Below are 57,671 nucleotides of genomic sequence, written 5' to 3'. Positions count from 1 at the left end.
GCCGACAGCTCCCTCGTCTGCGGGGGAGACCTGATCGACGCGAGCGAGCCCGAGGAGCTCCGCCCCTTCGACGGCTCCACCTCGGCCCGCTGGCCCGACGGCTCGACCTCCGGCTCGACTCCGCTGGACGAGGGCGACGTCGCCTCGCCCGGGAGCGGCATCGTCAGCCTCGACGTGCCGGCCGACGCGGATCCGACCCCGGGCGGCGTGAGCGTCCAGTCGATCGCGAACGAGACGGTCTCCGGCCTCTCGGCGCGCGGCTGCGCCGAACCCTCGGCCGACAGCTGGCTCGTCGCCGGGTCGACCGATGTCGGCCGCACCTCCGTGCTCGTCCTGGCCAACCCGAGCGCGGTCGCCGCGACCGTCGACCTCACGCTGTTCGGTGAGAGCGGCCTGATCCAGGCGACCGGTGCGACGGGCATCGTGGTCCCGGCGGGTGCCACGCGAGCGCTGCCTCTCGCGGGTCTCGCTCCCGGAGTCGTCCAGCCCGTCGTGCACGTCTCCGCCCGCGGTGGCGAGGTGGCGGCGAGCATGCAGAGCAGCGCGATCTCGGGGCTCACCCCCGAGGGCGTCGAGACGACCGGTCCGTCGGCCGGCCCGGACACGCTCGCCGTGATCGCGGGCTTCACCCTCACGTCGCCGCCCGCCGAGCGGTCGAGTGACGACGGCAGCGGCGGCGCGGGCAGCCCGGTGGTGCGCATCCTGACCCCCGGCGACGTCGACAGCACCGTCTCGGTCGAGATCACCAACGAGGACCCCAGCGGCTCTGGTGCCTCGACGCAGGTCGTGGTCCCCGCGGGCCGGGTCGGCGAGGTACCGCTCACCGGTCTGGTCGACGGCTCCTACCGGGTCGTGCTCCGAGCCGACCAGCCGATCGTCGCGGCCGGCCGGAGCACCTCGACCGGCTCCGCGGGCACCGACTTCGCCTGGTTTGCCTCCGGCGCCTCCACATCGCGGGCGTTCGCCGTCGCCAACACGGGCGAGCCCGGCGCGCTGCTACACCTGCTGAACGGCAGCAACTCGGCGGCGACGATCGAGATCGCGGCACCGGGAGGCACCCGGACCCTCGAGCTGGGCCCGTTCGCCGCGGCCTCGGCTCCGCTGGGCACCGACGCCGTCGTCGTCTCGAGCACGCAGCCCGTGCAGGCGTCGGTCTCGATCGCCCTCGACGGGAGGATCGCGTCCTACCCGATCGTGCCGCCCGGACCGCTGTCGTCACCGATCACTGTCTACTCGCACTGAGGTGTGCGCTCGATCCGAGCGCCGCGCCCGATCGGCTCAGGGGTGGCGGTAGCGGTCCGGCGAGATGTCCCACGGATCGCGCCCGAGCAGCTCGGCGACGGCCCGGAACACGTAGCTCTCGATCAGCATCCGCTGGTGCCATTCGTCGCGTCGGTGCAGCTTGGCCAGGCGCTCGATCGGCACCCGGTAGAGCGTGATGCGCCGTGCGGCGTGGTCGACGCGCCATCGGGCGATCCCGGTGCCCTGGAGGCGGGCGGGGTCGACCTCGGGGGTCGCGGCGACGTCGACGCGGAGCCCGACCAGCTCGTCGGGCCACGTGCCGCGGAGATAGTCGATCGCCGAACCGATCGTGGTCTCGAAGAAGTCTGCCCGCGTCTGCAGCAGCGGCAGATGCGGCCCCGTCACCGGGCCGCGGATGCCCCGCCCGTGCCGATCACGAGAGCCCCCGTGCACGGAACCCGCCGATCGTGCGGCGGAACGATGAGCGCGGGGCATGCCTCCAGCCTATTGCTACTGTGGGCGCGATGACCGGACGGCACTGCTCGCGGACGGGCTGCCGAGCGGCGGCCGTCGTCACACTCACCTACGACTACCGCGACTCCCTCGTGGCGGTCGGTCCGCTGAGCCCCGCTCCTGACCCGCACGGCTACGACCTCTGCGCCGAGCACGACCGCCGCCTCCTGGTGCCGCGGGGCTGGCAGACCGTGCGCTTCGGGGTTCCGGCGGAGTCGGAGTCCTCCTAGGAAAGCGGATCCCCTCCCACTAGGACCGCTCGGGGAAGCCGCGTGGCGTGCTCGCGAGCACCGGGGCCAAGCGCTCGAGACGCTGGTCGGCGAGCCGCAGCGCGCCCTCCTCCCGCGCCCGTCGCAGCGCGGCGACCGCCAGGAGGAAGTCCTCGGCGGGAGCGGCGGGCAGCGGCGACACGAACGCGGCGGTCTCCTCGGCGAGAGCGCTCGCGAGCAGGGAGCGCGACGGCTCGGTCATCCCCTCGCGCTGACGGAGGAACTGCGCCAGCCTCCGCGCCAGGGGGTCCGGGAGCCGCGCGGCGTCGGCCGTGACCGCCCATGCCCGCAGCGGCTCCGGCACCTCGACCACCAGAGGCTCCACCCGCGGTACCCGCTCAAGCTGGCTGTGCGTGCCGGCGAGCACATCGCCGAGGCGACGGGAGCGTCGCGAGACGAGCCCGACGACGGCGGCGAGCCCGCCGAAGGTCATCAGGATCTCGATGACGCCGGTGAGACCGCGCACGAGCGCGTGCCGGAAGCCGATCGATCCGCCGTCGTCGCGGACGACGCGCGCTCCCACGACGAGCTTGCCGAGCGAGCGCCCCCGGGTGGCGGTCTCGACGGTCACCGGCACGATCACGATCGACACGACGAGCGCCGCCACCGCGACCGCCGCCGACGCCGCCGGGTCGAGTCCGCCGTCGCCGGACAGGGAGCCGACGAGCAGGAACAGGCCGAGCGCGAGCAGCAGCTCGGCCACGAGATCGACGATCGCGCCGACCGCGCGGAGGACGAAGGAGGCCACGGGAACCTCGAGCGCGATCGCCTCGCCGGTGACGAGGTCGGTGTCGTCGAACAGGTCGGTCCGCTGGTCGTCCACGGTGCTCCTCCCGCTGTTCGGCTCCGGCTCCGGGCCACGGCTCTGGCATCGGGCCACGGCTATCCTGTCAGGAGATGGACATCGACGCTCTCTCGGCCGCCCGCGCACCGCAATGGACGCGACTCGACGAGCTCGCGCGCAAGCGCCGGCTCACCGGTGGCGAGGCCGACGAGCTGGTCGAGCGCTACCAGGCCGCCTCGGCCGATCTCGCCGCTCTCTCGTCGACCGCTGGATCGACCGCTGTCGGCGCACGCCTCGCCGTGACGCTCTCGCGGGCCAGGGGGAGGCTGACCGGCACTCGGGAGGAGCCGCTCGCGGCGATGTCGCGCTTCGTCGTCCTCACGCTCCCGGCGGCGCTCCACCGCCTCCGCTGGCTCACGCTGGCCGTGGCTCTGGCGACCGCGCTGGTGGCGACTCTGTACGCGGTCTGGATCCTGGGCGATCCGCGCCTCCTCGCCGCCCTCGGCGACGACGCGCAGCTGCGCCGCTTCGCGCAGAACGACTTCGTCGACTACTACTCCGAGAACCCCGCAGCCTCCTTCGCGGGCCAGGTCTGGACGAACAACGCCTGGATCGCGGCGCAGTGCGTCGCCTTCGGCATCGTCGGCGTCTACGTGCCGTACATCCTGCTGCAGAACGCACAGAACCTCGGCACCTCCATCGCTGTCATGTTCCACGCGGGCGAGGGCGACACCTTCTTCCTCTACATCGCGCCTCACGGGCAGCTCGAGCTGACAGCCGTCTTCGTCGCTGCCGCCGCGGGTCTGCGGATCTTCTGGGCGTGGATCGCGCCCGGTGCCAGGACTCGGGGGCAGGCGCTGGCCGAGGACGCCCGCAGCCTGTTCACGGTGGCGGTCGGGCTCGTGTTCGTGCTGCTGGTGTCGGGCGTGATCGAGGGCTTCGTCACACCGGCGCCCTGGCCGTGGTGGGTGAAGATCGGGATCGGCGCGCTGGCTCTGACCGCGTTCCTCGTCTACATGGTCGTGGTCGGCGGGCGGGCCGCGCGGGCGGGGGAGACGGGCGACCTCGACCGCTTCGGGGCCGGCTCCCGCAGCATGGCCGCCGGCTGACGGCGCGCGGCCGCCGTCACGGCGCTGCACATCTAGAGCCGCCCCGCGGCCTTCAGCGCGAGATACCGGTCGGCCAGAGCCGGGGGGAGCTTCTCGGGGCTGCCGAGTACCACCTCTCCGCCCAGACGTCGCACGGCGGCCGAGAGGCGCTCGACGTCGGCCAGTGAGCGCTCGGCGGCGGCGGCGGAGTAGACGGCAGCGCGATCCCCGCGGTCGGCGGCCATCCGCTGCAGCTCCGGATCGACGACGCAGGCGACCACGACCGTGTGCACCCGCGTGAGCTGGGGGAGGACGGCGAGCAGGCCCTCGGCCGAGCCGATCGAGTCGAGCGCCGTCAGGACGACCACGAGCGAGCGCTGCGAGGCGAGCGTGCGCACCTGCGCGGGCAGAGCGGCCCAGTCGGTCTCGATGAGCTGCGGCTGCACGGGCGTCAGGGCGTCGACGACGCGGGTCAGCACCTCCGAGCCGGTCGCGCCGTGCACTCGGGCGCGGCGGGCCCGGTCGAAGGCGAGCACGTCGACCCGGTCTCCCGCGGAGGCGGCGAGAGCGGACAGCAGCAGGGACGCCTCGATCGCGGTGTCCAGGCGCGGCTCGTCCTCGATGCGGGCGGCGGAGGTGCGCCCCGTGTCGAGCACGACGATCACGCGCCGGTCGCGCTCGGGCCGCCATGTGCGCACCACCGGCTCGCGACGCCGAGCGGTCGCCCGCCAGTCGAGCGAGCGCACGTCGTCGCCGCGGACGTACTCGCGGAGGCTGTCGAACTCGGTGCCCTGCCCGCGGATCATCACGCTGGTGCGCCCCTCCAGCTCGCGCAGGCGGGCCAGACGGGAGGGCAGGTGCCGGCGGGAGCGGAAGGCGGGCAGCACGCGCACGACCGCAGGGGTGGAGTGGGTGGCCTGGCGGCCGGCCAAACCGAGCGGTCCCCAGGAGCGGACGGTGACGTGCAGCGCGCGGCGCTCGCCCCGCCTCCTCGGCGCCAGTACGGTCGTCACCGCGCGGCGTTCGCCGGGCGGCAGCCGCAGCGGCGAGCGGGTCGCCAGCGCTCCGGCCGACGGCTCCCAGGCGTCGCGGACGAGGCCGGTGATCCGCCTCCGCCCGGTGTTGGTGACCAGGAGGATGGTCTCTGCGCGCTCGCCGAGGCGCACCCGGTCGGGGACGCGCCGCTCCAGAGACACAGCGCGGGCCGAACCCGCGGCGATCAGGTCGACCGCCACGAGAACCGCCCAGACCAGCAGCCACAGGCCGAGCATGGCGAACGCGAGCTCGGCTCGGCCGCCGAGGAGGACGACCGGTACGAGGCCGATGAGGAGGACGAGGACGGAGCGTCCGGTGAGGTGCACGGCTCAGACCGGGACGCGGACCTGCTGCAGAATCCCGCCCAGGACGGACTCGGTGCGCACGCCCTCGAGCTCCGCCTCCGGTTCGAGCTGGAGGCGGTGACGCAGCACCGGGAGGACCATCGCCTGCACGTGGTCGGGCGTGATGGAGCCGTAGCCGTTCAGCCAGGCCCAGGCGCGCGACGCGGCGAGCAGGGCCGTCGAACCGCGCGGGCTCACGCCGAGCTTCACGCTCGGGCTCTCCCGGGTGGCCCGGGCGAGGTCGACGATGTAGCCCAGCACGTCCGCGCCGGCGCCGACCCGCCGCACCGAGGCCTGCGCCGCCCGGAGCCGGCCTGCGTCGAGGACGGGATGCACGCCCGCGGCTCCGAGATCACGCGGGTCGAATCCTGCCGCGTGGCGCGTGAGCACTTCCACCTCGACGTCGCGCGGGGGGACCTCCAGCACGAGCTTGAGCAGGAAGCGGTCGAGCTGCGCCTCGGGCAGCACGTACGTCCCCTCGTACTCGACCGGGTTCTGAGTCGCGGCGACGAGGAACGGGTCGGGCAGGGCGAGGGTCCGACCGTCGACGCTGACCTGCCGCTCCTCCATCGCCTCGAGCAGGGCGGCCTGCGTCTTCGGCGGCGTGCGGTTGATCTCGTCGGCGAGCAGGAGGTTCGTGAACACCGGACCCTCGCGGAAGGCGAAGCCGGAGGTCGATGCGTCGTAGACCAGCGAGCCGGTGATGTCGCCGGGCATCAGGTCCGGCGTGAACTGCACGCGCCGGGTGTCGAGGCCGAGCGAGACCGAGAGCGCGCGAACGAGCAGCGTCTTCGCGACTCCGGGAACGCCCTCGAGCAGCACATGGCCGCCGGCGAGCAGCGCGATCAGCAGGCCGGAGACCGCGCCGTCCTGGCCGACGACCGCACGGCCGACCTCGGCGCGGACACGGTCGAGCTCAGCGCGCAGCTCGTCGTCGGCGAGAGGAGCCGCGTCGTGGCGCGGAGCGGGTGGCGCAGTGGGATCGCTCATCGGAGAGGGCCTTCCGGTCGTCGGTCGGGGGTCGGTGCGAGGGCGGCGCGGAGCGCACTCTCGAAGCGGAGGAGGTCGTCGGACGCGGTCACGAGAGCGGCGTCGTCGTCGGGCTCGTCCTCGACGAGGAGGCGGCGCAGCTCGGCAGGGTCGCGCCCGAGCCGGTCGGCCGCAACGGCGACGACCTCGTCGACTCCGGTCGCGGGGGCCAGGCCGAGCAGTGCGGCGGTGCGGCGCAGCGTGCCAATACGGAGGGAGTCGAGCGCGCGCAGGCGCAGCGAGCCGCGCGCGTAGAGGCGAGCGCGGCCGCGCGCGGTCTCGCTGGCGTGCACGACGACCGGCAGCGGCTCGACGGCCAGGGGGCCGAGCCGCCGGCCGCGCCAGACGGCGGAGGCGACGAACACGGCGACCAGCAGGAGCAGCGCCGGCGTCACCCAGCCCGGGGCGAGGTCGGCGGGATCGACGGGGGCGTCCGCGGCGTCATCGGCAGCGGCCCGATACCAGACCAGGCGGTCCTCGCCGCCGAGCAGGCCGAGCGCGAGAGCGGCCCGGCCCTCGTCGTCGACAGTGCTGTTGCGGAGCAGGTCGGCGTCGCCGACCGCGGTGACGGTGGCGCCTCCCGGGCCGTCGGCGCTGACCAGGGCGAACGCGTCGTCGCCCGTGGGGAAGCAGCCGGTCACGCCCGCGTCGAAGGCACGGTAGCTGCTGCCTCCGGAGGGGAGCGTGCCGGCGCGCTCGGCCGCGGGCAGACCGCAGTCGGCGCGCAGCACTCCCTCGTCGCGGGGGGAGCCGGCGAAGCGGACGCCCGGCAGCAGGGACTCCAGCGCCGCGCCGCCGGGCCGGACGAGGACGACGGAGTCCGATGCGAAGGCGAGCCGGCGGTACTGCTCCTCCTCCAGCGCGGTCTCCGGATCGTCGACGAGGAGCGTCGCCCCCGGAGCGAGAGCGGAGAGAGCGGAGGCGAGGTCGTCGGCGCGCACCACCTCGACGCCCTCCTCGCGGAGCACCTGCGCCACAGCGCGCGCGCCGTCCGGTGCCGCACTGTCGACGTCGAGGTCGGGAGCCGGGACGCGGGCACCGGTGCCGACGATGAGCAGGAGGGTGCCGACGGCGACGATCCCGACGAGCACCGCCCAGATCCGGCCGCGCCGCAGCATCGCCCCGAGCGTCGGAGTCGTGACCGAGTCGACGCTCATCGGGCGGCCCCGAGCGCGTCGAGGGCGGGCGACACGGCGGCGAGCTCGCGATCGAGCGCGACGACCCGCTCGTACTCGTCGGGTCCGCACGGCAGTCCGAGGTAGCGCACGCGGTCGAAATCATCCGCTGCTCCCCGCAGCGCCGCTGCCGAGGAGGGGAAGGCCGCCGACGCGCGCAGCGCCAGACCGTGCGCCGTGGTGCCCGGAGACACCCGCAGCACGGTCCGCTCGTCGAGCGAGCGCACCAGGGCCCGGAAGCGCTCGACGAGGGCCTCGTCCCAGGCGCCCCGTGCGGCCGCCGCCTCGGCGAGGGAGCGGAGCGTCGCGGCCGAGCGTGAGTCGTCGTCGGCGAGCACCGCGCCCGTGACGCCGCTGCGACGGGCCGCGCGCGGCCGTCCCGCGATCAGCAGGGCCGCCACGACGAGCGCCACCAGCACGAGCACGCCGATCACGGCGGCCACCGGCAGCGGCGGGCCGTCGCCCTGCAGGGTCAGGGAGGTGAACCAGTCGCGGATCGCCTGCACCACCCGGTCGAACAGGCTCGGCTCGGCCGCACGGTAGCGGGCATTGGCGAGCTCCTCCAGAAGCAGGCGGCGCGCCTGCTCCGCGTCGGGATCGAGAGGGACCGCCGGCAGGATCACGAGCGCTCCGGCACCGGGAAGGGGTCGGCGGAGGCGCGACCCGCCGCCCGCTCCTCGACGTGCCGCATCAGCACCAGGTCGAAGCCCTCGCGGCGCATCCGCCGGTCGAGGTAGAGCAGCCCGGTCACGGCGGACTGCAGCACGGTCCCGACCGCGCCGATGACGAACCCGATGGCGACCGAGACGATCGAGACGATGATCGAGGTCGTGCCCTGCGCGTCCGGATCGGTCGGCGCGACCAGTGACCCCGCGATCGGGATCAGGATGCTGAACGGGGTCGCCACCACCTGACCGGCGACCTGGACGATGACCGTCATCAGGGCGAGCGCGCCGCAGGTGCGCCAGAAGCCGCCCGCGACCAGTCGCCACGAGCGGGCGACGGCGCGGCGCAGCGGCAGCCGCTCCAGCACGATCAGGCTCGGCACGAGGGCGAGTTTCGTGCCCAGCCAGATCCCGAGCGCGAGCGCGACGAGCCCCGCTCCGATCAGCACCAGGATCCCCCCGACGATCGCGCTGGAGGCGCCGTCCTGCGCGCCCAGGACGAACAGCGGCGCCGCGAGCCCCGCGACCAGCAGCACGAGCAGAAGAAGGCCGAGACCCTGGAGGAGGGTCCACGCGATCAGCGCCGCGAACCGCCCCCGGAGCCGGGCGAGCAGTCGGCGGAGCGTGGAACGCTCACCGAGGACGCCGCGGGAGACCTCGAGGACGACGACGCCCTGCACGAGCGCGCCGGTGGCGAGGGAGACGCTGAGAGGGATGAGCGCCGCGAGGATCACGATCGCGAGGGAGCCGGCGCCGACGGCGTCGCGGTCCGCCGTCTCCGCCTGGGCGATGCGCCCGACAGCGAGTACGGCGATCAGGCCGTAGACCGCGAGCGCGAGCACCGAGCCGAGCCCCTGGACGAGAAGCGCCACCCCGAGGGTCGTCCGGGGGCTGCGCCGCAGGACCTGGAACGGCGCTCCAAGCAGGGTGCCGAAGCCGAGCGGACGCAATGGCACGAGTCCGGGCCTGGGCGGGGGAGTCCAGCCCGGCCCTGGGCCCTGCCCGGCGCCGGACGCGACGGGCGGGGCGGAGGCGATCGGAGCGGCGGGTGGGACCGGCGGGCGGCGCGGCGCCTCCTTCGCAGAGGAGCCGTCGTCGGGACGGCCTGCGGGCGGCGGCCACTGAGCTGCGTCGGTCATCCCTCCCATGCTGTCACAGGCGGGCCGGAGCGATCCTCCCGGTGGCGGATCATCCTGCACCGCTCGGCCGCGGTGCGTCCGGCCGCGAGGCGGTGCAGAGCCTCCCCGCCCGTGCGGTGCCGCGTCGGTTAGCCTGAGTCGGTCACCGTGTGCGCCGCTGGGCGGATGCGACCCGAGACGAGGAAGAGCAGACCCATGAGCCCGCGCATTCTGGTGGTCGACGACGACGCCGCCCTGGCCGAGATGATCGGCATCGTGCTGCGGGCCGAGGACTACGAGGTCTTCTTCTGCGCCGACGGATCGGGCGCCCTCGAGGCCTTCCGCCGGGCCCGGCCGGATCTCGTCCTGCTCGACCTGATGCTGCCCGGCATCGACGGGATCGAGGTCTGCCGCGCGATCCGCGCCGAGTCCGGTGTGCCGGTCATCATGCTCACCGCCAAGTCCGACACCTCCGACGTCGTGCAGGGCCTCGAGTCCGGCGCCGACGACTACATGGTGAAGCCCTTCGACCCCAAGGAGCTCGTGGCGCGGATCAAAACCCGCCTGCGCCCGGCGGTCGTCGCCGCCAACGCCGTGCTCCAGGTCGGCGACCTCAGCCTCGACGTGGCCGGGCACGAGGTCCGCCGCGGTGAGGAGCGGATCGGCCTCACGCCGCTCGAGTTCGACCTGCTCCTCGCGCTCGCCTCCAAGCCCCAGCAGGTGTTCACCCGCGAGATGCTGCTCGAACAGGTCTGGGGCTACCACTACAAGGCAGACACCCGTCTCGTGAACGTCCACGTGCAGCGGCTGCGCGCGAAGGTCGAGAAGGACCCCGACGATCCGCGGATCGTGACGACCGTGCGCGGAGTCGGCTACCGCGCCGGCGCCGTGATCCCGAGCTGACCGTGGCCCGGCTCGCCGCTCCCGCGCTGCGCCTCTGGCCGCGCCGCGTCCTCGGAGTCTGGCGCCGGTCGCTCCAGTTCCGCGCAGTGGCGATCACGGTGCTGCTCAGCGGCATCGCCATCGGCTCGACCGGCGTCTACCTCTCGTACAGCATCAGCGACAACCTCTTCCAGTCGCGGCTCACCCAGGTCACCGGAGACACGTCGCGCGCGACCCGCGCGGCCCAGGGCTACCTCGATGCGGCGACGGTGTCCTCCCGGCAGGACATGGAGGAGGTGATGAGCTCGGTGCGCACGGCCGTCCGCGACGCCTCCTCCTCCGCTCTGATCGCGGTCGTCCGCGCGCCGGACCAGGAGGCCTCACCGCTCGCCCCGCAGGACATCTACAACCGCGAGCTGCAGGACGGGGTGATCAGCGACGACCTGCGCGAGCGGGTCCAGGCCGGCTCCGACGGCCAGTACTGGCAGTCGGTGACTCTCGACGCCTCCGGGCAGGAGCAGCCGGGGATCCTGGTCGGCTCGACCCTCCAGCTGCCGAGCTCGGCCGGGCGCTACGAGCTCTACATCGGCTACTCGCTCGCCGATGCCGAGCGCACCCTGCAGTTCGTTCAGCAGGTGCTCAACGTTGCGGGGATCCTGCTCATCCTCCTGATCGGGGCGGTCAGCTGGGTCGTGGTGCGGATCGTGGTGGCACCCGTCCGGGTCGCTGCGCAGACGAGCCAGCGCCTCTCGGCCGGCGATCTCGATGTGCGGATCCCGGAGCGCGGGCAGGACGTGATCGCCACCCTCGCCCGCTCCTTCAACGGCATGGCCGACAGCCTCCAGGACCGCATCAGTGAGCTCGCGACCCTCAGCCGCGTGCAGCAGCGCTTCGTCTCGGACGTTTCGCACGAGCTCCGGACGCCGTTGACGACCATGAAGCTCGCGGGCGATGTGCTCTACGACCAGCGCGAGGGCTTCCCGCCCGTCGCCGAGCGCACCGTCGAGCTGCTGCACGGGCAGATCGGCCGGTTCGAGAGCCTCCTGGCCGACCTGCTCGAGATCTCGCGCCACGACGCCGGTTCGGCCGAGCTCGAGCTCGAGCCGGTCAATCTCGTGCGGCTCGCCGGCGACGAGATCGAGGCGATGCGCGGGATCGCCGAGGCGAACGGCTCGCGGCTCACGCTCTCGGCCCCGGGCGGCTACTTCGACGCCGATCTCGATCCGCGCCGCATCCGCCGGATCGTGCGCAACCTGCTCGGCAACGCGATCGAGCACGGCGACGGCCGCGAGATCGTCGTGACCGTCGACAGCACCGCCACCGCCGTCGCCCTCGCGGTGCGCGACTACGGGCACGGAATGACGGCCGAGGAGGTGGTGCGCGTGTTCGACCGCTTCTGGCGCGCCGACCCGTCGCGCCGCCGCACCCTCGGTGGCACGGGCCTCGGCCTCTCGATCGCCCAGGAGGACACCGCCCTGCATCACGGCTGGCTCCAGGTCTGGTCGCTGCCCGGCCGCGGGGCCTGCTTCCGGCTCACCGTTCCTCGGCACCGGGGCGAGCGGATCGACTCCTCGCCGCTCCCGCTGCCCCCGGTCGACGCGGGCGAGCAGGCGTACAGCGGGCCGATCGTCCTCCCGCCGCAGGCCGCTGCGCAGACGGAGGCGCCCGCCGGAACGGCCGGGGTGCTGCCGTGAGGCGGGGCGCGCTCCGGGCTGCCGCGGTCGCTGCGCTGCTCGCCCTCGGTCTGGCCGGCTGTGCGGGTATCCCGCGCGCCGGCGACGTGGGGGTGGGTCGCCCCGACACAGCGCCGCAGGACCTCCAGTACGACTTCCTCCCGTCAGGTCCCGCCGCCGGTGCGTCGCAGCGCGACATCCTCACCGGATTCATCGACGCGGCGTCGAGCCCGCAGAACAACTACAAGATCGCCCGCGAGTTCCTCTCGACCGGAGCCGACTGGACGCCGGGAGAGCACGTGACGGTCGACGAGGGCCAGCGCTCCGCCTCTGGGCAGTCGGCCTCGACCCTCTCGCTCACGATCACTCCGGTCGCCGAGGTCGACGGCACCGGCGTCTACACCGATGTCGCGACCACGGCCGCCCTCACTCTCGACTACGGCTTCGTGCAGGAGAACGGCGAGTGGCGCATCAGCGCGCCGCCGAGCGGGGTGGTCATCGACCGCACCACGTTCGAGCAGGTCTTCTCGACGCACGCGCTCTACTTCTTCGATCCGAGCTATCGCTACCTCGTGCCCGACCTGCGCTGGTTCGCTTCGCGGGCGGACAGCTCGACCAGCACGACGATCGTGACGGAGCTGCTGCGCGGGCCGACTCCCTGGCTGCGGGACTCCGCCGCAGTCGTCTCGGCCTTCCCGACCGGCACGGCGCTCGCCGCCGAGACGGTGCCGGTGGAGTCGCAACGCGCCGTCGTCGACCTGAACTCGGCCGCGCTGGAGGCCGATCAGCGCCAGTGGCGGCTGATGTCCCTCCAGCTGAACCGCAGCCTCGCCAACGTCTCGAACGTCACCGGAGTCGCGCTCTCGGTCGAGCAGAATCCGATCGACATCCCCACCCAGGTCTCCGGCCTGCCGACGGCTCCTCGCGTCGACACCCGGCCGCTGGTGCTCACCGACGACGGCTTCGGGTTCCTCGCCTCCTCCGGCCTCGCCGAGATCGGCGTCTCCGAGCGCGTCCAGGCCCTCGATCCCCGGGCGGCCGTCCTCGGCGAGCAGCGCGGCGCCGACTCCGACGCGCCTGCCGCCGTGCTCTCGAACGCCGGGGTGACCCTGGTGGACCCGGGCGGAGGCGGTGTGCTGCTCGATGCTCGGACCGGCCTGGTCGCGCCCACCATCGACCCTCTCGGCTACGTCTGGTCGGTGCCCTCGACATCGCCCGGGCAGCTGGTCGCGTACTCGGCCGACGGCTCCCGCTCGATGCAGGTCGCGACCGCGTGGAGCGAGATCGACTCCCTCGCCTCCCTCGCCGTCTCGCGCGACGGCACGAGGATGCTCGCGCTGGCGCAGGACGGGCAGCAGGCCACCGTCCTCGTGGCGGGCATCACCCGCGCGCAGGACGGTGACCCCATCGCCATCGGTGAGCCGGTGGTGCTCCGTTCCGTGCTCGGCACCGCCGTCGCCGCGGCGTGGACCGACGAGCTCGACGTGGTCTCCGTGGTCCGGGGATCGACGGGGGAGGACGCCGTCACCCTGAACCTGATCGGCGGGGGAGCCACTGCGCTCGGCACGACGACCGGCACCGTGCAGATCGCCGCAGGCAACGCGTCGACGCAGATCCGCATCCTGGCCGAGGGCGGTGAGCTCCGGCAGCAGCGCGGCTCGGCGTGGCAGACCGTCGCGACCGATGTCGACCTGCTCGCGACGCAGACCGGCATGGGGTCCTGAACGCTCCTCCCCAGGCCGATCCCGGTGTCCGATCGTCGCGTCCGGCCGCCTGCGCCGCCCGCGCAGTCCACAGGAGCGGCACCGTGGAGGGATGCTGCGCGACCACCTCCTCGACGCCCTCGCCGTCCTTCTCCCGCTCGACTGCCCCGCCTGCGGCAGCCCCTGCTCGCGGGCGCCGTGCTCCGGCTGCACGGCCGAGCTCACCGGCGCGGCGGTCCTCCAGCGGCGCTCGCTCGGCCCGCCGGACGACCCGCTCGATGTCGCAACGGGCGCTCCCTACGCGGGCGTGGTGCGCAGGCTCGTCGTCGCGGTCAAGGAGGAGGGCCGGACCGCCGCGGTCCCCGCTCTGGGCGCTGTGCTCCGGCCGGCCCTCGGCGCGGCGCTCGCAGGCCGGCGGGTGGCGCTGATCGCCCCGCCGAGCTCCTCCGCGAGCCGGGTGCGCCGTGGCGTCGATCCCGTCGCGCTGCTGGTGAGCGCGGCAGGCGGGAGCCTCGGGCCGTCGCTCGCCCGCACTCGGGTGGTACGAGACCAGGTGGGGCTCGGCCGGGTCGAGCGCAGCAGCAACCTCGATGGGGCCTTCCGCGCACGCCGACCCCTCTCGACCTCGTCGCCGATCGTGCTGGTCGACGATGTCGTCACGTCGGGCGCCACCCTGCTCGAGCTGCGCCGCGCCGTGCGCGCAGCCGGTGGCACGGTGCTCGGCGCGGCGGCGCTCGCCGGGACACCGCTGCGATCGGAGGCCGTACCAGCAGCACCCCCAGGAACTCCCGGTGCCGATCCGGGGGCCGGGGTCTACGGTGGGGGCACGGCGTGAACGGTCCGCCCCGGAGAAAGGCGGCACGCCGTACTCGACTGGGAGGTTGTCATGGACATCGACATCACAGGACGCAACATCGACATCACCGACCGCTTCCGCGCGTATGCGACGGAGAAGTCGGACAAGGTCGCGCACCTCGCCGATCGTGCTCTCGCGCTCGAGATCAAGGCGAGCCGGCACGCCGAGGGCAAGGGCTCGAGCGGCGGCGACCGGGTGGAGCTCACGCTGATCGGCAAGGGGCCCGTCGTGCGGGCAGAGGCGAGCGGAGCCGACAAGTACGCGGCCTTCGACATCGCCATCGGGCGCCTCCTCGAACGGGTGAGACGCGCCAAGGACCGCAAGAAGGTCCATCGGGGCCAGCATCGGCCGACCTCGCTCCGGGATGCGGCCGCCGACGACTTCAGCGTCGTCGCGATCCAGCCCGCCGACGCCGCGGTGCTGGAGCAGCTCAGCACCGGGGTCGTGCCCGTCCAGGAGGCACCCGAGCCGGCGGAGGACGAGGTGGAGGAGCCGTACTGCCCCGTCGTCATCCGCAAGAAGGTCTTCCCCTCCGTGTCGATGACGGTCGACGACGCCGTCGACTACATGGAGCTCGTGGGTCACGACTTCTACCTCTTCATCGACTCCGAGACCGACCGCCCGAGCGTCGTCTACCGTCGCAAGGGCTGGGACTACGGGGTGATCGGTCTCGGCGACGAGGCCGACGCGCTCTCCGAGCAGGCCGCCGGCTGAGGTCGGCGCCCCGCACAGAGGGCCCCGGAGCGAGCCGCTCCGGGGCCCTCCTCGTCCCGGACCCGGTGAGCCGCCCGGGAGTCCGCCCAGGGCGGACGCGACGCCCGGGCAGCGCACGGCCCGCCCCGGCTAGGCTGGTCGGGGTCCGCGCTCCGGCGTGCGACTCCTGTCTTCTACTTATTTGGAGTACCCGTGGCCTCTGTCCTCGAAAAGGTCCTTCGCGTCGGGGAGGGGCGGGTCATCCGCCGCCTCGAGAACTACGCGAAGGCCGTCAACGCCCTCGAAGAGGACTTCACGCACCTCAGCGACGAGGAGTTGAAGAACGAGACCGTCGAGCTGCGCGAGCGCTACTCGAACGGCGAGACCCTCGACGACCTCCTCCCGGAGGCGTTCGCCGCCGTCCGTGAGGCCTCGCGCCGCACGCTCGGCCTCCGCCACTTCGACGTGCAGCTCATGGGCGGCGCCGCCCTGCACCTGGGCAACATCGCCGAGATGAAGACCGGAGAGGGCAAGACCCTCGTCGCGACCCTCCCGGCCTACCTCAACGCCATCGCCAGCCGCGGCGTGCACATCGTGACGGTCAACGACTTCCTCGCGTCCTACCAGTCCGAGCTCATGGGCCGCGTCTTCCGCGCCCTCGGCATGACGACCGGCGTGATCCTCTCGGGTCAGACCCCGGAGCAGCGCCGCGAGCAGTACGCGGCCGACATCACCTACGGCACGAACAACGAGTTCGGCTTCGACTACCTCCGCGACAACATGGCCTGGCAGGCGCAGGACATGGTCCAGCGCGGTCACTTCTACGCGATCGTCGACGAGGTCGACTCCATCCTCATCGACGAGGCCCGCACCCCGCTGATCATCTCCGGCCCGGCGTCGGGTGAGGCCAACCGCTGGTTCGCCGAGTTCGCCAACCTCGCCAAGCGCCTCGTCGAGGACGAGGACTTCGAGGTCGACGAGAAGAAGCGCACCGTCGGCGTGCTCGAGCCCGGAATCGAGAAGGTCGAGGACTACCTCGGCATCGACAACCTCTACGAGTCGGCGAACACTCCGCTCATCTCGTTCCTCAACAACGCGATCAAGGCGCGCGCGCTGTTCAAGAAGGACAAGGACTACGTCGTGCTCAACGGCGAGGTCCTGATCGTCGACGAGCACACCGGCCGCATCCTCGCCGGTCGCCGCTACAACGAGGGCATCCACCAGGCCATCGAGGCGAAGGAGGGTGTGCAGGTCAAGGCGGAGAACCAGACCCTCGCCACCGTCACGCTGCAGAACTACTTCCGCCTCTACTCCAAGCTCTCCGGCATGACCGGCACGGCCGAGACCGAGGCAGCCGAGTTCATGTCGACCTACAAGCTCGGCGTGGTCCCGATCCCGACGAACCGCAAGATGCAGCGCATCGACAACGCCGACCTCGTCTACAAGAACGAGGAGGTCAAATTCGCCCAGGTCGTGGAGGACATCGCGGAGCGCCACGCGGCCGGGCAGCCCGTCCTCGTCGGCACGACCAGCGTCGAGAAGAGCGAGTACCTCTCGCGCCTGCTCGCCAAGAAGGGCGTGCGCCACGAGGTCCTGAACGCGAAGAACCACGCGCGGGAGGCGGCGATCGTCGCGCAGGCCGGCCGCCTGGGCGCCGTCACCGTGGCGACGAACATGGCTGGTCGCGGCACCGACATCATGCTCGGCGGCAACGCCGAGTTCCTCGCGGTCGCAGAGCTGTCCGGCAAGGGCCTCAGCCCCTCGGAGACTCCTGAGGAGTACGAGGCCGCCTGGGACGACGTGTTCGCTGCCGTGAAGGCGAAGGTCGCCGAGGAGGCGGAGAAGGTCCAGGCCGCCGGCGGTCTCTACGTGCTCGGCACGGAGCGGCACGAGTCACGTCGCATCGACAACCAGCTCCGCGGCCGTTCCGGCCGCCAGGGCGACCCCGGCGAGAGCCGGTTCTACCTGTCGTTGACCGACGATCTGATGCGCCTGTTCAACTCGGGGGCGGCCGAGGCTTTGATGGGGCGCGGCAACGTCCCCGACGACATCGCGATCGAGTCGAAGGTCGTCTCGCGCGCCATCCGCAGCGCTCAGTCGCAGGTCGAGGCGCGCAACGCTGAGATCCGCAAGAACGTCCTCAAGTACGACGATGTCCTCAACCGCCAGCGCGAGGCCATCTACTCCGACCGCCGCCACATCCTCGAGGGCGACGATCTCCACGAGCGCACCCAGAAGTTCCTCGTCGACGTGATCGACGAGATCCTCGAGGTGCACACCGGTGAGGGCAACGGCGACGACTGGGACTTCGACGCCCTCTGGACCGAGCTGAAGACGCTTTACCCGATCAGCCTCACGATCGACGAGGTCGTGCAGGAGGCGGGCAGCCGCGGCCGCATCAACCGGGAGTTCATGCGCCGCGAGATCCTCTCGGATGCGACGCTCGCCTATCAGCGCCGCGAGGAGCAGCTCGGCTCCGTGGCCATGCGGGAGCTCGAGCGCCGCGTCGTGCTCTCGGTGATCGACCGCCGCTGGCGCGACCACCTCTACGAGATGGACTACCTCAAGGACGGCATCGGCCTGCGCGCGATGGCGCAGCGCGACCCGCTGGTCGAGTACCAGCGGGAGGGCTTCGCGCTGTTCCAGCAGATGATGGGCCAGATCCGCGAGGAGACCGTCGGCTTCCTGTTCAACCTCGAGGTCGAGGTCACCCAGAAGCAGGGCGAGGTCGCCGGAGTCGCCGCCAAGGGTCTCTCGCAGCCCGTCGCTCCCGCCGAGAAGCTCAGCTATTCGGCGCCGAGCGATTCGGGAGGGGTCGAGGTGCGCAACCAGCGTGGCCAGGTGCAGCAGGCTGCCACGGCCAAGGCCCGCGCCGAGGAGACCCGCAAGGCCCAGCCCGAGGGCGAGCCCGAGAGCGCGGCGACCACGGGGGCGTTCGGCCAGAAGTCCGGCGGCTCCGAGGCTGTTCCCGCTAACCGGGAGGAGCGTCGCGCGCAGGCAAAGCGCCGCTGAGCCCCGTCCCGGACGACGTCGGCCCCGGTCCCGCAGCACGCGGGAGTCGGGGCCGACCTCGTCTCAGGCGGTGCCGCCCCCGATCGACACCCCTCCCGGGCCGTTGCCGAGCGTCTGCAGGGGCGGCTTCGTCGATGGAGTCGCCGAGGTCGACCGGCAGCCGGTCCCTCGCTGATGACGAGCCCACCGGGCCGACGACCCCGGCGTGACTCCAGCGCCGCCCCGTGCCCCTTCGTCGGCATCGGCTCGCGGTCGACGACGAGGCAGTGGGCGGCGACTCGCTTGCCGCCTCCGCAGACGGCGTCGCACGCGAGGGGAACAACGACCGAGCCCCGACCGCGACCGGTTGCGCGGCCCTGATCGAGCGGATGTCGACGGGCGCCCAGGCGCATCGTCGAGGCCGAGCCCCGTCGTCGACCACCGACCCGAGGGCGATCCTCGATTCGTGGGTGCCGTGCCGGCGACGGGGTCGCTGTCACAGCACGTTGATCGCGGTCGCGCGCCAGCGGGCGTCCATCCCCTCGAGGCGGATGGCGACGGCCCGGGTGCGCACGCGGCTGTGCACGAGCACCACTCCCTCAATCACGCCGTCGCGCGGCTCTGCCATCACGACGCGGCCGATCGTGAACGGGATCCGCTGCCCCGTGCGGCGCGCGAGGCTGCGCGAGCGAGCGGCGAGCACGACCCGCTTCTGCAGGTGGCGGTACACCTCGTCCGTGAGCCATCGGGCGATCTGATCGATCTCGCGCGAACCCTCGAGGATCTCGATCACCACGAGCGTGAGACGCGCGAGGATCGGCTCGGGGTCCGGCAACTCGGCCCGCGTCGCTGGCTGCGGCGCGAAGAACGCCGCGACCGCCGGCTTCTCTCCGGTGGGCACCGCATCGAAGGGGAGGGTGCGGTAATCGAAGGCGTGGAGGGGCAGGCTCATGGGGCGGTCTCCAGTAGCAGGGCGAGCGACTCACGGGTCCAGGGTCACCTCTCGGCTCGGACGGATGGAGCGCGCCGGGGGCGAAGCGCGCGGGAACACCTTCATCGAATCAGTCGAGCGATGCTCACGGTCCTTCAATGCCAAGACTGTGGATAACCAGGGTCAACCCGAACCAGTGCGGTATGTGCCCGGCGGTCGAGGGCTGACGAGCGCCCTAGGCTTGACGGGTGTCGACCCTCAGCGATCTCGTCCTCTCCCACGGCCGGTCCGACGAAGCGGATGTGGAGTGGCTGCACCTGCTGGTCGGTGACCTGCAGCTGCTCGCCGACCTCGCCTTCGCCGACATCGTGCTCTGGGTGCCGACCGCCGACGAGAGCTTCGTCGCCGTCGCGCACGCGCGTCCCTCCAGCGCAGCGACGCTCTTCTATCGCGACTTCGTCGGGCAGCGGATCAAGTCCGAGTGGCGGGCGCAGGTCGTCGAGGCGTTCGAGACCGCGCGCATCGTCGACACCTCTGCGCCCGACTGGTTCGAGGAGACGCCCACGCGCGTCCGCGCCGTTCCCGTGCTGCGTCGACTCGGCGCCTCGGACGGGGCGACCACGGACCGGCCGATCGCCGTGGTCACGCGTCACACCAATCTGAGCGAGACGCGCACACCGAGCCGCCAGGAACTGACGTTCAACGACTGCGCGAACGACCTCTTCTCGATGATCGCCTCGGGAGACTTCCCGGATCTGGGTGCGCCGACCGGACCGCGCCGCGGGGCTCCGCGCGCCTCCGACGGCCTGATCAGGCTCGACGTCGACGGCATCACCACCTTCGCCAGCCCCAACGCCCTGTCGGCGTTCAACCGCATCGGCTTCGCCGATGAGCTCGAGGGGGAGTCGCTCGCCGAGGTCACCACGACCCTCATCGCCGGCAAGGTCGTCGTCGACGAGTCCCTCCCTCTGGTGGTGACCGGGCGCGCGCCCTGGCGCACTGATATCGAGGCGCGGGGAGTCACGGTCTCGCTGCGGGCGATCCCCATCCGCGACCGGGGTGAGCGGGTCGGCGCGGTCGTGCTCTGCCGCGACGTCACCGAGCTGCGCCACCAGGAGCGCGAGCTGATCACCAAGGACGCCACCATCCGCGAGATCCACCACCGGGTCAAGAACAACCTGCAGACGGTCGCGTCGCTGCTGCGGATCCAGGCCCGCCGGACGCACTCGGACCTCGCCCGGGAGGCGCTCACGCAGGCGATGCGCCGTGTCGCAGCGATCGCGGTCGTGCACGACACGCTCTCGGAGGGGCTCAACCAGAACGTCGACTTCGACGCCGTGTTCGACCGGGTGCTGCTGCTGATCGCCGAGGTCGCCTCGACCCACAACACCACCGTGCACCCGAAGCTGACGGGGAGCTTCGGCAACCTGCCCAGCGAGTACGCGACTCCGCTCGCCCTGGCCCTCACCGAGCTGGTGACGAACGCCGTCGAACACGGGCTCGCCGGCCGTGAGGGCGATGTCGAGATCGTCGCCTCGCGCAGCGAGGACGAGCTGACGGTCAAGGTGCGCGACACCGGCGTCGGCCTGCCTGAGGGCAAGGTCGGTTCCGGCCTCGGGACTCAGATCGTGCGCACTCTCATCCAGGGCGAGCTCGGCGGCACGATCGACTGGCACACGCTGGTCGGGCGCGGCACCGAGGTGACCATCGAGGTGCCGCTGCGCTGGCTGGAGCGGGCCCGCTCCTGACACGGGCGGCCGCTGGAGGTCCGGGTCCGGTGGGGACGAGGGCCGTCGGGGAGGGCGCTGCGTTCCCACGCCTGCGTCCGGCTCCCGCGCCGGGGACGACGAGACCCCCGCCCGCCGTAGGGCGAACCGGGGGTCGGAGGTCGTGCCGCCGAGCGGCTAGGAGGCGCGGCGGGCGCGGGCCGCGCGGCGCTTGAGTGCGCGGCGCTCGTCCTCACTGAGGCCGCCCCACACGCCCGAGTCCTGGCCGGTCTCGAGGGCGTACTGGAGGCAGACCTCGGTGACGGTGCAGCGAGCGCACACCGACTTCGCCTTCTCGATCTGGTCGACCGCCGGGCCGGTGTTGCCGACCGGGAAGAAAAGCTCGGGGTCAGCGGTGAGGCAAGCGGCCTTGTCGCGCCAGTCCATGCGGGTGCTCCTTGTGTGACGGCGTGCGTGGAGGAACCACGCAGTGTTCGGGTGGGATGATCGATCCACGCCGACGATCTCGACCGGCACGTCGACCTCCGCGCCTTCACCGGTGCACGCCACGACCGCCTGCGCGCGTGCGCAGGGCGGTTCGGTGCGGTGGACGGGACGGCGCTCGGTTCTTGCCCGGTGCACTCGGCGCTGTGCGGGGGCACGGCGCTGGTCACCCGGCTCCAGTGCTGGTCACCCGGCTCGCCTCCGGCCTGACGGCGCGGTGGGATCGGATGTTCACATCGGCGGAAACCCACGACCCTGTGAGCGGTGAAACGAACTGGACTAGCCTGTCACGGGGATGAGCCCGAATCAAGAGTCCTGGATGGGATGTGGCTGTGATCGCTGATGCGAACGGGTCCCGCGGACCCCGCTCGAACGCCTCCTGGCCGGCCGGGCTGCTGGTCCTGATCTCCGTCCTCACTCTCGAGACCCTGGCCGTCGCGGCGCTCGCGGGCTGGCTCGTGATCGAGCTCCTGACCACTCGTGCCGACACCGTCGGCGGAGGCGTGGCGATCGTGGTGCTTGCGCTGATCGCGCTCGGCTGGGCCGCCGCCACCACGCTCGCCGCGATTCGCCGGCGCAGCTGGATGCGCGGCTCGGCACTCACGATGCAGCTCGTGCAGATGGCGGTCGCCCTCGGTGCCTTCCAGGGGCAGTACGCGGCCCCCGACATCGGATGGGCGCTCCTGGCTCCTGCGCTGGTCGCCGTCGCGACCCTCTTCCTCCCGAGCGTCGTCTCGGTCACCCGCCGCGATCCCAGGGCCGGCTCGGTGTAGGTCCTCGTAAGGCCATGGGCGCGGGACGACCTGTCGGTCACCGGCAGGCCGCATCCGCACCTGCGCTCTCTGCCGCGCCACCGTCCGCGGACGCGATCGATCGCCGCTACGCTTCCAGGCGGAGTCGACAGAATCTCGGATCGGGGGGCGGTATGGCGGCGAGCCCTGGCGACGCTCTGGGCGCGCGTTATCGGCTGATCGAGCGGATCGGCGCGGGCGCCGCGGGCGAGGTGTGGCGCGCGGGTGACGCTCAGGGGCCCGACCTCGCTGCGAAACTGCTCCGTCGCGAGCACGCACAGGACGCGGGGCTGGTCGAGAGGTTCGTCCGCGAGCGGTCCGTGCTCACACGGCTGCGGCATCCGCACGTCGTCGAGGTCCGCGACCTGGTGGTCGAGGGAGAGACGCTCGCGATCGTGATGGAGCTCGTCGGCGGAGGCTCGCTGCGCGAGCTCCTGCGAGCCGAGGGGCCGCTGGCCGCCGCCCGTGCGCTTCCGGCGGCCGCCTCGATCCTCGATGCGCTCGCGGCGGCCCATGCGATCGGCACGGTCCATCGCGATGTGAAGCCCGACAACGTCCTGCTCGCCGAGGGTGCGGATGATCTCGGATCCGCCGTCCGTGTCTCCGACTTCGGCATCGCCCACGTCGTCGCCGAAGGACCGCGCGCGACCACGGGCATCATCGGGACGCCCGAGTACCTCTCGCCCGAGATGCTCGCCACAGGCGCGGCCGGTCCGCCGAGCGACGTCTACTCGACCGGGATACTGCTCTACGAGCTGCTCTGCGGGCGCACTCCCTTCGCGGGAGTCGGCACCGACTTCGCCGTCGCCTACCGGCACGTCTCGATGCTCCCGCCCCCGCTCGACCTGCCGCCGCGGCTGACGTCGCTCCTCGACCGGATGCTCGCGAAGGATCCGGCGTCCCGGCCGACAGCTCCGGAGGCGGCGGGGATCCTCCGCAGGCTCGCGCCGGAGCTGGCGGGGCTGCCGGCGCTCCCGCTCGCGACGGGTGTCCCGACGTTCGAAGAGGCCGATCGTCCAGGCACGGTCCTGCGCGGAGCCGTTGTCGTGGCGGAGCCGCTGCCGGTCGAGGAGGGGCCCGCGCCCGAACTCGGTCCGTCCTCGCAGGCGACGATGCTGCGCTCGGTGCCGCGTCGGGAACTGCGGGCGGCGGAGCGCGCGCCGGAGGCGGTTCCGGCGAGGCGCCGTGGCGGCCTGCGCATGATCCTCGCGGGCGTTGGGGCGGGCGTGCTGCTCATCGGAGCGGTCGTCCTGGCGATCCAGCCCCGCGGGGGCGAGGCGCAGGCATCCGCGCCCGGCGCCGCGCTCTCGGCCCGCCAGCAGGACCGGCCGCTGCCGACCGGCCTCGGCGTAACGCGGTCGGCCACCTGGGACTCGGCGCGTTCGGCAGTGGTCGTCGAGATCAGCTACTCCGCGCAGAGCGCGCCCCTCTCGGGGGCGCTCCTGGAGGTGGTGCCGGGCCTCGATGCGGCAGGTGCCTGCCCCGCCGTCACCTGGACGGGAGCGACGGCCGTGCGCAATCAGCCGAGCGTGACCGGAGTCGGGGTCGGCTGCGGCTGGAGCCTGACGGGCATCGACGTCCCGGCCCAGGGGAGCGTCGACGTGACAGCGACTGTCTCGATCGCGCCGACGGACCAGGGAGCCCTCGACGCGTGGCTCGCGGCTGCCGGGTCCGCGACCACAGAGGCCGTCGCCGATCCCACTGTCGCAGGCACGGCCTACCCGGTGCAGCGCCTCCGCGACGTGCAGGTCCAGACGCCCGCGCGGACCGTGAGTCAGACCGCGCTGCCGGTGACGCTGGTGCCGGTCTGGCCGAGCGGGGCGGACCCCGTGGATCCGCTGCTCGTGACCCCGTCGGCGGGGCCGGCGAGCAGCATGCTTGACGCGATCGCCGGGGGAGTGAGCGGAGTGCGGTTCAGCGACGGCTGCGGGGGCGCGGTCGCCGTGTCCTCCGACGGGCTGACGGTGACCGCACTCTCGGTGACGCCGTCGTGCGAGCTGCGGGCCCGGGTGGGGGCGTTCTCGGACCTGGCGAGCAGTCCCTTCGCGATCACCACCCGCGACTGAGGCGACGTCTTGCGCCAGTGTCGCGGAATAAAGGTCCCCGCGAGATTTCCAAGGCTGCCTCGTTCTACGATGACGAGGTATCCTCACTACGCCGACGGCGCAGCGGGGAGCGGGCGGGACGGTCCCGCCCGCAGTGGAAGAAGGGTGTGATCTATGTCACGTGTTCTCTCGACCGAAGAGGCGAAGTCGGCTATCCAGCAGATCCAGTCGATCGTCAACGGCGGTCTGACCGATCAGATCAGCCAGCTCGACGCGCAGGGGCGGACGCTGTCCGACCCGAACGTCTGGGACGGCCCTCTGGCCTCGCAGTTCCGCTCCTCGACCTGGCCCGAGACGAAGTCGGCTCTCGAGAAGGCCAAGCAGGAGCTCGAGGAGCTGCGCAGCCAGCTGGCGACGATCTCGCAGAACATCTTCGCCGCCGGCGGCGGGAGCTGACCGGCCGTCCCGTCCCCGCGTGCTTCGGCGCGCGGGGACGGGACGTCTCCTGACTTTTTCTCTAGAGAGGTGGCGGTACTGATGGATCTGGGTGCGATCGAGGAGGACGTCCCGTTCGACGACGGGGTGGCGAAGGCGCTGATCGCGGCGTTCGATGCGGCTGCGTCCGCGGTCGCGGGACAGGCGGGCTCGCGCTCGTCGCTCGTGACGACGGCGCTCGCGGACTTCCGCGGGCGTTTCGCGCAGGTGTTCGAGAGCAATGCTCGGGTGGCGGCTTCGGATGCCGTCGAGCTCACTCAGCGGTTGCGTGAGGTGTCCTCGGGCGCCCGGCAGCTTCGACGAGAGGCGCACAAGGAGCAGAAGCGGCGACAGATCGCGCGCGAGTGGCAGCGCGAGCAGGACGCGCGCAACCTCCTCGAGCGTGCCGGCGATGCGCTGTTCGGCTCCGAGGATCCGCCCGTCGGACCGGCGGCGGAGCAACCGAGGATCCCCGTGGAACCCGCGAGCACGGGAGCACGCGAGATCCCGGCTCCCGGCGGTGGCGGTACCGGCGGCGGAACATCCGCCGCCCGCCCCGATCACTTACGCGCTTTCGCAGCGTCGGCATCGACTCTCGACGACGACCTGGCTGCCGCCATCGCCGGGCTGCGAGGACGGCTCTCCGACTTCACCGAGCGTTGCCGCTGGGGCGCGGTCTCGGCGGACGGTGTGGTGAGCGGAGCCGACACGTGGCTGACCGCGAACCGCCAGGATGCCGCCTGGGCGCGCACCGTCGCCGACGCCTTCGCTGCGGCAGGTGGTGAGGGCGTTGTCTCGACCGTGGCCGACAGCGCGCTCGCTGTGGCTCTGGCCTCCGCGGGCATCCCCGCCGATCGTCGGGACCTCACGATCGAACCCGCGCAGGCCCTCGGGGCCCCGCCGAGCACGGGGTACTCCGATGATCCGGTCAACACGGCCACCGGCAACTTCCTCGAGATCGAGGTCGACCTCGTCTTCGATGGTGGCTGCTCGACCTTGCGTCTGGAGCGGAGCTACAACTCGCTCGACGAGAGCATCGGCGCGTTCGGTCGGGGGTGGTCGTCGATCACGGAGCAGCGGCTCCGGCTCGAGGATGAGGGCGCGACGTGGGTACTGCCCGACGGCCGAGAGATCCTCTTCCCCCGCGAGGGATCGGGCTGGGCGCGAGCGGTCGGTGAGAACCGCTGGCTCCAGGCCCGCGGCGAGCTGTTGGTCGCGTCCGACGCCGAAGGGACGACGGTGGAGTTCGCGGCGGCGGGCCGGTGGCTCGCGTCGGACTCCGGGCGCGGGACGAGAGTCTCGGCCGAGTACGTTGACGGTCGCCTGGTCCGGCTCCGGCACGCGCGCCGCCGCTGGGTGGACATCGAGTGGCGGGGCGACCGGATCGTCGCCGCACTCGCCTCCGACGGTCGCCGCGTCGAGTACCGCTATGACGACGATCGGCTCGTGTCCGTCTCGCATCCGGAGGGGTCGCGGCTCTACTCCTGGAACGGCGCGGGCCTGATCGAGTCGGTGACCGCAGCGAGCGGCGTCGTGGAGGTCGTCAACGAGTACGACGCGCGGCGTCGCGTACGTACGCAGCGCTCGCCGTTCGGCCGGGTGACCCGCTATGCCTACCTCGCGGGCCGCGCGACCGTCGTCTCCGACGAGGACGGATCGCGCTCGAACACCTGGATCGCGGACTCCCGCGGGTGCCTCGTCGGAGTCATCGACCCGGAGGGCCGGCGGCAGTCGATGAGCTACGACGCCCAGGGCAACCTCCTCTCGGTCGTCGAGCGCGACGGGGCGGTCACGGCGCATGCGTACGACGAGCGCGGCCGTCGCATCCGGACAGTCACTCCCTCGGGCGCCGATGTCCGCCTGAGCTATGACGCGCGCGACCGTGTCGTGTCGGTGGCGGCCGGAGAGAGCGTCACCGTCTACGAGTACGCGGACGACGAGACGCGCGACCCGGCGCTGGTCGTCGATCCGGAGGGCGGCCGCACCGCCCTGACCTGGAGCGAGGGCCTGCTGACGCAGGTCGTCGATCCGGTCGGCGTGGTACTGCGGATGACCTATGACGAGCACGGCGATCTCATCGCCACGACCGACGCCGATGGCCGCACCGCTCGGCTCGAGCGGGACGTGGCCGGCCGGGTGACGGCGGTCGGGCGGGTCGTCCTTCGCCGGGTTGCCGGCGAGGGGACCTCGCGCTACCGCTACGACGCTGTGGGTCGGCTCATCGGGACGCAGGATCCGCAGTACGGCGCCCGGCGGTTCCGCTACGACGCTGCCGGTCAGCTGGTCGAGGCGGTCAACGGCGTCGGGGGAGTGACTCGGTACGACTACGACCAGCGAGGCCGCCTGGTGACGATCGTCGATCCGACCGGTGGGGTGACGCGGCGTGAGTACGACGCGGCCGATCGCGAGGTCGCGCGAGTCGATCCGTTGGGCCGCAGGACGACAGCCGGCTACGACGCCGCTGGTCGACGGGCATGGCAGGAGAACCCGGACGGGCACCGGTGGGAATGGCACTTCGACGCCTTCGGCCGCGAGAAGGCTGCGCGGATCGACGGCGCGCTCGTCTCCGAGATCCAGCGTGATCCTCGACATCGTCGACTGACGATCACGGACCACACCGCAGCCGAGCCGGTGGTGCACCTGCTGGCCTGGGACCGCGCTGGCCGACTCCTTCAGCGGCGACGGGACGGCGACGGACTGGCCTGGGAATACAACGCCGACGGTGCCCGCTCTGCTGCGATCGGGCCCGATGGCGCTGTTACGCGCTACGAACGGGATCTCGCGGGCAGGATCACCGCGATCGAGCACCCGCTGCTCGGTCGAGCTGAGTTCTCGTACGATCCCGCCGGGCGGATCACGTCGTCGTCGGCCGGTGGTGGCCGACAGACGTGGCAGTACCGTGACGGCTTCCTCATTGAGCACGTCGAGGATGGGCGGGTGACCGCCCTCGACCGCGACGGCGAGGGACGGCTCTCGAGGGTGCGCAGCGGTGACCGATCGGTGGAGTACCGATACGACGAGGCGTGTCAGCTGGTGGAGGCGCGCGGAGATGTCGTCTCCTCCTGGGCCTATGACGCCGGCGGGCGGCTGATCGCCGAGAGCACGGCTGGGCGGACGAGCACCCGCTCCTACGACACCGCGGGTCAGATGCGGTCGACGACGGACGCTGACGGGATGGTGACCGAGTACCGGTACGACGGGCTCGGCCGACGCACGGGCGTGCTCGGCTCGGACGGCTCTGTTCGCAGCTTCGCCTGGTCGGGCTCCGGGCGGCTCGAGTCGATCGAGGACCGGCGGGCCGACGGGTCCACGTCCGTGGTCTCCCTCCACGTCGATGCGCTCGGTGAGCTGGCGCGAGTGGGGTCCACAGAGCTGCGGTGGGACAGCGCAGACGCCGTTCCGTCGCTTCACTCGGTCGGGCACGTTCCCGTTCTCGCGGCCCCGGGCGGTGTCACTGGCATCGGGGAGCGCTGGGTGAGCGCCGGGTGGAGGGCGCAGCGCCCGACACCGCCGATGAACCCCTGGGACCTGCCACCCACCGAGGACTCCACGCTGCCTTCCGAGCTCTCGCTCGCTGCCGGCGGTGGGGTCTCGGTGGCGGGCCTGGAGTGGTTGGGCCATCGCGTGTACGACCCGGCGACTCGCGGGTTCCTGTCGACGGATCCGCTGGAGCCGGTCGTCGGTTCGGGGTGGTCGGGTAATCCGTATTCGTATGCGGGTAATGATCCGTTGCATGCGCTTGATCCGCTGGGTTTGCGGCCCGTGACCGATGCGGAGTCGCGTGCGTATCGGGATGGGAACAATGGGGCGTTCGCCGACGTGGGCCGGTTCGTCGTGGACGTCAACCGGTGGGCGTGGGAGAACAAGGAGTACCTCCTCGCGGGTGCCGCGGTGGTCGCTGGGATCGCGTTGATGTGCACGGGGGTGGGTGGTCCGGCTGGTCTCGCTCTGATGGCGGGTGCCGGGGCTCTTGTGTCGGGTGGTGTGTCGGTGGCGACGCAGAAGGCGGAGACTGGTTCGGTGGATTGGGGCAGGGTGGGGATCGATGCGGCGGTGGGAGCGGTCTCTGGCGCTGCTGGGGCGGGTGTGGGTGCGGCGTTCGCGAAGGCGGGGTCGGGCATCGTGACGCGCACGGTCGGAGCGGTTGCGAGCGGTGCGACAGAGGGTGCGGTGGAAGGGACGCGGGACTACGCGCTGGCGCCTGGCCCACACACTGTGGAGGGCTGGGTAAGGGCCGGGGCCGAGAACGCTCTGATCGGAGGCGCCACTGCCGGGATCACGGCGAAGATGCCGCCGTGGTTGTCCGTGGAGAACATGAAAAACTTTGACAAGTGGATCTACCGGTCGAGGTACACCACGGAGCCGACCGTCATGTTCCGGGCCGGGGACATCAATGGGTTTCATACTGGCGGTTGGTGGTCGACGGATGCTCCCGTGAGTGTCAGCACGGTGCGCGCCGAAAAAGCGCTTCCCCCGGTCTGGTCGACTGGAGAACCCTCTGTAGTGAACACAGGTTTTTCTGCGGAGATTCCTGCTGGTCTTTCGAGCTATGTGGGACGAGCGGCGCCGCAACGTAGCGCCAGCGGCGAATTGTTTCGAGGTGGAACCAACCAAACGCTCATGCCCGACGGTAAGACTAGTGCAAAGGAGCTTGGCTCATGGCCTCTTTTGCCCTGACTGAAGAGCGGAAAGAAAAGTATGCGAAAGAATTGGATCGGTGTGGAAAACTTCTCTCGGAGGCGAACGTGTCGCTGACGTCACGGCAGTTTGAGCACTATGCGAGCATCGTGAGGGGCGCGACGTCCCTCCGTCAGGTGAGATACGTGGCATCGCGCGTGCGGATGACCTTTGTAGGCACAATGACTAGTATTAAGGATCGAGGTATTCTTAACGCTGATAGAAGTATCAATATCGAGCGTACAAAAGAGTACGACGAGGCGATAGACACTGTAATACGATCCTCTAATCGTTTGCGGTGGTTGTTGTGAAGGACGAGTCACCAAGCGTTGATCGGGCACGGTCGGAGACAGCATCGCTCGCGCAGCGATCCAGGGAAGGCGTTGAGTACGCCGCGGCTCTGGCCGGCCCGGGAAGGCTCTGGTCTGAGGCGCTCTCGTCAGGATCGCGGCGAAGATGCCACCGTAACCCTCTCTTAGAGGGTTATTCATAAGGTTGCTTACCAGCCGAGTCGGTAGAGTTCGAGTTTTGTGATGGTGCGGATGAGGGTGGGGAGTTCGCTGAGGCGTCCGCGGTAGCCGGTGGCGATGATTTTCCAGTTCTTGAAGTGGGCGATGCACCTCTCGACTGCGGATCGGGTTCTGGAGATTTCCCGGTTCGATTTCTTGGTGTTGTCGTCGAGGGTGGCGCCGTGGGGACGTTTGCGGGGAGTGGTTGCGGTGGTGCCGATGTAGCCCGGGTCGGGGATCCAGTCCGTGTCATCGAGGATCGGCTCCCAGCCGCAAAGCGCGAGAGCGGCACGATCATGACGGGCGCCGGCGACAGGGGCTGACGCGGCGAGGAGGCCGCCGTCCAGATCTGCGGCGATCTGCACATTGAGGCCTTGTCGGTGCCGCTTCCCGGAGTAATTCGACCGACCCGTTTTCGCGCGGTTCCGGGTAGGAACGTCTGTCCCATCGACCAGGACAACACGGCCTCGGACAGCTTCTTCCAGGGAAACCCCTGAGAAGCAACAGGCTTGCTCGACCAGCGGAACGATGCGCCGGTAGATCCGCGAGACGGCGGCTTGAGAGACGCCGTGCAGGTCCGCGACGGCGGCTTGGTTCAGGTTCTGTCGCAACAGCAGCAAAGTCAGGATGACCTGCTCCCGCAGGTTGAGAAGCGCGGGACGGCCAGGCAACGATGGACGCCCGGACAGGATCTGGAATATCCGAGCCACCAACTCCGTCACCTGCCCAGAGGTCAAACCTGTAGTAGAGTCATAGCGCATCGACTTCTCGCTTCAAGAATGGCGTGTACGAACTTCCATTCTCTCCCGCGAGAAGTCGATGTCTTTACAGCAACACGCGCGAAACAGACCTTATGAATAACGCTCTTAGTAATAGTGTAAAGGAACTTGATTCGTGGCCCCTTTTGCCCTGACCAAAGAGCGGAAAGAAAAATATGCGAAAGAATTGGACCGGTGTGGAAAACTTCTCTCGGAGGCGAACGAGTCGCTGACATCACAGCAGTTTGAGCACTACGCGAGCATCGTGAGAGGCGCGACGTCCCTTGGTCAGGTGAGATACGTGGCATCGCGGGTGCGGATGACTTTTGTAGGCACAATGGGTAGTCTTAAGGATCAAGGTGTCCTTAACGCTGATAGAAGTATCAATATCGAGCGTACAAAAGAGTACGACGAAGCGATAGACGCTGTACTAAAATCCTCTAATCGTTTACGGTGGTTGTTCTGAAGGACGAGTCGCCAAGCGTTGATCGGGCACGGTCGGAGACAGCATCGCTCGCGCAACGATCCCAGGAAAGGCGTTGAGTACGCCGCGGCTCTGGCCGGCTCCGGGAAGGCTCTGGTCGAAGGCGCTCTCACCAGGATCGTCGCCGAAATTCCGCGGGGCTGGGTCGAGGTACCGTTGCTCCCCAGCGAGGAGCTACAGGAGACGCGTACCCGGGCGAAACCAATCAAACCTACCTCCCCGACGTATGGAATGATGTGAAGGAGACCGACTCGTGGCGGCTTGCACCTTGAACCCTCGACAAAGAGACGAATATGCTCATGCCCTCGAAGACCTCTCCGCCCAGCTGGCCATTTTGCCTCACCCTCGAGCCTCCGTCCATTTCGTCGAATTGGCGCGAGTTGCGAGAAATGCATCAACAAGGAAACAGATGCGCCAGTTGTGCAAAGACGTTCGATCGTGCTTCGGGTTGCGGCTTGGCGGTCTGGAGGATGCCTACGCGACTCGACCGGACGGAACGCTTGACCTTGAAACTTCGTTGCGCTACCAGGAAAAGTTGAAGCTCGTCTGGGAGATGTCTCGAGCTACACGATGGATTTTCTGATGGACGCCGTGCGCCGAGTCGAATGAACGCGCGCGTCCATTCTCTCATGCCTCGCGATCGAGTGCATGCCATTCGACCCGCGGCTTCCTGCCGACGGCTCCTCGTGATCCTGTTCTGGGCGCCGCCGTGGCTGGCCGTGACGATCATCAAGAACGCCGACACCTGGATCTACCGGTCGAGGTGCACGACGGAACCGACAGTCGTGTTCCGGGCAGAAGACATCAACGGCAAAGTGCGCCGATCACAGATGTCACGCGTCGTGGAGGGGCTCGTCACCATGTCGCCTGCATGGCTCGACGCGCCAAGAAAGGTTTATGGCGCTCCGGGTAAAATGATGGTGTGCGCCGCCGCCGATTTTTCTCAGGAGATGCAGTAATGGACCTTTTCCGTCTGACCGACCGGCGCAGGGACGAATACGCCGCGGCGCTCGCCGATCTGGCGGGTCGCCTGCCTCGAGAGGATTTCTACGCCGGCCTTTTTGCCGATCATGCCCGGCGCGCGCGCGAAGCGACGACGCTGAGGGAGATGCGGCAGCTGTGCAGGGCTGTCGCGTCCTGCTACGGACTCAGAGATTGGGGCGTCGAGACCCGCTTGATCTTTCGAGCGGACGGCTCGTTGGACCGCGAAGCAACGGCCTGGTTCGGCGAGTCCGCCGAGAACGTGCGGCAGCTTTCTCATCTCATCTGGTGGCTGATGTGAGGGGTGGCACGTGGCCGAACCGAACAGCGCCGGAAGGGACCCTCGAGGAGGAGCTGCGCCTCCCGGGCGCTCGGCTGATCGCGCGCCTCGGGGCCTGAGCACACCTAAGCGACGCCGTCCGCAGGCGTGGGCGAGATCGACTGCACGAAGTGGACCTCTCCGGCCAGGCTGACGAAGCCGCGGCCGACGGTGGCCGGGACAGGGGTGCGCCGGGGGATCTGCGCGGGGAACAGCTGAGTGTCGTTCTCGGCATCGGGCTGCAGCAGGAGGCCGGACCGGGACCGTGCCATGGCCTTCGTCCAGTGCCCGTACTGCGTGCGGAGTTCGATGGAGCGGCCCGCGGCGACGACGCACCGACCCGGACGGGACGAGGAGAGGAGCGTCGTCAGGCCCTGGTCGGGGTCGTCCCAGCGTTCGGCGTCGTCGATCAACAGCAGTACCGGCCCGTCCTCCATGAGGAGCGATGCGAGGAGGGAGCGCAGCTCGTCGGCGCCGACGGCGATCCGGTCGAGATCGGCGCCGACCAGTGGAGAGCGGCGGTCGCACGCTCCCCAGATGGCAACCGTGCCGGCGGCACGGGCGGCCTCGACGAGCGCGAGCAGCACGGTGGACTTTCCCGACCGGGCGGGACCGGTGATGAAGACGTGCTCGCCCTCGTAGAGCTCGAAGGCGAGCGGTGCCAGATCGGCTTCGCCCAGGCCGATCGGGAGCCGCCAGGGCTCGGCGTCGAAGCGGGCTCCGAGGCCGAGCGCGCTGACCGGAACCCGCTGCGGCAGCGTGGCGATCGCGGTCGTCTTGCTCGTGGTGTCGGGCCAGGCGGCCACGACCTCCTCCACTGCCGCCCGTAGGCCCGAGGCGGGGGTCGCGACCTGCGTCTGCAGGAGTGAGGACGCGAGCACGCACCGGCCGGGAACCGGGGGCGGGGCGTATCGAGGCTTCACCCCGGCGATCGAGTAATCCTGTGGGTCAGCGAAGCGGAACAGCCACTTCTGCGTCGTGACCTCCTCCATCACGGAGGGGAGAGCCTTCACGCGGGTACTCGTCACCGCGAAGTGCAGGCCCAGCTCGGGGCCGTCGGCGTAGGCCCGCGCCAGCGCCTCGAGGAGGACCTGGCCCTCCCAGTCCTCGAAGTCGTCCTTGAGCGTCGCCAGGCCGTCGATCAGCACGAGGGTCCGGCGATGCTCCCCGTGGGAGGCCCGCCGCCTCCGGACCTCGTCTCGGAGGTGGCGCAGGAAACGGGTCTGCTTCTCGTGCGCGCCCGCGCCGGCGCCGACGTAGGAGACGGTGTGCGGCAGATCGGCCAGGGCGGAGCAATCGCGGGAGGCCGCGTCGAGGATGTATAGGTCGAGTTCGGCGGGGGAGAAGTGGCGGGTCGCGGTGAGCGCGATCGAAGCGAGCGCCGTGCTGGTGCCGCTGCCCGGAATGCCGAGGAGAAGCAGATTGCCCTCGGCGAGGTCCCATCCGCCCGTCACCTGGCGCTGGCGGTCGGGATCGTCCGAGAGCGCGACGCGCAGCACATCGTCGACGACCTGGCCGAGGTCGGACTCCTCGGCGCCGAAGCCGCCGAGAAGAACGGAGTCGCCGAGCGGCTCCGGCCAGACCGGCCGCGGTGGGGCGAAACCCGCCTCCGCATTCGCCTTCACCACCGCGTCGATCAGGAGATCGAGGTCGGTCGGTGCCGTCTCGTCGGCAGAAGCGGGAGAGGGATCGGCGAGCGGCACTCCGGTGAACCCGACGGGTCGGACTTCGACGGCCTCGGCCGCCTCCGCCTCGGCGCGGCCGGTGACCAGCGCCGTCTGCACGGGGGAGATGTCGTTCTGTCCGAGCTTCACGTAGGCGCGTCCAGTCTCGCCGCGCGAGATCTCGGCCGCGCTCGCGACCCCGATCACATTGGAGGAGTCGTCGCGGCTCTGCACGCGGAGGGCCACGCGCAGGTTGGTGTTGGCGAGGATGTCATCGTTCACCACGCCGGCCGGCCGCTGGGTGGCGAGGATCATGTGCACCCCGAGCGTGCGGCCGACAGCAGCGACGCTGACCAGCGACTTTAGGACGTCGGGGTGCTCCTTCGCGAGCATGGCGAACTCGTCGACGACGAGCAGCAGTCGCGGCATCGGCTCCGCGGGCGACGTCGCCCAGTAGGCGTCGAGGTTGTCGATGCCCTCGCCCGCGGCGGCGAAGATCCGCTGGCGCCGCTGCATCTCGGCCTCGAGGGACCGCAGCGCCCGGTCGGCGAGCTGCGCATCGAGGTTGCTGATCGTGCCGATCGTGTGCGGGAGCCGCTCACAGGCCGCGAAGGCTGCTCCGCCCTTGAAGTCGATGAGCACGAAGCTCAGGCGCGTCGGATCATTCCAGGCGGCCAGGCCGGCGACGAAGGAGCGCAGGAACTCGCTCTTGCCGGAGCCGGTGGTGCCGCCGACGAGGCCGTGCGGACCGTCGGCGACGAGGTCGAGCACGAGCGGACCGCGCTCGCCGATCCCGACGGGCGCGCGGACGCCTCGGGCGCTCGACCACCACTCCCGCACGATGGCCGGCGTCGGCCGGTCGGCTCCCAGAAGGGGCGGGAGGCGCACGAGCGCCGGGAGGGTCGCCCCCGCGGTGACGAGCTCGGGGTCCTCGAAACGCGCCAGGTCGCGCGCGCAGCGCTCGGCCGTGACGTCGTCGAGCCCGGCGAGCACCACGTCCTCGACGGTGACCCGCTCGTCGGGGCGGGTGAGGACCGCGGAGGCGTCCTCCCCGACCCGCACGATGACACTGCACGAGGCGGGGAGCTGTTCCTCCGACGCCGCGAGGACGATGCCGGACACCCGGGTCGTGGGCCCGCGCTCACCGCGCCCGAGTCCGAGGAGGCCCCGCGCGGGAGCATCGCGCCCCTCGGTCAGCACGTCCGAGTCGAGCACCAGGAGCACGCGCGGTGAGGAGTCGTCGTGGATCGCGCGCAGGAGCCCGGCACTGCGGTCGCGCCGGTCGGAGAGCCGACGTTCGCCGCCGGGGAGCCGGGTGTGCGGGAGCCAGGAGGCCCAGCTCCAGTCGGAGTCGCGCCCGCGGTCGCAGAAGACGCCGACCGCCAGGTCGGCCGGTCCGCAGTGGACCGCCGCCTGGCAGAGCAGGCTCCGGGCCAGGGCGAGTCCGCCCTCCCGGTCGCCGACGATCCCGACGACGCCCGCATCCGCGAGGTCGACCGACACGGGGGCGCTGGGAACGACGCTGTCCGCGACGATCGCGCGCACCTCCTCCTCGACCCGCGAGAGACCGCGCTGGTCGAGCGCGGGCGACCACGGCACGTCTCCCACCCCGACGTGCAGGCTCAGCACGTCGGGGGAGGTCGCGCGCCGCTGCCAGAGCGAGGTGGTGGGCAGCGCGGCGCGGCGGATCGTCGTCGCCGGGTCGGGCGCGTCCTCTTCGAGGCGGGCGCGCTCGAGCCGGGCGGCCCGGGCGATGTCGTCGCGGAGCGTCTGCAGTGCCTCGCCGTAGCGCTGCTCTTCTGCCCGGGCCGTCCGCGTGTGCCGGTGCCGCTGCTCCAGCCACATTCCGACGCCTGCGACCGGGCTGAGTGCGGCGAACAGGGCGTAGCGCGCGTCGCCCATGATCAGCACCATCGCGAAGGCGAGGACGAGGGGCGCCGCGACCGTGATCACGCTGAACTTCGCGGCGGAGGCGATCGAGACGCGGGTCGGAGGCACGACGGGGTCGGCCGCGGCGGCTCGTCCGGGCCGCGGCGGCCGGTTGAAGGGCACCGTCGCGCTCGGGGTGACATTGTGCAGGCTGCCCGGCTCGGGGGCGGGCGGCTCGGCCGGCGCCGGGCGGAGCAGAAGTGCCGCTCCTCCCGCGATCACGACCGCGGAGTCGGTCACGACGACGCCCTCACCCGCGGCGGAGACGCCGTCGACGAGGGTGCCGTTCGTGCTACCGGCGTCGCGCACGCGCAGAGCATCGCCCTCGCGAGTCACGGACAGGTGCTCCCACGATGCGCTCACCGTGTCGAGGACGAGATCGGCGTGCGGCGATCGTCCGACGGTGAGCGCGCGACTCCGGGGGATCTCGACCACGTCTCCGGCGCGGAGCCCACCGGAGAGCGTTGCGGTCCAGCCGCGGACCGCGACGGGCCGTGGCTGGGGCGAGCGCGCGATCCGGGTGCCCTCGAGCAGCAGCAGATCCGCCAGCGGAGTCTCGACCGGGTGGAGTGCGGAGTCGACGGCCAGCGTCGTGCCGGGCGGGAGACGGTGCCCGGTGGCGGCATCGACGAGGTCGCCGAGTGTCGAGGCGTCGCGGTGACGACCGAGCTCGATGTCGGAGCGGGCGTCGTCGAGGTCGAGGAGGAGTCGCATCGGGGTCCTCAGGGTCGGGGCTGCCCGGCGAACCAGAGCAGCGGCGGGTCGGCGGGCCGCAGACCGAGGTCCTGCGGTGAGGCGTGGAGGGCGACGACGGGGGCATCGATGGCGGTCGCCGCCCCGAAGTCGAGCGGTGGTCCGGCGAGGCCCTCGACCGATCCGGCGGTCGAGCCGTTGAGGGCGGCGGCGACAGCGGAGGGAGCGCTGCTGCCCGCTGCGGCGGACGCCCGTACCAGCGCCACGACGGCGTCGTGGCTGGCCGCGTCGGCGACCGCTGCGACCTCGCGGAACGGCCGGTCCCCGAAGAGGGTTGTCCGCTCGGAGTCCTCGGCGGTCATCCGCACCGCACTCAGGAACGCCGAGGCCGCGCGCCCTCGCTCGTCGCCGCGGAGTGCGACTGCGTCGCCCGAGTCCACGCCGACCGTGGTGAGGTCTCCCGAGAGGGTGCCGCCGGCCTCGACGAGGTCGGGAGCGAACACGGGGCTCAGGGCGTCGGGAGTGAGCAGGATCGGAGCAGTTGTCCCGGCGGCCTGCAGAGCCGCGACCGCGGTCGCCTGCGCGGCGGCGGGGCCGGACACGACGATGCGCTCCGCGGCCTGCTCGCCCTCCAGGTGAGGCCGCGCCGCGGCGATCAGCGCGTCCGCGGTGCCGCCCGGGTCGACGGTCACCGCCGCGGCAGGCGAGAGACCGGCCGGAGTTCCTCCGCCGGCGTCGACGAGGAGCACCCGCGCGTCGGCACCGGCCGCATCCACGAGGGCCGTGTCGGCTGACGCGGTGTCCGGCCCCGTCAGCCAGGCGCCGTCGCCCGCCGCGGCCGGGTCGCTGTCGTAGGGCAGGACGGCCGCGATCCCGGCGGCGCGCGCGGCGTCCGCCGCCGCACCCGTGTGTGCGCCGTCGGTCGCGAGCACGAGGCCCGACACCTGCTTGCCGGCAAGCTCCTCGACCGCAGCGCGCGCTCCCTCGGGCGTCCCGTGGTCGTCGGCGGCGACGAGATCGACCTTGCAGCCGCCCATCGCGAAGCGGTGCGCGGCGGCGACGGTTCCGTTCGCCGCGTCCTTCCACTCCGCGCCTTCGCCTGGCGCCGAGCTGAGCGAGACGACCACGCCGAAGGTCAGCCCTTCCGGTACGCGAGCGCAGGAGAGCCCGACCGGGAGCTCGGCGACCGTCGTGGTCGGCGCCGGCCGCGGAGGCAGGAGTGCGATCAGCACGCCGCCCAGGAGCAGCAGCGCGCCGACTCCGCCGCCGAGCAGGATCAGAGTCTGGCGACGGGGATGGAGGTGGGGGCGCTCTGCGGCGCGCCGACCGAGGCGGGTCATTGCCCGTCCCCGATCCGGAAGGAGTAGACGGTCTGCGAGTGAGCGCCCTCCGGGACGTCGAGGTGGAAGGCCGGGAGTGTGTCCGCCGCCTGGATTGAGGCGCGCTCCTGGGCCTGGGCGAGCAGGATCCCGGAGACATCCTCGGAGCGGACGGCGGCGTAGCCCTGCGCGCTCTGCGAGGCGAGGGCGAGCTGCACGTCGGCAGTGCCGACCTTCGCGGCGCTCGTCGTCATCGATCCGAGGAGCCCGGACCCGCCGACCGTCCGGTCTCCCAGATCGAGCAGCACCTTGTGCAGATCGGCGGCCAGCAGGGCCGAGGCGCCGTCGGTGTCACGGGTGGAGGCGTCGATCGTCGTGGCGATGCTCGCGAGCGAGTCGCGGGTGCGCTCGGTCACCGCCTCGCCGATCCGTGCTTCGGCGGTGCTCAGCGCCTGGTGCTCGGCGTCGACGGTCGCGGCGCCGTCGGTCCCGATATCGGCCGCCGCCTCGTGCAGTCCCGACACCGAGCGGTCGAACATCGCGGTGATCGCGTCGGCGTCGGCCGCGGAACGGGTCGAGACCCGCCGCACCTGAGCGTCGAGGAGCGCGGCGACTGCGGAGGACGCGGCCGAGTCGGCCTCGGCGAACGCTTGCTGAATCGCCGGAGCGAGGGCGTCCTGCTGAGTGCCGAGCGCATCGACTCGTGCGCCGAGGGCGTCTCGCTGCGTGCTCAGTGCGGCGGCGCTCGCGCGGAGAGCGGCGAGCAGCCCGGCGAGGCGGGAGTCGTCGGCGCCGGCCGTCGCGCCGGTCGCAGCCACGTCGCTCCGTACTGAGGCGAGAGCGGTCCGCAGTGCGGCGAGGTCGGCGCCCGCGCCGGTGTCGCCGGTGATCGATGCGACCGACGTCCACGCGCCGACCTGCGCGCGGAGCCGGTCGGCCATCGGGGCGGAGTAGCCGTCAGGTGTGTCGAGGCGGCCCTTGCCGGAGCAGGGCGTTCCGGTGAGGTAGGCCCGGAGCTCCTCGATGGAGCCCCGCGGGACTGCCGAGGGGGCGCTCGTCGCGCGCGGCGTCGTCGCGGGGGCTGGAATCGTGGGCGCCGGAATCGCGGGCAGAAGCTCGCAGAGCCGGTCGGCCAGCTCATGGTTCTGCGCAGACAGCGAGCCGGCCGTCGTCGGGGTCCCGAGCTCGTCGAGGGCCGTCTTCGCGGTCGCGCCGACCGAGGTGACGGCCTTCTCCAGCTCGCCGGTGTCGGTGTCGAGCCCGTCCAGAGTCGTCGAGAGCCCGGCGAGGGTCTGCGCGACGGACCCGCTCGGGTCCGCCAGAGCGTCGACCGCGGCCGAGGTCGCGTCGACCCGGCTCGAGAGCGCCGCGTAATCGGACTCCACACCGGCCATCAGCTCCGGCTGCAGGGAGTCCACGAGGCTCTGCCCGCGGCCGAGCATCCCGAGCAGCACGGTGTCGACGGCGGCTCCGGACGCCGCGAGCGAGCAGGTCATCGACGGAGCGGCGCAGCTCTGGGCGGAGGGTTCCGCCGGTCCGACGGCGCTGCGCAGAGAGGCGACGACCTCGTCGCGGCAGGACGCGGCCGCCGTTCCGTAGGCGTCCAGCTCGGAGGTGAGTCGCAGCAGCTCCGAGTAGATCGAACCCGAGGTGCCGCTGGCGCCCGTGGCCGCGACAGTGCAGCCGCTTCCTGAGAGCTCCGGCGACGGCACCGCGGCGGAGGTGTCGCCCAGCATCGCGTCGACCGCGTCGATCGCCTGCGAGAGCTGCTGCAGCAGTCCGGATTCGGTGCCCGACACCGTCGACGAGAGCTGGGTCTTCAGCGTGGCCAGCTGCCCCGAGAGCCCCTGCATCGAGGCCGCCGTCGAGGCGGTGCTGGTCCGCAGCTCCTCGGCCGTGCGGATACCCAGCGTCTCGGAGGTCGCGTCGAGCGAGGTCCGCACCTCGGCCACGGTCGTGCCCGCCTGCGTCAGCAGGTCGTCCACCGAGGTGATGACCTCGATCGTGCGGCGCTCGAGGGCGAGCGGCGAGGCGTCTCCGGAGTCGAAGGCGGCATCGAGCGCGCCTGCGGTGGTGGGATCGGTGCTCAACCCGGGCTGGACGGCCAGATCGAAGGCGGGGACGGCGAAGTCGTCGACGTCGGCGACGAGGGTCAGCGTGGCGGTCGCGCCTCCTCCGGGCGGGGCGAGGAGCGAGGCCCACTGGACGACGGCGTCGCCGTGGTCGTCGCGGCTGAGCACCCCGTTCGTGACGGTACCAGACTCGTCCTCGGTGACCACATTGCTCGGGGAGACGCCCGGCAGCACGGTGGAGGCGGCGACCGTCAGCGGAGCGCCCACGAGTGCGCTGCGGCTCGCTGAGCGCCCGGCCACGTCGAACGCGACCTCCTCGGCGTGGACCGTCAGGTTCTCGACTGCGAGCGAGATCTCGACCCGCCCCGATCGGCCCGCGAGCTCGGCCAGATCGGTCCCAGAGGCATCGGCGGTGCGCCACGAGGAGCGGACCCGGACCGGCAGATCGGCGGCGACCGCGGCGGGATCGTAGGTGGTGGTGGCGACCGTGGTGTCGGATGGATCCTCCCCGACGCCGAGCGCCGTCCCCTCGATCTCGCCGACGGCGCCATTGGTCGACAGGCCGATCGAGACGGACTGCAGCACCTTCGCGGCGGCGAGCGGCGGCGGCTCCGGCGGCGTGCAGCCCGCCAGCACTGCGACCACGGCCGCGATCGCCGCTCCGACCATCGTCCTGCGAACCTTCGAGCGCACCCTGTCCACCCCTCGTTCCGACGGGGCACCGGGCGGTGCCGCTCACATCGACGTGAGAGATGCTCGCAGAAGAGCCGAGCGGCGGCGTCGCGATGGCGCGCGAGGAGCCTCATCGCGCGCCAGAAATCACACCAGCTTCAACTTCTTGCGCAGCGCCTGCACGTGCCCGGTCGCCCGGACGCCGTACTGCGCGAACTCGAGCGCGCCCTCCGCTCCGACGACGAAGGTCGAGCGCAGCACGCCCACCACGGTCTTGCCGTAGAGGCTCTTCTCGCCCCACACCGCGTAGGCGCGGTGTGCCGTCATGTCGGGGTCGCTCAGCAGCGGGTAGGCGATGCTCTGCGCGTCCGCCCAGCGCCGCAGCGCCTCCGGAGTGTCGCGAGAGAGTCCGAGCACCTCGTAGCCGGAGTCCCGAAGCGAGGCCGCGTTGTCGCGGAAGTCGCAGGCCTCCGTCGTGCAGCCGGGGGTGTCGGCCTCCGGGTAGAAGAACAGGATGACGCGCCGCCCGCGGTAGTCGGCGAGAGAGACGGGCTCGCCGTCCTGGTTCGGCAGCGTGAAGGCGGGGGCGGTGTCGCCGGCGGCGAGTCGCGCTTGGGCGGTGACAGGGGAGAGGTCGGTCATCGTCTGCTTCCGTCGGTGGTGGTGAAGGTGGTCAGGAGTCGCTGGAGCGAGTCGAGCCGCTCGGGTCCGCTCGCACCGAGCAGGCCTCCTTCAACGGCCTCGACGATCGCGCAGTCCGGGGAGTCGGGCAGGTGCGTGCAGCCGCGAGGGCACTCCCGGGCGATTTCGGCGAGCGTCGTGAAGGCTCCGAGGATGTTGTCGGTGTTCACGTGCCCCAGGCCGAACGAGCGCACGCCCGGGGTGTCGATCACCCAGCCGTGGCGGTCGCCGCGTTCCACGCGCAGTGAGACGGTGGAGGAGGAGGTGTGCCGGCCGCGGCCGGTCACGGTGTTGACGTGCCCTGTCGCGCGGTGCGCATCCGGTACCAGCCTGTTGACCAGGGTCGACTTGCCCACACCGGAGTGCCCGACGACGACCGTCTCGTGACCGAGCAGGGCCTCGGCGATCTCGTCGACGGGCGGCTCGTCCTGGCTCGAGAGGAACACGCGCAGGTCGAGCCCCTCGAAGTTGCGCAGGAACGGAGCGGGATCGGCGAGGTCGGTCTTGGTGATGCAGAGCATCGGAGTGATTCCGGCGTCGAAGGCCGCGACGAGGTAGCGGTCGACCAGGCGCGTGCGTGGCTCGGGGTCGGCCGCGGCGACGACGCAGAGCATCTGATCGGCGTTCGCCACGATCACGCGCTCGATCGCATCCGTGTCGTCGGCGCTGCGCCGCAGCAGCGTCGTGCGCTCCCGGATGCGGACGATGCGAGCGAGGGTCCCCTCATCGCCGCTGGAGTCGCCGACGACGTCGACCCGGTCGCCCGCGACGATGGCCTGCCGTCGCAGTTCGCGGGCCCGCGCGGCGGTGAACTCGTGCTCCTCGGGCGTCCCGTCGCCGATCATCACCGTGTAGCGCCCGCGGTCGACGCCGAGCACCATCGCGATCTCGGCGTCCTGGTAGGCGGGCCGGTTCTTCGTGCGGGGCTTCGTCCCCTTCGGATTCGGCCTCACCCGGGCGTCCGATTCGTCGTAGCCGTCGAAGTCGTCGAGCACGCCGTCGGCGTCGAGGCCGCTGTCCGTCCACCACGACACAGGTCAGGCCGATCCGGCGAGGGTGGTCCACAGCGCGGGGAACTGCGGAAGCGTCTTCGCCGTCGTGGCGATGTCCTCAATCACGACGCCCGGCACGACCAACCCGATCAGGGCGCCGGCGTGCGCCATCCTGTGATCGGAGTAGGTGCGCCAGCGTCCGCCGTGCAGTTCGGCCGGCTCGATCCGGAGGCCGTCCTCCGTCTCGACCACGTCGCCGCCGAGACCGCTGATCTCGGCCGCGAGCGCGGCGAGTCGGTCGGTCTCGTGGTGGCGGATGTGGCCGATTCCCCTCAGCGTGCTCGGCGTGCTCGCGAGTGCGGCGAGGGCGGCGAGGGCCGGCGCGAGCTCGCCTCCCTCGGAGAGATCGAGATCGACGCCGAGGATCTCGTCGCCGCCGGTCACGACGAGGGCGTCCCCGTCGCGCTCGACAGTGGCACCGAACAGCGGCAGGATCCGCTCGAGGTGGGCGCCGACCTGCGTGGTGACGGCGGGCCAGTGGCGCAGCCGCACCCGGCCGCCCGTGACCAGTGCCGCCGCCAGGAAGGGAGCGGCGTTCGAGAGATCGGGCTCGATCAGCACATCGGCTCCGGCGATCGTCTGCGCGGCGACGGTCCACTCTCCCGGCGCAGGGGTGCCGACCTCGACTCCCCGGGCGGCGAGTGCCGCGATCGTCATGTCGATGTGCGGCTGGCTCGGCAGCGCGCGGCCCTCGTGGCGGAGGCGGAGCCCGTCGTCGAAGCGTGCGCCCGCCAGCACCAGGGCCGAGACGAACTGGCTCGACCGTGAGGCGTCGACGACGGCGTCGCCCCCGCGGACCGAGCCGGACCCGTGCACAGTAAAGGGGAGCGCGCCACGACCGTCGTCGGCCACGTCGACGCCGAGCGAGCGGAGGGAGGCGATCGTCGCCCCCATCGGCCGCTTGGCCGCGTAGGCGTCTCCGTCGAACGTGGTGGGCCCGAGCGCGAGCCCGGCGAGCGGGGGCACGAAGCGCATGACCGTCCCCGCGAGGCCGCAGTCGATCGTGGTCGAGCCCAGCAGTTCCTCCGCCGGCTCGATCACCAGGTCGGAGCCGAAGTCTCCGGTTGCACCCGACTCGCGGATGCCCGTGCCCAGTGACCGTAGAGCGTCGATCATCAGCGAGCTGTCGCGCGAGTGCAGCGGCGCACGCAGGGTGGAGGGTCCGTCGGCGAGGGCCGAGAGGACGAGCTCGCGGTTGGTGAGGGACTTCGAGCCCGGCAGGGCGATCTCGGCGTCGAGGGCGCCGGATGCCGCGGGCGCGGGCCACGCGTCATCGCCGGGGAGCGCACGGGCGTCGCCGTACGGATCGAACTCGGGAGCGGAATAACGCGAGAAGACCATCGGTTGTCAGGATAGTCGGCCGACAGGGAGTCGGCGGCAGCGGCGGAGGCGGAGCATGGCGGCAATGAGCACGGCGACGGTGAGCACGGCGACGGTGTCGCGGAGCACGGCGACAACGGCCGGGACGGGCGCGGTGCCGCGGAGCGTGCGAACGCCCGCACGGCGCCGGCGCCGGCCCGCAACCCCGGTCGGCGTGAGCGCCTCCGCTCTAGAATCGCTGGTGATGACTCGCGACGACGTACCCCGCACCAGCCCCGCCGACGAGGCGCCGGCGCCCGCCGAGGGGGAGCAGACGATCGAGGAGACCGTCGAGGAGTCGTTCGACGACGCTCCAGCGGATGCTCCGGTCGATCTCCGCGCACTCTTCGAGGAGCAGGCCCTGCCGTTCATCGACCAGCTCTACGCGGCCGGTCTGCGGATGACGAAGAACCCCTCCGACGCCCAGGACCTCGTGCAGGAGACGTTCGCCAAGGCGTTCGGCGCGTTCCGGCAGTTCCAGCAGGGCACGAACCTCAAGGCCTGGCTCTACCGGATCCTCACCAACACGTTCATCAACTCCTACCGCAAGAAGCAGCGCGAGCCCTACCAGAGCGCGATCGACGAGCTCGAGGACTGGCAGCTCGGCGGCGCCGAGTCCACCACGGCCACCTCAAGCCGTTCGGCCGAGGCGGAGGCGATCGACCACCTCCCGGACACCGCGGTCAAGGAGGCGCTACAGGCGATCCCCGAGGACTTCCGGCTCGCCGTCTACTTCGCGGACGTGGAGGGATTCTCCTACCAGGAGATCGCGGACATCATGAAGACCCCCGTCGGGACCGTCATGAGCCGGCTGCACCGTGGCCGCCGCATGCTGCGCGAACGACTCACCGACTACGCACGCGAGCGCGGCTTCCGCGCCGCATTCACCTCCGGGAGCACGAAATGACCGACAGCGGCTGCACGAAGGCCAAGGCCGAGCTCGAGGAGTACCTCCACAACGAGCTGTGCAAGGAGGACGCCGCCGACATCCGTGAGCACATGGTCGGATGCGTCGACTGCGCTGACGAGGCGAAGGTCGGCGTCGTGCTGACCATGGCCGTGCAGCGCGCCTGTACAGAGACGGCTCCCGAGGACCTCCGCGCTCAGGTCCTCGGCATGCTACGAGATGAGCAGGCCAGCCACACTCCCACTCCCGCCCGCCTCTAGCCGCCGCCCCTGAGGAGCGCCACCGCACCGAGGGAACCCCGGTCCGTCGAGACGGCCTGCATCGGCAGGTTCCCTCGATCGGCCGGGGTGCGCTCGGCGGCGATGCGTTCGAACGTCAGCGGGCGAGCGCCCTCGACAGCAGGTCGGCCTGCTCGGACGCGTGGCGCTTGGCCGAGCCCGCAGCGGGCGACGCCGCGGACGGCCGGGACACGACTCGGATCGGCCGCCCGAGCTGCGGCGCGACCTCGAGCGCGATGAACGGCCACGCCCCCTGGTTCTCGGGCTCGTCCTGGACCCAGACGAACTCCGCGTCGGGGTAGCGCTCGGCGATGCCGCGCAGCTCCTCGATCGGCGCGGGATAGTACTGCTCGACCCGGACCAGCGCGATGCCGTCGTCCGGCTTCTTCTCGAGTTCGGCCTTGAGGTCGTAGTGCACCTTGCCGGCGTGCAGAAGCACGCGCTTCACGGTCGATGCGTCCTGGATGCGCGCGTCGTCGATCACCGGCTCGAAGCGGCCCGAGGTGAACGCCTCGACAGGGCTCGAGGCTCCGCGCAGTCTCAGCATCGCCTTCGGGGTGAAGACGATCAGCGGGCGGCGCGGTCGCGAGTAGGCCTGGCGGCGTAGCAGGTGGAAGTACGACGCGGGCGTCGACGGGCGCGCGACCGTCATGTTCCGCTCGGCGCACATCTGGAGGTAGCGCTCGATCCGGGCGGAGGAGTGGTCGGGCCCCTGCCCCTCGTAGCCGTGGGGGAGCAGGAGCACGAGCGACGAGCGCTGGCCCCACTTCTGCTCGGCCGACGAGATGAACTCGTCGATCACGATCTGCGCGCCGTTCGCGAAGTCGCCGAACTGCGCCTCCCACAGCACGAGGGAGTCGGGCCGCTCGACCGAGTAGCCGTACTCGAACGCCATCGCCGCATACTCCGAGAGCAGCGAGTCGTAGATCCAGAGCCGCGCCTGCTGCTCCGACAGGTTCATCAGCGGCAGCCACTCCTGCCCGTTCTCGCGGTCGTGCAGCACGGCGTGGCGCTGCACGAAGGTGCCGCGGCGGGTGTCCTGGCCGACGAGGCGCACCGGGGTGTCCTCGAGCAGCAGGGAGCCGAGCGCGAGCAGCTCGCCGAACGCCCAGTCGATCGAGCCGGAGCGGCTCATCTCCTGGCGCTTCGCCAGCAGCTGCTGGAGCTTGGGGTGCACGGTGAAGCCCTCGGGCGGGGTGGTGAACGCGTCGCCGATGCGGGTGATGACCTCGTTCTTCACTCCCGTCACCTCGGGCTCGCCCGGGTAGTCCTCGCCCCGCTGCGCGTCCGGCAGCTCGAGGTCGGCCACGGAGTCGCCGTCGGCGGTGATCACGGGGATCGCGCCGGTCTGCGCCGCGTGCGTCTCGGCGAAGGCTCGCTCCAACCGGTCCTGGAAGTCCTGGTGCGCGCGGGCGTACTCCTCCTCGGTGATGTCGCCGCGGCCGACGAGCGCCTCGGTGTAGAGCTTGCGGACCGAGCGCTTGGCCTCGATCAGGCTGTACATCAGCGGCTGGGTCATCGAGGGGTCGTCGCCCTCGTTGTGCCCGCGGCGGCGGTAGCAGATCAGGTCGATGACCACGTCGCGGTTGAAGCGCTGGCGGTACTCGAACGCGAGCTGCCCGACGTGCACGACGGCCTCGGGGTCGTCGCCGTTCACGTGGAAGATCGGAGCCTGGATCGACTTGGCGCCGTCGGTCGAGTAGATCGAGGTGCGCGCCTCGTGCGGCGGGGTCGTGAATCCGACCTGGTTGTTGATGTTGATGTGGATCGTGCCGCCGGTGCGGTAGGCCCGCAGCTGCGACATCTGGAGGGTCTCGACGACCACGCCCTGACCGGCCATCGCGGCGTCGCCGTGGACGAGGATCGGCAGGGTCGTGAAGGTGCCGATCGGCTTGCGGTCCTGCTTGGCGCGCACGATGCCCTCGAGCACGCCGTTGACCGCCTCGAGGTGCGAGGGGTTCGCGGCGAGGTAGACGGGGATCTCCTCGCCGGCCGCGCCGCGGAAGGTGCCCTCGGTGCCGAGGTGGTATTTCACGTCTCCGGAGCCCTGGACGGTGCGCGGATCCTGCGTGCCCTCGAACTCGCGGAAGATCTGGCCGTAGGTCTTGCCGGCGATGTTCGTCAGCACGTTGAGGCGGCCGCGGTGGGCCATGCCGATCGCGACCTCGTCGAGCTTCTCGTCGGCCGCCCCCTGGAGGACGGCGTCGAGCAGAGCGATGAGCGACTCCCCTCCCTCGAGCGAGAAGCGCTTCTGACCGACGTACTTGGTCTGCAGGAAGGTCTCGAAGGCCTCGGCCTCGTTGAGCTTGCCGAGGATGCGCAGCTGCTCGTCGTGCCCGGGCTTCTCGTAGCCCCGTTCGAGCTTCTGCTGCATCCAGGCGCGCTGCTCGGGATCCTGGATGTGCATGTATTCGACGCCGACCGTGCGGCAGTAGGAATCGCGCAGGATGCCGAGGATGTCGCGCAGCTTGAGCTGGCGCGCGCCGCCGAAGCCGTCCGTGACGAACTCGCGGTCGAGGTCCCAGAAGGTGAGTCCGTGGCTCTCGATGGCGAGGTCGGGGTGCGAGCGCTGCACGTACTCGAGCGGGTCGACGTCGGCCATCAGGTGGCCGCGGACGCGGAACGAGTTGATGAGCTCCTGCACGCGGGCGGTCTTCGAGACGCGCTCGGCGAGGTCGACGGCGATGTCGGTCGACCAGTGGATCGGGTCGTAGGGGATGCGCAGCGCCGCGAAGATGTCCTCGTAGAAGTCGCGCCCGCCGAGCAGCAGCTCGTGCACGATCTTGAGGAACTCGCCCGAGCCCGCGCCCTGGATGACGCGGTGGTCGTAGGTCGAGGTCAGGGTGATGGTCTTGCCGATGCCCAGCTCGACCAGCGTCTTCTCGGACGCACCCTGGAACTCGGCGGGGTACTCGAGGGCGCCGGCTCCGATGATGCAGCCCTGGCCCTTCATCAGGCGGGGGACGGAGTGGACCGTGCCGATGCCGCCGGGGTTCGTGAGCGAGAGGGTGGTCCCGGCGAAGTCACCGGCGACGAGCTTGTTGCCGCGGGCGCGCTTGACGAGGTCCTCGTAGGCGGCGAGGTAGGCGGTGAAGGTGAGGGTGTCGGCGCGCTTGATGCTCGGGACGAGGAGGGCGCGCGTGCCGTCGGGCTTGGGCATGTCGATCGCGATGCCGAGGTTCACGTGCGCCGGAGCCACCACGGCGGGCTTGCCGTCGACCTCGTCGTAGAACACGTTCTGGCTCGGGAAGTCCTTCAGCGCCCGGATCAGCGCCCAGCCGATCAGGTGCGTGAACGAGACCTTGCCGCCGCGGGTGCGTCGCAGGTGGTTGTTGATCACGATGCGGTTGTCGATCATCAGCTTCGCCGGGATCGTGCGGACGCTCGTGGCGGTGGGGATCGTGAGACTGGCGTCCATGTTGGTGGCGAGGCTCTTCGCCATGCCGCGCAGCGGGGTGACCGTGTCCGCCTCCTCCGGGGCGGACTCCTGGGGCGCGGGCCCGCTCACCGGCGCGTCGGCGGGGATGGGCTGGGCCTTCGGCTGCTTGGAGGTGGTGCGCGAGGCGGGAGCCGTATCGGAGGGTGTCGTGACGGGATGGGTCACGGCACCTCCCGCGCTCGTGGACACGCGCTCGGCGACCGGAGCGGAGGCGGGCTTCGCAGCGGCTGCGGGGTCTGTGCCACCCCCTGCGAGCTGGGCCCCGTAGCGCTCCAGGATCGGCCACCAGGACTCGTCCACCGAGGCGCGGTCGGCACTGTACTGCTCGTACAGCTCCTCCACGAGCCACTCGTTGGCCCCGAAGTCCTCCGCGCCCTGCTCTGTTCCTGCTCCGGTCAACTGGCTCGACACAGCCGATCGCCCACTCTCTCCGTTGATTCGCGTTGTCTCGATCATCCGGACGGGCCCGTCGCATCCCTCCGCGCTCTCCACCGCGGAGGAGGAGGTCGTCCTCGGCCGCGAGAGACGCGGTGCCCGAGCCTGGTCCCGTCCCCGTCGCCAAGCCTAGCCCGGATCCCGCACGGCCGACCCGGGGCCGCGCCGGAGTAGCGTTCTCCCCATGCGTTTCTCCGGCGGAGCACCCTCAGGCGACCTCACCTACTCGGACGTGTTCCTCGTCCCCGGCCGCTCCTCGGTGACAAGCCGGCTCGACGTCTCCCTGGCTCCCGGCGACGGCACGGGCGCGACCATCCCGATCGTCTCCTCGAACATGAACTCGGTCACGGGTCAGCGGCTCGCGGCCGCTCTCGCGCGCCGCGGCGGCCTCGGCGTGCTCCCGCAGGACATGCCGCTGCAGGCCCTCGATGCCGCCATCCGCTGGGTGAAGCGCCAGCCCGTCGCCTTCTCCGGCGCCCTCACTGCGGCACCGGGGACGACGGTGGAGGAGGCGCTCACGATCCTCCCGGCCGTCGCCGGCCACGGCTTCGTCGTGCAGGAGGCGGACGGCGCGATCCTCGGCTGCGTCCCGGCCTCGCGTCTCGCCACCGCTCTGCCGGACGCCCTGCTGGGCGATCTCGTGCACGGTGCCGCCCCCTCGATCGACGCCGACGACGTGCCCACTGCCCGCGCCGCCTTCGATCTGATGGTCGCGGCCGACCTCGACTTCGCCCCGGTGCTGCACCACGGCGCCCTGGTCGGCACGCTCTCGCGCACCGGCGCCCTCCGCTCCACCATCTACGACCCCGCGCTCGACGCCGACGGCCGCCTGCGCGTCGCGGCGGCGGTCGGCATCAACGGCGATGTCGAGGCGAAGGCGCGCGCCCTCGTCGCGGCCGGAGTCGACGTGCTGGTGCTCGACACTGCGCACGGCCACCAGGAGGGGATGCTCCGGGCCCTGCGCACCGTCGCGGCGCTGGATCTCGGCGTTCCGATCGCCGCCGGCAACATCGTCACCGCCGAGGCCGTGCACGATCTCGTCGACGCCGGCGCGGACATCCTCAAGGTCGGAGTCGGCCCGGGCGCGATGTGTACGACCCGGATGATGACGGCCGTCGGCCGCCCGCAGTTCTCGGCGGTCCTCGAGACGGCCGAACGCGCGCACGAGCTGGGCGCACACGTCTGGGCGGACGGCGGGGTGCGCTACCCGCGCGACGTCGCTCTCGCGCTGGCCGCGGGTGCCGCCTCCGTGATGATCGGATCCTGGTTCGCGGGCACGATCGAGGCGCCGGGAGAGCTGCGCAGCGACACGGTCGGCCGGGTCTACAAGGAGAGCTGGGGCATGGCGTCGGCGAAGGCCGTGCAGGAGCGCTTCGACCGCCTCGACGCCTACGAGCTGGCCCGCAAGCGCCTCTTCGCCGAGGGCATCTCGTCCTCCACCATCTACCTCGACCCGTTGCGCCCCTCGGTCGAGGACCTGCTGGACATGATCACCTCGGGCGTGCGCTCGTCCTTCACCTACGCCGGCGCGCGGAGCGTGACCGACTTCCACGAGCGCGCGCACGTGGGATTGCAGTCGGCCGCGGGCTACGAGGAGGGCAAGGCGCTCCCCGTCAGCTGGTGAGCTGTGCCCGCGTGCTAGAACCGACCCCATGACCATCGTCGACAACGCCGTGTACGTCGGCGGCCACCGCATCAGCGACCCGGAGTCGCTCGAGGACACCTTCGAGCTGATGCGCGAAGAGCACGGCATGGCGTGGATCGGGCTCCACCGCCCGACCCGCGAGGAGGTCGAGGCTGTCGCGGAAGAGTTCGGCCTGCACCCGCTGGCCGTCGAGGACGCCCTGAGCGGACACCAGAGGGCGAAGCTCGAGCGCTACGACGACGGGCTCTTCGTGGTGCTGCGGCCCGCGCGCTACGTAGACGCGGCCGAGACCGTCGTGTTCGGGGAACTGCACGTGTTCGTCGGCCCCGACTTCGTCGTGACCATCCGGCACGCCGACTCCCCGGACCTCGCCCGGGTGCGCCGCCGGCTCGAGGAGGATCCAGCGCTGCTGGCCCGCGGGCCGGAGGCGGTGCTCTACGCGATCCTCGACCAGGTCGTCGACGAGTACGCGCCCGTGGTCTCCGGCGTGCAGGGCGACGTGGACGAGATCGAGGACCAGCTCTTCGGCGACGACTCGGACGACGGGCTCTCGGAGCGTATCTACCGGCTCTCGCGCGAGGTCATCCACTTCCAGCGCTCGGTGCAGCCGCTCACGGCGCTGCTGCACGAGCTGCTCCAGGAGGCGACGGCCGACGAGAGCGACCTCTCGCCCGAGCGGATCGAGCTGCGGCGCTCGCTCCGCGACGTCCTCGACCACACCATCCGGGTCACGGACGCGGTCGACTCGCTCCGCGCGATCCTTGACAAGGCGCTCACCGTGCACTCGACCCTCGTCTCTCGGCGCCAGACCGAGACCGGACTCGCTCAGAACGACGTGGTGCGCAAAATCTCCTCGTGGGCGGCGATCCTGTTCGCGCCGACGCTGGTCGCCGGCATCTACGGGATGAACTTCGACGATATGCCCGAGCTGCACTGGCGGCTCGGCTACCCGTGGGCGCTCGGCCTGATGGTGCTGTTCGGCGTCGCGCTCTACACGGCCTTCAAGCGGAAGAAGTGGCTCTGACCCCGAGCAGGGAGCGGCGCTGCGCCTACCGCTGCCGAGTACTGTCGGCGCCCTGGCCGCGGTAGACTCTGCCCCACAATGGACGACCCTCCCTCTGCCCATCCGCGCCCGGACCGGCCCGTCCGGCACTCCTCGGACCACCCTCACCCGACCGGGGGCGACCACCGTGGGAACTGAGTGGCTCCTCCTCGGCGTCGGCCTGCTGCTGACACTGGGTACCGGCGTCTTCGTCGCCAGCGAGTTCGCCCTGGTGAACCTCGACCGCGCCGATCTCGAGGCCCGCCGCGATCGGGGTGAGACCAGGCTCGGAATGACCATCGCCGCGCTGCGGGTCACCTCGACGCACCTCTCGAGCGCGCAGCTCGGGATCACGCTGACGACGTTGCTGACCGGCTACACGATGGAACCCGCGCTCTCGACTCTGCTGGAGCAGCCGTTCAGCGGCCTCGGCATCCCCGAGGAGGCGCTCGCGCCGGTGATGACAGTCGTCGCGATCGTCATCGCGACGCTCCTGTCGATGATCCTCGGCGAGCTGGTGCCCAAGAACTTCGCGCTGGCGCTGCCGCGGGCGACCGCCAAGCTCGTGGTCCCGCTCCAGACCGCGTTCACCACCGTGTTCCGACCTGCCGTCGCCCTGCTCAACGGCAGCGCGAACGCCCTGCTGCGGCTCGTCGGCATCGAGCCCAAGGAAGAGCTCTCTGGCGCCCGCAGCGCCGAGGAGCTGTCGAGCCTCGTCCGCCACTCCGCCAGCGCGGGACTGCTTGAGGAGGACACCGCCGACCTGCTCGGACGCACTCTCCGTTTCTCCGCCCTCACCGCGGGCGATGTGATGACGCCGCGCCTCCGCCTGTCGACCGTCGAACGCGCGAGCACGGCGCAGGATGTGCTCGACCTCGCCCGCACCACCGGCCTCTCGCGCTTCCCGATCACCGACGACGACATCGACGACATCGTCGGAGTCGTGCACGTGAAACAGGCGGTCGCGGTGCCGCGCGGCAAGCGCTCCGAGGTGCCGGTGACGGCGCTGCGCTCCGAACCGCTCCGCGTCCCCGAGACCATGAAGCTCGACGTGCTGCTGACGGAGTTGCGCGGCCGGGGCTTCCAGCTCGCCGTCGTCGTCGACGAGTACGGCGGAACGGCGGGCGTCGCAACGCTCGAGGACCTCGTCGAGGAGCTCGTGGGCGAGGTGGCCGACGAGCACGACCGCTCCCGCGCCGACGTCGTCAAGCTGCCCGGATCGACGACCTTCCCCGGGATGCTGCGTCCGGACGAGGTGCTCGACCGTGCCGGCGTCCACATCCCCGCAGAGGGCCCCTACGAGACGGTCGCCGGCTTCGTGATGAGCCAGCTCGGCCGCCTCCCCGCGGTCGGCGACCGGATCGCGGTCGAGGGCGGATCGCTCCGCGTCGAGCGGCTCGACGGACGGCGCATCGACCGGCTCCGCTTCACCCCCGATCCGGAGGCTGTCCCCGAGGGTATCCCCGATCCGCTCGCCGACGTCGCGCACGGCCACCGCGGCCGGAAGGAGGCCGACGATGAGTGACTGGGCAGGAATCGCCTGGCTCGTGGTGCTCCTCGCTGCGAACGCCTTCTTCGTCGGAGCGGAGTTCGCCGTCATCTCGGCCCGCCGCTCCCAGATCGAGCCCCTCGCCGAAAGCGGACGCCGCAGCGCGATCACCGCGCTGGCAGCCATGGAGCACGCCACGCTGATGCTGGCCACGACCCAGCTGGGCATCACCGTCTGCTCGCTGCTCATCCTCAACGTCAGCGAGCCGGCGATCCACCACCTGCTCGAGGTGCCGCTGCACGCCGTCGGCATCCCCGACGAGCTCTCGGGGACCGTCGCATTCGTCATCACCCTGCTGATCGTGTCGTTCCTGCACGTGGTCCTCGGCGAGATGGTGCCCAAGAACATCTCGTTCTCGATGCCGGACCGCGCCGTGCTCCTGCTCGCACCTCCGCTCGTCGCGATCGCCCGCGTGCTGCGCCCCATCATCGTCGCGCTGAACGCGATCTCGAACGGGGTGCTCCGTCTGTTCAAGGTCGAGCCGAAGGACGAGGCGAACAGCACCTTCACGCTCGAGGAGGTGCAGACGATCGTCGACCAGTCCACCCGCGAGGGAACGCTGCGCGACTCCACCGGCACCCTCCTCGCCGCGTTCGAGTTCACCGAGAAGAAGGTCCACGACGTCGCCCTGCCCCTCGACGGCATCGTCAGCCTCCCCAGCGGAGCCACGCCCGCCGACGTCGAACGCGCCGTGGCCAAGCACGGGTTCTCGCGCTACGTGATCCTCGGCGACGACGGCACCCCCGAGGGCTACATCCACCTCAAGGACGTGCTCGACCTCGACGGGGACACCGAGGGCGAGAAGTTCCGCCTCCCGGTCCCCGCGAAACGCATCCGCCAACTCGCCTCGATCTTCGAGGCCACCGACCTCGAGGACGCCCTCGCGATCATGCGCCGCACCGGCGCGCACCTCGCGCGCGCCTTCGACGAGCAGGGCCGGGCCACGGGAGTGCTGTTCCTGGAGGACATCATCGAGGAGTTGGTCGGCGAGGTCGACGACGCCACCCGCCGCTGACGGCGCGCGAGGCGTGGGCGGCGCAGTCGCGGCGTTGTCGTCAGGCGCGATACCGCCGGTATCGCTTCCTCCTCCGCCTTGCGACTGCACCGCCCACGCCTCGCGCCGACTCCTGGTTGGGAGGGGAGGGGGGCGCGGCTTCGCCGGCGCGGCGTGGGGCGGGGCGGGGTGGGCCGCGGGGCGGGGAGAGGTGCGGTGGGGTGGGTCGTAGGGTGGCGGGATGACGGATGGGTTCGCGGGAGTCGGGGTGGCGGAGGCGGCACGGGAGCTGCGGCGACCGCGGGCGGAGGACGACAAGTACCGGCGGGGGGTGCTCGGGGTGGCGACGGGGTCCGAGCGGTACCCGGGAGCCGCGGTGCTGGGAGTCGAAGCGGCGGTGCGGACGGGAGTCGGCATGGTGCGCTACCTGGGGTCGGAGCGGCCCTCGGCTCTGGTGCTCGCGCGACGACCCGAAGTGGTGACGGCGGCGGGGCGCGTGCAGGCGTGGCTCGTCGGCTCCGGCACCAGCGCCGACGACCGCAGCGACGACCAGCGGCGCACGCTGCTCGACCAGCTGCACTCCGGAGTGCCGGTCGTGCTCGACGCAGGCGCCCTCGACCTGATCGACGAGGTCGCCGGACCGGTCGTCATCACGCCGCACTTCCGCGAGCTGGCGGGCCTGCTCACCCGCTCCGGAGAGGACGTCGACGTCGCCGCCGTCGCGGCCGATCCGGGCGGATGGGCGCGGCGAGCCGCCGACCGTTTCGAGGCCTGCGTGCTCCTCAAGGGCAGCACGACGCACGTGGTCGCCGGGGCGACCGCCCTGGCGGTCAGCGGCTCGACGCCCTGGCTCGCCACCGCCGGCAGCGGTGACGTCCTCGGCGGAGTCCTGGGCGCGCTGCTCGCCGGCCGCTCCGCCGACGCGGAGGCGGCCGGGCGCGTCCTCGCTCTCGAGGATCTCGCGCCGCTCGCCGCCGCCGCCGCGGTCCTGCACGCGGAGGCCGGCCGCTCCGCCTCCCGCGGTGGACCGATCGCCGCACTCGACATCGCCGAGCACCTGTCGGGAGTCGTCGCCCGACTCCTCTGGTGACTCTCTCAGGAATCGCTCAGCCTCAGGGGTGAACCGTCTCGGTTCCTCTGTCGTTGTCCCGGGAGAAGCGGCGCTCCCGCGTCTCCGGTGCCTCACCGGATTCGCACAGCCGCCTCATCGAACGCTCGTCGAGAGCGCCTCTACCGTCGGATCCGCCGCGTCCGCCCCAACCAGGAGTACAGACATGACCGCGAAGACCACGACCCGCTACGCCCTCACCCTGCTCGCCGGTGCCGGCACACTCGCCGCCCTCGCGGCGTGCTCGAGCACCGCCACCGCCGGAGACGACTCCGCCGACACGACCACCACCGCGCCGACCTCGGCCACGAGCCCGACCCCCACCGCCACCGGAGCCGCCGGCGACGCTGCGGGCACCGGCAGCTACACCGACGGCAGCTACGAGGCCGAGGGTGCCTACACCTCGCCCGGCGGCAACGAGAAGGTCGGCGTCTCGCTCACCCTCGCCGACGGCGTCATCACCGAGGTGACCGTCACGCCCGAATCCGAGAACCCGACCGGCCAGCAGTACCAGGAGCGCTTCGCGAGCGGTATCTCGGGTGAGGTCGTCGGCAAGTCGCTCGACGAGATCGACGTCTCGAAGGTGTCCGGCTCCTCGCTCACCGCGACCGGCTTCAACGAGGCCGTCGAGACCATCAAGGCAGATGCCACGGCCTGATGCCGTGAGCGTGCTCGGGCACGCCTGGCGGTTCGAGGCGATCGGCACGTCCTGGCAGCTCGACACCGTCGATCCGCTCGGAGACGACGACCGCGCGAGGATCTCGGCGCGCATCGAGGACTACGACCGCACCTGGTCGCGCTTCCGCGCCGATTCGCTGGTCTCACGCCTCCGGATCGAGACGGGTGAGCATGTGTTCCCGGCCGAGGCCGAGGAGCTCTTCACCCTCTACGACGTGCTCGACGAGGCGACCGGAGGAGGGGTGACCCCGTTCGTCGGCGACGCACTCGAAGAGCTCGGCTACGACCCCGCTTACAGCCTCGTCCCGCGTGGGCCCGCCGCTCCTGCTCCGTCTTGGAGCGCGGCCCGCACGGGAGGACCGACGGTGGTGCGCACTGACGCGAGCGTGGTGCTCGACGTCGGAGCCGCCGGCAAGGGGCAGCTCGTCGACCTCGTGCTCGACGAGCTCGCCTCGGCCGGAATTGAACGGGCGATCGTCGACGCCGGAGGCGACCTCCGGGGTCGCGGAGCGGGCCCCTTCCGGGTCGGCCTCGAGCACCCCTACGACCCCACTCGCGCCATCGGCGTGGCCGTTCCCGGTGAACGCGCGCTCTGCGGCTCCGCGAGCAACCGCCGCGCCTGGGCCGACGGCCTGCACCACGTCCTCGACGGCCGGTCCGGCCGTCCGGTCGAGACGATCGTCGCGACCTGGGTCGTGGCCGACACCGCCCTGGTGGCCGACGGACTGGCGACCGCGCTGTTCGTCTGCCCGCCCGAGACCCTCGCCGACCGCTTCGACTTCGAGTTCGTCCGAGTCCGCAGCGACGGCACCCTCCATTACTCGCCTTCCTTCCCCGGAGAGGTCTTCCGATGATCGGCACCCTCGATCGCGCCCTCGGTCGCGTCACCACCTACAGACTGGTCTGGACGACGCTCACCGCGCTCCTCCTGGTCGCCGTCTGCTACTCCGCAGCGGGGCTGATCTTCTTCTCCCCGCTCGAGATCATCGCCACGGCGGCCATCGCTGTCGTCGCGACGGTCGGAGCCACCTACGCCGTCTCGCGACTCGTGCGCAGACCCGCGCACCTCGAGTCGTCGATCATCACCGGACTCCTGATCGCCTTCCTGCTCTTCCCGACCTCGGAGCCGCAGGCGCTCCTCGTCGTCGCGCTCGTCGGAGTCGTCGCCGCGGTCTCCAAGTACGTCCTGGTGTGGCGGGGCCGGCACCTCTTCAATCCCGCTGCGGTCGCGGTTCTCCTGGTCGCTCTGGTGCAGGGGCTTCTGGCCGATACTCCGCTCGCCGGCTCGCTCACCGCTGCGGCCTGGGTGCTCCCGACCGGCGTGATGTGGCCGTGGGTCCTCGTCGGCTCCCTCCTCGTGGTCGCACGGGTGCGCCGCTGGGCCGTCTTCGTGGTCTTCGTCGTCGTGGCGAGCGCGGTGTCGGTGCAGCAGTCCCTCCAGGGCGGCCTGGAGCTGGGCGCCGCGCTCACGTCGGTCCTCACGGCGTACCCCTTCGTCTTCGCGGGAGCGTTCATGCTCACCGAGCCGCTGACGCTCGCGCCCCGCAGGTCGCAGCAGCTGATCATCGCGGTCGTCGCGGCCCTGCTCGCCAGCGTCCCGTTCCACCTCGGCGTTCTCTACGCCTCTCCGGAGCTCGGACTCGTGGTCGGCAACGCGCTCGCCTTCGCGTTCGCCTACCGTCAGCGCCGGAGTCACGCGCTCCAGCTGACCTCAAGCAGGACCCTCGCGCCCGGCATCGCCGAGTACCGCTTCCGCTCGTCGGTGCCGCTCCACTTCGAGCCCGGCCAGTGGCTCGAGCTCGACCTGCCGCACCGCGCCGACCGGCGGGGGAGTCGTCGCACGTTCTCCGTCTCCTCCGCTCCCCGCGAGGGCGAGATCGCGATCGCCCTGCGGATGCCCGAGAAGGCGAGCAGCT

At 71.4% G+C, this 57,671-nt stretch carries 43 protein-coding genes (2 of these 43 cut by a window edge); 26 read left to right on the top strand and 17 right to left on the bottom strand.

Annotated elements, in window-relative coordinates; genetic code table 11:
- Positions 1–1,242, top strand: partial view of a DUF5719 family protein gene (locus GSU10_RS10380; RefSeq protein ID WP_132504017.1) — the 3' portion only. 246 nt of this gene lie to the left of the window's left edge; only the last 1,242 of its 1,488 coding nucleotides appear in the window; its start codon lies beyond the left edge, outside the window; the stop codon is at positions 1,240–1,242.
- A 36-nt stretch (positions 1,243–1,278) separates the two neighbouring features.
- Here GSU10_RS10380 and GSU10_RS10375 read toward each other — a convergent pair whose 3' ends face one another.
- Complete coding sequence (locus GSU10_RS10375; protein ID WP_068213307.1) at positions 1,279–1,737, bottom strand: metallopeptidase family protein; 459 nt, start codon at positions 1,735–1,737, stop codon at positions 1,279–1,281.
- A 29-nt stretch (positions 1,738–1,766) separates the two neighbouring features.
- On the opposite strand from GSU10_RS10375, the gene GSU10_RS10370 reads away from it, so the two are divergent.
- Complete coding sequence (locus GSU10_RS10370; protein WP_082845299.1) at positions 1,767–1,985, top strand: DUF3499 family protein; 219 nt, start codon at positions 1,767–1,769, stop codon at positions 1,983–1,985.
- A 19-nt stretch (positions 1,986–2,004) separates the two neighbouring features.
- Here the strand turns inward: GSU10_RS10370 and GSU10_RS10365 are convergent, their stop codons facing one another.
- Positions 2,005–2,847, bottom strand: a complete 843-nt coding sequence (locus GSU10_RS10365) for an RDD family protein (RefSeq protein ID WP_068213314.1) — start codon at positions 2,845–2,847, stop codon at positions 2,005–2,007.
- 74 nt (positions 2,848–2,921) lie between these two features.
- On the opposite strand from GSU10_RS10365, the gene GSU10_RS10360 reads away from it, so the two are divergent.
- Entirely contained in the window at positions 2,922–3,917 is a 996-nt protein-coding gene (locus GSU10_RS10360) for a stage II sporulation protein M (protein ID WP_132504019.1), read from the top strand.
- 32 nt (positions 3,918–3,949) lie between these two features.
- Here GSU10_RS10360 and GSU10_RS10355 read toward each other — a convergent pair whose 3' ends face one another.
- From GSU10_RS10355 to GSU10_RS10335, 5 genes are read right to left on the bottom strand one after another with little or no spacing between them, the layout of a single operon-like run.
- Positions 3,950–5,257: a DUF58 domain-containing protein gene (locus tag GSU10_RS10355; RefSeq protein WP_068213556.1), complete on the bottom strand. Its 1,308-nt coding sequence runs from the start codon at positions 5,255–5,257 to the stop codon at positions 3,950–3,952.
- Positions 5,258–5,260: 3 nt separating this feature from the next.
- Positions 5,261–6,265, bottom strand: a complete 1,005-nt coding sequence (locus GSU10_RS10350; RefSeq protein ID WP_068213558.1) for an AAA family ATPase — start codon at positions 6,263–6,265, stop codon at positions 5,261–5,263.
- Positions 6,262–7,461 carry a DUF4350 domain-containing protein gene (locus GSU10_RS10345; protein ID WP_132504021.1) on the bottom strand — a complete coding sequence of 400 codons (1,200 nt, stop codon included), beginning with the start codon at positions 7,459–7,461 and terminating at the stop codon, positions 6,262–6,264. Before GSU10_RS10345 ends, GSU10_RS10350 begins: the two co-directional genes overlap by 4 nt.
- Positions 7,458–8,102 carry a DUF4129 domain-containing protein gene (locus tag GSU10_RS10340; RefSeq protein WP_132504023.1) on the bottom strand — a complete coding sequence of 215 codons (645 nt, stop codon included), beginning with the start codon at positions 8,100–8,102 and terminating at the stop codon, positions 7,458–7,460. The genes GSU10_RS10345 and GSU10_RS10340 overlap by 4 nt, the downstream gene beginning before the upstream one ends.
- Entirely contained in the window at positions 8,099–9,283 is a 1,185-nt protein-coding gene (locus tag GSU10_RS10335; RefSeq protein ID WP_132504025.1) for a DUF7847 domain-containing protein, read from the bottom strand. Before GSU10_RS10335 ends, GSU10_RS10340 begins: the two co-directional genes overlap by 4 nt.
- A gap of 195 nt (positions 9,284–9,478) precedes the next feature.
- Between GSU10_RS10335 and mtrA the strand changes: the two genes are divergently transcribed.
- From mtrA to secA, 6 genes are all read left to right on the top strand, one after another.
- Complete coding sequence (mtrA, locus tag GSU10_RS10330) at positions 9,479–10,165, top strand: MtrAB system response regulator MtrA (protein ID WP_132504027.1); 687 nt, start codon at positions 9,479–9,481, stop codon at positions 10,163–10,165.
- Between the two features lie 2 nt (positions 10,166–10,167).
- On the top strand, positions 10,168–11,838 hold the full coding sequence (mtrB, locus tag GSU10_RS10325; RefSeq protein WP_241972872.1) for an MtrAB system histidine kinase MtrB: 1,671 nt from the start codon (positions 10,168–10,170) through the stop codon (positions 11,836–11,838).
- On the top strand, positions 11,835–13,541 hold the full coding sequence (locus GSU10_RS10320; protein ID WP_068212950.1) for an LpqB family beta-propeller domain-containing protein: 1,707 nt from the start codon (positions 11,835–11,837) through the stop codon (positions 13,539–13,541). The genes mtrB and GSU10_RS10320 overlap by 4 nt, the downstream gene beginning before the upstream one ends.
- A gap of 91 nt (positions 13,542–13,632) precedes the next feature.
- A complete protein-coding gene (locus GSU10_RS10315; RefSeq protein ID WP_132504031.1) occupies positions 13,633–14,355 on the top strand; it encodes a ComF family protein in 723 nt (240 codons plus the stop codon).
- Between the two features lie 51 nt (positions 14,356–14,406).
- Positions 14,407–15,090, top strand: a complete 684-nt coding sequence (hpf, locus tag GSU10_RS10310) for a ribosome hibernation-promoting factor, HPF/YfiA family (protein WP_068212448.1) — start codon at positions 14,407–14,409, stop codon at positions 15,088–15,090.
- 192 nt (positions 15,091–15,282) lie between these two features.
- Entirely contained in the window at positions 15,283–18,081 is a 2,799-nt protein-coding gene (gene secA, locus GSU10_RS10305; RefSeq protein ID WP_068212446.1) for a preprotein translocase subunit SecA, read from the top strand.
- 475 nt (positions 18,082–18,556) lie between these two features.
- Here the strand turns inward: secA and GSU10_RS10300 are convergent, their stop codons facing one another.
- Entirely contained in the window at positions 18,557–19,012 is a 456-nt protein-coding gene (locus tag GSU10_RS10300) for an Rv3235 family protein (RefSeq protein ID WP_068212445.1), read from the bottom strand.
- 227 nt (positions 19,013–19,239) lie between these two features.
- Here GSU10_RS10300 and GSU10_RS10295 point away from each other — a divergent pair, with 227 nt between their 5' ends.
- A complete protein-coding gene (locus GSU10_RS10295; protein ID WP_068212443.1) occupies positions 19,240–20,739 on the top strand; it encodes a sensor histidine kinase in 1,500 nt (499 codons plus the stop codon).
- A gap of 156 nt (positions 20,740–20,895) precedes the next feature.
- On the opposite strand, the gene GSU10_RS10290 is transcribed toward GSU10_RS10295, so the two are convergent.
- Positions 20,896–21,144, bottom strand: coding sequence for a WhiB family transcriptional regulator (locus GSU10_RS10290; protein ID WP_055788231.1), 249 nt, complete (start codon positions 21,142–21,144; stop codon positions 20,896–20,898).
- A 389-nt stretch (positions 21,145–21,533) separates the two neighbouring features.
- Here GSU10_RS10290 and GSU10_RS10285 point away from each other — a divergent pair, with 389 nt between their 5' ends.
- The 4 genes from GSU10_RS10285 (at position 21,534) to GSU10_RS10270 (ending at position 29,188) form a co-directional block, all read left to right on the top strand.
- Positions 21,534–21,974, top strand: a complete 441-nt coding sequence (locus GSU10_RS10285) for a hypothetical protein (protein ID WP_068212451.1) — start codon at positions 21,534–21,536, stop codon at positions 21,972–21,974.
- A 152-nt stretch (positions 21,975–22,126) separates the two neighbouring features.
- Complete coding sequence (locus GSU10_RS10280) at positions 22,127–24,058, top strand: serine/threonine-protein kinase (RefSeq protein WP_132504033.1); 1,932 nt, start codon at positions 22,127–22,129, stop codon at positions 24,056–24,058.
- A gap of 153 nt (positions 24,059–24,211) precedes the next feature.
- Positions 24,212–24,493 (top strand): pyrophosphorylase, encoded by a 282-nt coding sequence (locus GSU10_RS10275; protein ID WP_068212091.1) that lies wholly within the window; start codon positions 24,212–24,214, stop codon positions 24,491–24,493.
- A gap of 81 nt (positions 24,494–24,574) precedes the next feature.
- Positions 24,575–29,188 (top strand): DUF6531 domain-containing protein, encoded by a 4,614-nt coding sequence (locus GSU10_RS10270; protein ID WP_132504035.1) that lies wholly within the window; start codon positions 24,575–24,577, stop codon positions 29,186–29,188.
- A 499-nt stretch (positions 29,189–29,687) separates the two neighbouring features.
- On the opposite strand, the gene GSU10_RS10265 is transcribed toward GSU10_RS10270, so the two are convergent.
- Positions 29,688–30,434: a transposase family protein gene (locus GSU10_RS10265; RefSeq protein WP_199220804.1), complete on the bottom strand. Its 747-nt coding sequence runs from the start codon at positions 30,432–30,434 to the stop codon at positions 29,688–29,690.
- Positions 30,435–31,625: 1,191 nt separating this feature from the next.
- Here GSU10_RS10265 and GSU10_RS10260 point away from each other — a divergent pair.
- Both GSU10_RS10260 and GSU10_RS10255 read left to right on the top strand, forming a co-directional pair.
- The gene (locus tag GSU10_RS10260) at positions 31,626–31,898 is read left to right on the top strand and encodes a hypothetical protein (protein ID WP_068212099.1); all 273 of its coding nucleotides are present in this window, start codon (positions 31,626–31,628) and stop codon (positions 31,896–31,898) included.
- Positions 31,898–32,221 (top strand): hypothetical protein, encoded by a 324-nt coding sequence (locus GSU10_RS10255; protein ID WP_068212101.1) that lies wholly within the window; start codon positions 31,898–31,900, stop codon positions 32,219–32,221. Before GSU10_RS10260 ends, GSU10_RS10255 begins: the two co-directional genes overlap by 1 nt.
- A gap of 104 nt (positions 32,222–32,325) precedes the next feature.
- Here the strand turns inward: GSU10_RS10255 and GSU10_RS10250 are convergent, their stop codons facing one another.
- The 6 genes from GSU10_RS10250 to aroA all read right to left on the bottom strand — a co-directional run bounded on the left by GSU10_RS10250 (position 32,326) and on the right by aroA (position 43,662).
- Positions 32,326–36,546, bottom strand: coding sequence for an FtsK/SpoIIIE domain-containing protein (locus GSU10_RS10250; RefSeq protein WP_132504037.1), 4,221 nt, complete (start codon positions 36,544–36,546; stop codon positions 32,326–32,328).
- An 8-nt stretch (positions 36,547–36,554) separates the two neighbouring features.
- The gene (locus GSU10_RS10245; RefSeq protein WP_132504039.1) at positions 36,555–37,865 is read right to left on the bottom strand and encodes an ABC transporter substrate-binding protein; all 1,311 of its coding nucleotides are present in this window, start codon (positions 37,863–37,865) and stop codon (positions 36,555–36,557) included.
- Entirely contained in the window at positions 37,862–40,618 is a 2,757-nt protein-coding gene (locus tag GSU10_RS10240) for a hypothetical protein (RefSeq protein ID WP_082845160.1), read from the bottom strand. The genes GSU10_RS10245 and GSU10_RS10240 overlap by 4 nt, the downstream gene beginning before the upstream one ends.
- A gap of 117 nt (positions 40,619–40,735) precedes the next feature.
- Complete coding sequence (bcp, locus tag GSU10_RS10235; RefSeq protein ID WP_068211517.1) at positions 40,736–41,230, bottom strand: thioredoxin-dependent thiol peroxidase; 495 nt, start codon at positions 41,228–41,230, stop codon at positions 40,736–40,738.
- Complete coding sequence (rsgA, locus tag GSU10_RS10230; RefSeq protein ID WP_068211514.1) at positions 41,227–42,303, bottom strand: ribosome small subunit-dependent GTPase A; 1,077 nt, start codon at positions 42,301–42,303, stop codon at positions 41,227–41,229. The genes bcp and rsgA overlap by 4 nt, the downstream gene beginning before the upstream one ends.
- 3 nt (positions 42,304–42,306) lie before the next feature.
- Positions 42,307–43,662: a 3-phosphoshikimate 1-carboxyvinyltransferase gene (aroA, locus tag GSU10_RS10225; protein ID WP_132504041.1), complete on the bottom strand. Its 1,356-nt coding sequence runs from the start codon at positions 43,660–43,662 to the stop codon at positions 42,307–42,309.
- Between the two features lie 223 nt (positions 43,663–43,885).
- Here aroA and GSU10_RS10220 point away from each other — a divergent pair, with 223 nt between their 5' ends.
- Both GSU10_RS10220 and GSU10_RS10215 read left to right on the top strand, forming a co-directional pair.
- On the top strand, positions 43,886–44,587 hold the full coding sequence (locus GSU10_RS10220) for a sigma-70 family RNA polymerase sigma factor (protein WP_132504043.1): 702 nt from the start codon (positions 43,886–43,888) through the stop codon (positions 44,585–44,587).
- Positions 44,584–44,847, top strand: coding sequence for a zf-HC2 domain-containing protein (locus GSU10_RS10215; RefSeq protein ID WP_068211511.1), 264 nt, complete (start codon positions 44,584–44,586; stop codon positions 44,845–44,847). Before GSU10_RS10220 ends, GSU10_RS10215 begins: the two co-directional genes overlap by 4 nt.
- 115 nt (positions 44,848–44,962) lie before the next feature.
- Here the strand turns inward: GSU10_RS10215 and GSU10_RS10210 are convergent, their stop codons facing one another.
- Positions 44,963–48,715 (bottom strand): multifunctional oxoglutarate decarboxylase/oxoglutarate dehydrogenase thiamine pyrophosphate-binding subunit/dihydrolipoyllysine-residue succinyltransferase subunit, encoded by a 3,753-nt coding sequence (locus GSU10_RS10210; RefSeq protein WP_199220805.1) that lies wholly within the window; start codon positions 48,713–48,715, stop codon positions 44,963–44,965.
- Between the two features lie 208 nt (positions 48,716–48,923).
- Between GSU10_RS10210 and guaB1 the strand changes: the two genes are divergently transcribed.
- The 8 genes from guaB1 to GSU10_RS10170 all read left to right on the top strand — a co-directional run.
- Positions 48,924–50,363: a GMP reductase gene (guaB1, locus tag GSU10_RS10205; protein ID WP_068211508.1), complete on the top strand. Its 1,440-nt coding sequence runs from the start codon at positions 48,924–48,926 to the stop codon at positions 50,361–50,363.
- Positions 50,364–50,391: 28 nt separating this feature from the next.
- A complete protein-coding gene (gene corA, locus GSU10_RS10200; RefSeq protein WP_068211505.1) occupies positions 50,392–51,408 on the top strand; it encodes a magnesium/cobalt transporter CorA in 1,017 nt (338 codons plus the stop codon).
- 166 nt (positions 51,409–51,574) lie between these two features.
- Positions 51,575–52,951 (top strand): hemolysin family protein, encoded by a 1,377-nt coding sequence (locus tag GSU10_RS10195; RefSeq protein WP_082845158.1) that lies wholly within the window; start codon positions 51,575–51,577, stop codon positions 52,949–52,951.
- The gene (locus GSU10_RS10190; RefSeq protein WP_068211502.1) at positions 52,944–53,990 is read left to right on the top strand and encodes a hemolysin family protein; all 1,047 of its coding nucleotides are present in this window, start codon (positions 52,944–52,946) and stop codon (positions 53,988–53,990) included. Before GSU10_RS10195 ends, GSU10_RS10190 begins: the two co-directional genes overlap by 8 nt.
- A 220-nt stretch (positions 53,991–54,210) precedes the next feature.
- The gene (locus tag GSU10_RS10185) at positions 54,211–55,059 is read left to right on the top strand and encodes an ADP-dependent NAD(P)H-hydrate dehydratase (RefSeq protein ID WP_132504045.1); all 849 of its coding nucleotides are present in this window, start codon (positions 54,211–54,213) and stop codon (positions 55,057–55,059) included.
- A gap of 184 nt (positions 55,060–55,243) precedes the next feature.
- Positions 55,244–55,735 (top strand): FMN-binding protein, encoded by a 492-nt coding sequence (locus GSU10_RS10180; RefSeq protein WP_132504047.1) that lies wholly within the window; start codon positions 55,244–55,246, stop codon positions 55,733–55,735.
- Entirely contained in the window at positions 55,722–56,609 is an 888-nt protein-coding gene (locus GSU10_RS10175; protein ID WP_132504049.1) for an FAD:protein FMN transferase, read from the top strand. Before GSU10_RS10180 ends, GSU10_RS10175 begins: the two co-directional genes overlap by 14 nt.
- Positions 56,606–57,671, top strand: the 5' portion of a protein-coding gene (locus tag GSU10_RS10170) for an FAD-dependent oxidoreductase (RefSeq protein ID WP_068207284.1). Its footprint extends 470 nt past the window's final position; 1,066 of the gene's 1,536 nt are visible here — the first part of the coding sequence; it begins with the start codon at positions 56,606–56,608; its stop codon lies beyond the right edge, outside the window. Before GSU10_RS10175 ends, GSU10_RS10170 begins: the two co-directional genes overlap by 4 nt.

Source organism: Rathayibacter tanaceti, assembly GCF_009834165.1.
GTDB lineage: Bacteria > Actinomycetota > Actinomycetes > Actinomycetales > Microbacteriaceae > Rathayibacter > Rathayibacter tanaceti.
The sequence above is the reverse complement of the archived record's forward strand: the minus strand, read 5'-3'. Positions and strand labels throughout refer to the sequence as shown.

What these genes read in the sequence shown, in the direction of transcription:
- GSU10_RS10220 (WP_132504043.1), top strand. Translation starts at nt 43,886, where the DNA reads ATGACTCGCGACGACGTACCCCGCACCAGCCCCGCCGACGAGGCGCCG.
- corA (WP_068211505.1), top strand. Translation starts at nt 50,392, where the DNA reads ATGACCATCGTCGACAACGCCGTGTACGTCGGCGGCCACCGCATCAGC.
- GSU10_RS10175 (WP_132504049.1), top strand. Translation starts at nt 55,722, where the DNA reads ATGCCACGGCCTGATGCCGTGAGCGTGCTCGGGCACGCCTGGCGGTTC.
- GSU10_RS10280 (WP_132504033.1), top strand. Translation starts at nt 22,127, where the DNA reads ATGGCGGCGAGCCCTGGCGACGCTCTGGGCGCGCGTTATCGGCTGATC.
- GSU10_RS10370 (WP_082845299.1), top strand. Translation starts at nt 1,767, where the DNA reads ATGACCGGACGGCACTGCTCGCGGACGGGCTGCCGAGCGGCGGCCGTC.
- GSU10_RS10345 (WP_132504021.1), bottom strand. Translation starts at nt 7,461, where the DNA reads ATGAGCGTCGACTCGGTCACGACTCCGACGCTCGGGGCGATGCTGCGG.
- mtrA (WP_132504027.1), top strand. Translation starts at nt 9,479, where the DNA reads ATGAGCCCGCGCATTCTGGTGGTCGACGACGACGCCGCCCTGGCCGAG.
- GSU10_RS10275 (WP_068212091.1), top strand. Translation starts at nt 24,212, where the DNA reads ATGTCACGTGTTCTCTCGACCGAAGAGGCGAAGTCGGCTATCCAGCAG.
- GSU10_RS10360 (WP_132504019.1), top strand. Translation starts at nt 2,922, where the DNA reads ATGGACATCGACGCTCTCTCGGCCGCCCGCGCACCGCAATGGACGCGA.
- GSU10_RS10255 (WP_068212101.1), top strand. Translation starts at nt 31,898, where the DNA reads ATGGACCTTTTCCGTCTGACCGACCGGCGCAGGGACGAATACGCCGCG.
- guaB1 (WP_068211508.1), top strand. Translation starts at nt 48,924, where the DNA reads ATGCGTTTCTCCGGCGGAGCACCCTCAGGCGACCTCACCTACTCGGAC.
- hpf (WP_068212448.1), top strand. Translation starts at nt 14,407, where the DNA reads ATGGACATCGACATCACAGGACGCAACATCGACATCACCGACCGCTTC.
- bcp (WP_068211517.1), bottom strand. Translation starts at nt 41,230, where the DNA reads ATGACCGACCTCTCCCCTGTCACCGCCCAAGCGCGACTCGCCGCCGGC.
- GSU10_RS10300 (WP_068212445.1), bottom strand. Translation starts at nt 19,012, where the DNA reads ATGAGCCTGCCCCTCCACGCCTTCGATTACCGCACCCTCCCCTTCGAT.
- GSU10_RS10245 (WP_132504039.1), bottom strand. Translation starts at nt 37,865, where the DNA reads ATGACCCGCCTCGGTCGGCGCGCCGCAGAGCGCCCCCACCTCCATCCC.
- GSU10_RS10185 (WP_132504045.1), top strand. Translation starts at nt 54,211, where the DNA reads ATGACGGATGGGTTCGCGGGAGTCGGGGTGGCGGAGGCGGCACGGGAG.
- GSU10_RS10180 (WP_132504047.1), top strand. Translation starts at nt 55,244, where the DNA reads ATGACCGCGAAGACCACGACCCGCTACGCCCTCACCCTGCTCGCCGGT.
- GSU10_RS10215 (WP_068211511.1), top strand. Translation starts at nt 44,584, where the DNA reads ATGACCGACAGCGGCTGCACGAAGGCCAAGGCCGAGCTCGAGGAGTAC.
- aroA (WP_132504041.1), bottom strand. Translation starts at nt 43,662, where the DNA reads ATGGTCTTCTCGCGTTATTCCGCTCCCGAGTTCGATCCGTACGGCGAC.
- GSU10_RS10350 (WP_068213558.1), bottom strand. Translation starts at nt 6,265, where the DNA reads ATGAGCGATCCCACTGCGCCACCCGCTCCGCGCCACGACGCGGCTCCT.
- GSU10_RS10270 (WP_132504035.1), top strand. Translation starts at nt 24,575, where the DNA reads ATGGATCTGGGTGCGATCGAGGAGGACGTCCCGTTCGACGACGGGGTG.
- GSU10_RS10335 (WP_132504025.1), bottom strand. Translation starts at nt 9,283, where the DNA reads ATGACCGACGCAGCTCAGTGGCCGCCGCCCGCAGGCCGTCCCGACGAC.
- GSU10_RS10190 (WP_068211502.1), top strand. Translation starts at nt 52,944, where the DNA reads ATGAGTGACTGGGCAGGAATCGCCTGGCTCGTGGTGCTCCTCGCTGCG.
- GSU10_RS10290 (WP_055788231.1), bottom strand. Translation starts at nt 21,144, where the DNA reads ATGGACTGGCGCGACAAGGCCGCTTGCCTCACCGCTGACCCCGAGCTT.
- GSU10_RS10315 (WP_132504031.1), top strand. Translation starts at nt 13,633, where the DNA reads ATGCTGCGCGACCACCTCCTCGACGCCCTCGCCGTCCTTCTCCCGCTC.
- GSU10_RS10250 (WP_132504037.1), bottom strand. Translation starts at nt 36,546, where the DNA reads ATGCGACTCCTCCTCGACCTCGACGACGCCCGCTCCGACATCGAGCTC.
- GSU10_RS10375 (WP_068213307.1), bottom strand. Translation starts at nt 1,737, where the DNA reads ATGCCCCGCGCTCATCGTTCCGCCGCACGATCGGCGGGTTCCGTGCAC.